The 55,191-nt window shown below is 64.9% G+C and carries 58 protein-coding genes and 1 pseudogene (2 of these 59 running past the window's edge); 25 read left to right on the forward strand and 34 right to left on the reverse strand.

Annotated elements, in window-relative coordinates; translation table 11 throughout:
- Both nudC and mutY read right to left on the reverse strand, forming a co-directional pair.
- Positions 1-649, reverse strand: partial view of an NAD(+) diphosphatase gene (gene nudC / locus KIH45_RS12460; RefSeq protein WP_213176331.1) — the 5' portion only. 245 nt of this gene lie to the left of the window's left edge; the window shows 649 of its 894 coding nt (coding positions 1-649); the start codon lies at positions 647-649; its stop codon lies off the left edge, out of view.
- Between the two features lie 58 nt (positions 650-707).
- Positions 708-1,751, reverse strand: a complete 1,044-nt coding sequence (gene mutY, locus KIH45_RS12465) for an A/G-specific adenine glycosylase (protein ID WP_213176332.1) — start codon at positions 1,749-1,751, stop codon at positions 708-710.
- Positions 1,752-1,781: 30 nt separating this feature from the next.
- Between mutY and KIH45_RS12470 the strand changes: the two genes are divergently transcribed.
- From KIH45_RS12470 to KIH45_RS12495, 6 genes are all read left to right on the forward strand, one after another.
- A complete protein-coding gene (locus KIH45_RS12470) occupies positions 1,782-2,324 on the forward strand; it encodes a DUF721 domain-containing protein (protein WP_213176333.1) in 543 nt (180 codons plus the stop codon).
- Positions 2,325-2,346: 22 nt separating this feature from the next.
- Positions 2,347-3,009, forward strand: a complete 663-nt coding sequence (locus KIH45_RS12475) for a DsbA family protein (protein ID WP_213176334.1) — start codon at positions 2,347-2,349, stop codon at positions 3,007-3,009.
- Between the two features lie 113 nt (positions 3,010-3,122).
- On the forward strand, positions 3,123-3,890 hold the full coding sequence (locus tag KIH45_RS12480; protein WP_213176336.1) for a thioredoxin domain-containing protein: 768 nt from the start codon (positions 3,123-3,125) through the stop codon (positions 3,888-3,890).
- Between the two features lie 40 nt (positions 3,891-3,930).
- Entirely contained in the window at positions 3,931-7,356 is a 3,426-nt protein-coding gene (gene smc, locus KIH45_RS12485) for a chromosome segregation protein SMC (RefSeq protein WP_213176337.1), read from the forward strand.
- Positions 7,356-7,826, forward strand: coding sequence for a PH domain-containing protein (locus KIH45_RS12490; protein WP_213176338.1), 471 nt, complete (start codon positions 7,356-7,358; stop codon positions 7,824-7,826). Before smc ends, KIH45_RS12490 begins: the two co-directional genes overlap by 1 nt.
- A complete protein-coding gene (locus tag KIH45_RS12495; RefSeq protein WP_213176340.1) occupies positions 7,823-9,325 on the forward strand; it encodes a PH domain-containing protein in 1,503 nt (500 codons plus the stop codon). The genes KIH45_RS12490 and KIH45_RS12495 overlap by 4 nt, the downstream gene beginning before the upstream one ends.
- Here KIH45_RS12495 and soxR read toward each other — a convergent pair.
- Positions 9,314-9,766 carry a redox-sensitive transcriptional activator SoxR gene (gene soxR / locus KIH45_RS12500; RefSeq protein WP_213176341.1) on the reverse strand — a complete coding sequence of 151 codons (453 nt, stop codon included), beginning with the start codon at positions 9,764-9,766 and terminating at the stop codon, positions 9,314-9,316. The genes KIH45_RS12495 and soxR overlap by 12 nt on opposite strands.
- A 120-nt stretch (positions 9,767-9,886) precedes the next feature.
- On the opposite strand from soxR, the gene KIH45_RS12505 reads away from it, so the two are divergent.
- Complete coding sequence (locus tag KIH45_RS12505) at positions 9,887-10,264, forward strand: VOC family protein (protein ID WP_213176343.1); 378 nt, start codon at positions 9,887-9,889, stop codon at positions 10,262-10,264.
- A 53-nt stretch (positions 10,265-10,317) separates the two neighbouring features.
- On the opposite strand, the gene KIH45_RS12510 is transcribed toward KIH45_RS12505, so the two are convergent.
- Together KIH45_RS12510 and ubiA are read right to left on the reverse strand one after the other, a co-directional pair.
- Positions 10,318-10,935 carry an SOS response-associated peptidase gene (locus tag KIH45_RS12510; protein WP_213176344.1) on the reverse strand — a complete coding sequence of 206 codons (618 nt, stop codon included), beginning with the start codon at positions 10,933-10,935 and terminating at the stop codon, positions 10,318-10,320.
- A gap of 5 nt (positions 10,936-10,940) precedes the next feature.
- Positions 10,941-11,849, reverse strand: a complete 909-nt coding sequence (ubiA, locus tag KIH45_RS12515) for a 4-hydroxybenzoate octaprenyltransferase (protein WP_213176346.1) — start codon at positions 11,847-11,849, stop codon at positions 10,941-10,943.
- Positions 11,850-11,943: 94 nt separating this feature from the next.
- Between ubiA and KIH45_RS12520 the strand changes: the two genes are divergently transcribed.
- Genes KIH45_RS12520 through KIH45_RS12530 form a run of 3 tightly spaced genes read left to right on the forward strand, consistent with a single transcriptional unit; the run spans position 11,944 to position 14,892 of the window.
- Complete coding sequence (locus tag KIH45_RS12520; protein WP_213176347.1) at positions 11,944-12,711, forward strand: class I SAM-dependent methyltransferase; 768 nt, start codon at positions 11,944-11,946, stop codon at positions 12,709-12,711.
- The gene (locus KIH45_RS12525; RefSeq protein ID WP_213176348.1) at positions 12,711-13,469 is read left to right on the forward strand and encodes a 16S rRNA (uracil(1498)-N(3))-methyltransferase; all 759 of its coding nucleotides are present in this window, start codon (positions 12,711-12,713) and stop codon (positions 13,467-13,469) included. The genes KIH45_RS12520 and KIH45_RS12525 overlap by 1 nt, the downstream gene beginning before the upstream one ends.
- Before the next feature lie 49 nt (positions 13,470-13,518).
- Positions 13,519-14,892: a glutamate--cysteine ligase gene (locus KIH45_RS12530; protein WP_213176349.1), complete on the forward strand. Its 1,374-nt coding sequence runs from the start codon at positions 13,519-13,521 to the stop codon at positions 14,890-14,892.
- A 42-nt stretch (positions 14,893-14,934) separates the two neighbouring features.
- On the opposite strand, the gene KIH45_RS12535 is transcribed toward KIH45_RS12530, so the two are convergent.
- From KIH45_RS12535 to KIH45_RS12550, 4 genes are all read right to left on the reverse strand, one after another.
- Complete coding sequence (locus tag KIH45_RS12535; protein WP_213176351.1) at positions 14,935-16,287, reverse strand: outer membrane protein assembly factor BamB family protein; 1,353 nt, start codon at positions 16,285-16,287, stop codon at positions 14,935-14,937.
- A 14-nt stretch (positions 16,288-16,301) separates the two neighbouring features.
- The gene (locus tag KIH45_RS12540) at positions 16,302-17,102 is read right to left on the reverse strand and encodes a tetratricopeptide repeat protein (RefSeq protein WP_213176353.1); all 801 of its coding nucleotides are present in this window, start codon (positions 17,100-17,102) and stop codon (positions 16,302-16,304) included.
- Between the two features lie 147 nt (positions 17,103-17,249).
- A complete protein-coding gene (locus KIH45_RS12545; protein WP_213176354.1) occupies positions 17,250-18,350 on the reverse strand; it encodes a glycosyltransferase in 1,101 nt (366 codons plus the stop codon).
- Between the two features lie 13 nt (positions 18,351-18,363).
- Positions 18,364-19,287 carry an alpha/beta fold hydrolase gene (locus KIH45_RS12550; RefSeq protein ID WP_213176355.1) on the reverse strand — a complete coding sequence of 308 codons (924 nt, stop codon included), beginning with the start codon at positions 19,285-19,287 and terminating at the stop codon, positions 18,364-18,366.
- An 85-nt stretch (positions 19,288-19,372) separates the two neighbouring features.
- Here KIH45_RS12550 and KIH45_RS12555 point away from each other — a divergent pair, with 85 nt between their 5' ends.
- On the forward strand, positions 19,373-20,782 hold the full coding sequence (locus tag KIH45_RS12555) for a protein adenylyltransferase SelO family protein (protein ID WP_213176356.1): 1,410 nt from the start codon (positions 19,373-19,375) through the stop codon (positions 20,780-20,782).
- Positions 20,783-20,867: 85 nt separating this feature from the next.
- Positions 20,868-22,274 (forward strand): succinylglutamate-semialdehyde dehydrogenase, encoded by a 1,407-nt coding sequence (gene astD / locus KIH45_RS12560; protein ID WP_213176358.1) that lies wholly within the window; start codon positions 20,868-20,870, stop codon positions 22,272-22,274.
- 71 nt (positions 22,275-22,345) lie between these two features.
- On the opposite strand, the gene KIH45_RS12565 is transcribed toward astD, so the two are convergent.
- On the reverse strand, positions 22,346-22,792 hold the full coding sequence (locus tag KIH45_RS12565) for a glycine zipper 2TM domain-containing protein (protein WP_213176360.1): 447 nt from the start codon (positions 22,790-22,792) through the stop codon (positions 22,346-22,348).
- Positions 22,793-22,942: 150 nt separating this feature from the next.
- Here KIH45_RS12565 and rarD point away from each other — a divergent pair, with 150 nt between their 5' ends.
- Entirely contained in the window at positions 22,943-23,851 is a 909-nt protein-coding gene (rarD, locus tag KIH45_RS12570; RefSeq protein WP_337925481.1) for an EamA family transporter RarD, read from the forward strand.
- A gap of 15 nt (positions 23,852-23,866) precedes the next feature.
- Here rarD and KIH45_RS12575 read toward each other — a convergent pair whose 3' ends face one another.
- Positions 23,867-25,195 (reverse strand): dihydroorotase, encoded by a 1,329-nt coding sequence (locus tag KIH45_RS12575; RefSeq protein WP_213176361.1) that lies wholly within the window; start codon positions 25,193-25,195, stop codon positions 23,867-23,869.
- A gap of 46 nt (positions 25,196-25,241) precedes the next feature.
- Between KIH45_RS12575 and ygfZ the strand changes: the two genes are divergently transcribed.
- Complete coding sequence (gene ygfZ, locus KIH45_RS12580; RefSeq protein ID WP_213176362.1) at positions 25,242-26,009, forward strand: CAF17-like 4Fe-4S cluster assembly/insertion protein YgfZ; 768 nt, start codon at positions 25,242-25,244, stop codon at positions 26,007-26,009.
- On the opposite strand, the gene KIH45_RS12585 is transcribed toward ygfZ, so the two are convergent.
- The 4 genes and pseudogenes from KIH45_RS12585 to rplU all read right to left on the reverse strand — a co-directional run.
- Positions 26,006-26,620 (reverse strand): TetR family transcriptional regulator, encoded by a 615-nt coding sequence (locus tag KIH45_RS12585; protein ID WP_225899906.1) that lies wholly within the window; start codon positions 26,618-26,620, stop codon positions 26,006-26,008. The two genes, ygfZ and KIH45_RS12585, sit on opposite strands and share 4 nt — an antisense overlap.
- 128 nt (positions 26,621-26,748) lie before the next feature.
- Positions 26,749-27,111, reverse strand: coding sequence for a hypothetical protein (locus tag KIH45_RS12590; RefSeq protein WP_213176363.1), 363 nt, complete (start codon positions 27,109-27,111; stop codon positions 26,749-26,751).
- Between the two features lie 206 nt (positions 27,112-27,317).
- Positions 27,318-27,587 (reverse strand): 50S ribosomal protein L27, encoded by a 270-nt coding sequence (rpmA, locus tag KIH45_RS12595; protein WP_144098155.1) that lies wholly within the window; start codon positions 27,585-27,587, stop codon positions 27,318-27,320.
- 32 nt (positions 27,588-27,619) lie between these two features.
- Positions 27,620-27,964 (reverse strand): annotated as a pseudogene (gene rplU, locus KIH45_RS12600) (50S ribosomal protein L21); the annotation flags it as partial.
- A gap of 258 nt (positions 27,965-28,222) precedes the next feature.
- Here rplU and KIH45_RS12605 point away from each other — a divergent pair.
- Positions 28,223-28,762, forward strand: coding sequence for a hypothetical protein (locus KIH45_RS12605; RefSeq protein ID WP_213176365.1), 540 nt, complete (start codon positions 28,223-28,225; stop codon positions 28,760-28,762).
- On the opposite strand, the gene KIH45_RS12610 is transcribed toward KIH45_RS12605, so the two are convergent.
- The 12 genes from KIH45_RS12610 to coxB all read right to left on the reverse strand — a co-directional run bounded on the left by KIH45_RS12610 (position 28,763) and on the right by coxB (position 38,269).
- Positions 28,763-29,098 carry a Rossmann fold domain-containing protein gene (locus tag KIH45_RS12610; protein ID WP_213176366.1) on the reverse strand — a complete coding sequence of 112 codons (336 nt, stop codon included), beginning with the start codon at positions 29,096-29,098 and terminating at the stop codon, positions 28,763-28,765.
- Positions 29,098-29,469 carry a dihydroneopterin aldolase gene (locus KIH45_RS12615; protein WP_213176368.1) on the reverse strand — a complete coding sequence of 124 codons (372 nt, stop codon included), beginning with the start codon at positions 29,467-29,469 and terminating at the stop codon, positions 29,098-29,100. The genes KIH45_RS12610 and KIH45_RS12615 overlap by 1 nt, the downstream gene beginning before the upstream one ends.
- 2 nt (positions 29,470-29,471) lie before the next feature.
- A complete protein-coding gene (locus KIH45_RS12620) occupies positions 29,472-30,365 on the reverse strand; it encodes a class I SAM-dependent methyltransferase (protein WP_213176372.1) in 894 nt (297 codons plus the stop codon).
- A complete protein-coding gene (gene thrC, locus KIH45_RS12625) occupies positions 30,365-31,768 on the reverse strand; it encodes a threonine synthase (protein WP_213176374.1) in 1,404 nt (467 codons plus the stop codon). Before thrC ends, KIH45_RS12620 begins: the two co-directional genes overlap by 1 nt.
- A gap of 20 nt (positions 31,769-31,788) precedes the next feature.
- Positions 31,789-32,367, reverse strand: coding sequence for an SURF1 family protein (locus KIH45_RS12630; protein WP_337925483.1), 579 nt, complete (start codon positions 32,365-32,367; stop codon positions 31,789-31,791).
- Positions 32,364-32,804 carry a DUF983 domain-containing protein gene (locus KIH45_RS12635; protein WP_420481938.1) on the reverse strand — a complete coding sequence of 147 codons (441 nt, stop codon included), beginning with the start codon at positions 32,802-32,804 and terminating at the stop codon, positions 32,364-32,366. The genes KIH45_RS12630 and KIH45_RS12635 overlap by 4 nt, the downstream gene beginning before the upstream one ends.
- Positions 32,804-33,625, reverse strand: a complete 822-nt coding sequence (locus KIH45_RS12640) for a cytochrome c oxidase subunit 3 (protein WP_213176376.1) — start codon at positions 33,623-33,625, stop codon at positions 32,804-32,806. Before KIH45_RS12640 ends, KIH45_RS12635 begins: the two co-directional genes overlap by 1 nt.
- A gap of 136 nt (positions 33,626-33,761) precedes the next feature.
- The gene (locus tag KIH45_RS12645; protein WP_337925488.1) at positions 33,762-34,319 is read right to left on the reverse strand and encodes a cytochrome c oxidase assembly protein; all 558 of its coding nucleotides are present in this window, start codon (positions 34,317-34,319) and stop codon (positions 33,762-33,764) included.
- A 17-nt stretch (positions 34,320-34,336) separates the two neighbouring features.
- Positions 34,337-34,507, reverse strand: a complete 171-nt coding sequence (locus KIH45_RS12650; RefSeq protein ID WP_213176379.1) for a hypothetical protein — start codon at positions 34,505-34,507, stop codon at positions 34,337-34,339.
- Positions 34,504-35,424, reverse strand: coding sequence for a heme o synthase (locus tag KIH45_RS12655; RefSeq protein ID WP_213176381.1), 921 nt, complete (start codon positions 35,422-35,424; stop codon positions 34,504-34,506). The genes KIH45_RS12650 and KIH45_RS12655 overlap by 4 nt, the downstream gene beginning before the upstream one ends.
- A 123-nt stretch (positions 35,425-35,547) precedes the next feature.
- On the reverse strand, positions 35,548-37,245 hold the full coding sequence (ctaD, locus tag KIH45_RS12660) for a cytochrome c oxidase subunit I (RefSeq protein ID WP_213176383.1): 1,698 nt from the start codon (positions 37,243-37,245) through the stop codon (positions 35,548-35,550).
- Between the two features lie 25 nt (positions 37,246-37,270).
- Complete coding sequence (gene coxB / locus KIH45_RS12665; RefSeq protein ID WP_213176486.1) at positions 37,271-38,269, reverse strand: cytochrome c oxidase subunit II; 999 nt, start codon at positions 38,267-38,269, stop codon at positions 37,271-37,273.
- Positions 38,270-38,538: 269 nt separating this feature from the next.
- Between coxB and pyrE the strand changes: the two genes are divergently transcribed.
- Genes pyrE through ruvX form a run of 7 tightly spaced genes read left to right on the forward strand, consistent with a single transcriptional unit; the run spans position 38,539 to position 43,937 of the window.
- The gene (gene pyrE, locus KIH45_RS12670) at positions 38,539-39,123 is read left to right on the forward strand and encodes an orotate phosphoribosyltransferase (RefSeq protein WP_213176385.1); all 585 of its coding nucleotides are present in this window, start codon (positions 38,539-38,541) and stop codon (positions 39,121-39,123) included.
- 15 nt (positions 39,124-39,138) lie between these two features.
- Positions 39,139-39,879 carry a pyridoxine 5'-phosphate synthase gene (locus KIH45_RS12675; RefSeq protein WP_213176387.1) on the forward strand — a complete coding sequence of 247 codons (741 nt, stop codon included), beginning with the start codon at positions 39,139-39,141 and terminating at the stop codon, positions 39,877-39,879.
- Positions 39,879-40,292, forward strand: a complete 414-nt coding sequence (acpS, locus tag KIH45_RS12680; protein ID WP_213176389.1) for a holo-ACP synthase — start codon at positions 39,879-39,881, stop codon at positions 40,290-40,292. Before KIH45_RS12675 ends, acpS begins: the two co-directional genes overlap by 1 nt.
- A 3-nt stretch (positions 40,293-40,295) precedes the next feature.
- Positions 40,296-41,225 carry a signal peptidase I gene (gene lepB, locus KIH45_RS12685; RefSeq protein ID WP_213176391.1) on the forward strand — a complete coding sequence of 310 codons (930 nt, stop codon included), beginning with the start codon at positions 40,296-40,298 and terminating at the stop codon, positions 41,223-41,225.
- Positions 41,225-42,310 carry an AI-2E family transporter gene (locus KIH45_RS12690; protein WP_213176392.1) on the forward strand — a complete coding sequence of 362 codons (1,086 nt, stop codon included), beginning with the start codon at positions 41,225-41,227 and terminating at the stop codon, positions 42,308-42,310. Before lepB ends, KIH45_RS12690 begins: the two co-directional genes overlap by 1 nt.
- Positions 42,310-43,467: a DUF3089 domain-containing protein gene (locus KIH45_RS12695; RefSeq protein WP_213176393.1), complete on the forward strand. Its 1,158-nt coding sequence runs from the start codon at positions 42,310-42,312 to the stop codon at positions 43,465-43,467. Before KIH45_RS12690 ends, KIH45_RS12695 begins: the two co-directional genes overlap by 1 nt.
- Positions 43,464-43,937, forward strand: a complete 474-nt coding sequence (ruvX, locus tag KIH45_RS12700) for a Holliday junction resolvase RuvX (protein WP_213176394.1) — start codon at positions 43,464-43,466, stop codon at positions 43,935-43,937. The genes KIH45_RS12695 and ruvX overlap by 4 nt, the downstream gene beginning before the upstream one ends.
- Before the next feature lie 261 nt (positions 43,938-44,198).
- On the opposite strand, the gene KIH45_RS12705 is transcribed toward ruvX, so the two are convergent.
- Genes KIH45_RS12705 through argH form a run of 4 tightly spaced genes read right to left on the reverse strand, consistent with a single transcriptional unit; the run spans position 44,199 to position 47,862 of the window.
- On the reverse strand, positions 44,199-44,963 hold the full coding sequence (locus tag KIH45_RS12705; RefSeq protein ID WP_213176395.1) for a precorrin-2 dehydrogenase/sirohydrochlorin ferrochelatase family protein: 765 nt from the start codon (positions 44,961-44,963) through the stop codon (positions 44,199-44,201).
- A gap of 7 nt (positions 44,964-44,970) precedes the next feature.
- Positions 44,971-46,230 carry a diaminopimelate decarboxylase gene (lysA, locus tag KIH45_RS12710; protein ID WP_213176396.1) on the reverse strand — a complete coding sequence of 420 codons (1,260 nt, stop codon included), beginning with the start codon at positions 46,228-46,230 and terminating at the stop codon, positions 44,971-44,973.
- 1 nt (position 46,231) lies between these two features.
- Positions 46,232-46,483: a hypothetical protein gene (locus KIH45_RS12715; protein ID WP_144098175.1), complete on the reverse strand. Its 252-nt coding sequence runs from the start codon at positions 46,481-46,483 to the stop codon at positions 46,232-46,234.
- Positions 46,480-47,862, reverse strand: a complete 1,383-nt coding sequence (gene argH, locus KIH45_RS12720) for an argininosuccinate lyase (protein ID WP_213176488.1) — start codon at positions 47,860-47,862, stop codon at positions 46,480-46,482. The genes KIH45_RS12715 and argH overlap by 4 nt, the downstream gene beginning before the upstream one ends.
- 37 nt (positions 47,863-47,899) lie before the next feature.
- Here argH and KIH45_RS12725 point away from each other — a divergent pair, with 37 nt between their 5' ends.
- Positions 47,900-48,517 carry a TlpA family protein disulfide reductase gene (locus KIH45_RS12725; RefSeq protein WP_225899885.1) on the forward strand — a complete coding sequence of 206 codons (618 nt, stop codon included), beginning with the start codon at positions 47,900-47,902 and terminating at the stop codon, positions 48,515-48,517.
- A 4-nt stretch (positions 48,518-48,521) separates the two neighbouring features.
- Here KIH45_RS12725 and KIH45_RS12730 read toward each other — a convergent pair whose 3' ends face one another.
- Together KIH45_RS12730 and acs are read right to left on the reverse strand one after the other, a co-directional pair.
- Positions 48,522-49,160 carry a LuxR C-terminal-related transcriptional regulator gene (locus KIH45_RS12730; RefSeq protein WP_213176397.1) on the reverse strand — a complete coding sequence of 213 codons (639 nt, stop codon included), beginning with the start codon at positions 49,158-49,160 and terminating at the stop codon, positions 48,522-48,524.
- 45 nt (positions 49,161-49,205) lie between these two features.
- Positions 49,206-51,158: an acetate--CoA ligase gene (acs, locus tag KIH45_RS12735; protein ID WP_213176398.1), complete on the reverse strand. Its 1,953-nt coding sequence runs from the start codon at positions 51,156-51,158 to the stop codon at positions 49,206-49,208.
- Between the two features lie 188 nt (positions 51,159-51,346).
- On the opposite strand from acs, the gene KIH45_RS12740 reads away from it, so the two are divergent.
- Both KIH45_RS12740 and KIH45_RS12745 read left to right on the forward strand, forming a co-directional pair.
- Entirely contained in the window at positions 51,347-52,753 is a 1,407-nt protein-coding gene (locus tag KIH45_RS12740; RefSeq protein ID WP_213176399.1) for a DcaP family trimeric outer membrane transporter, read from the forward strand.
- 133 nt (positions 52,754-52,886) lie between these two features.
- Positions 52,887-54,761 carry an AMP-binding protein gene (locus KIH45_RS12745; protein ID WP_337925485.1) on the forward strand — a complete coding sequence of 625 codons (1,875 nt, stop codon included), beginning with the start codon at positions 52,887-52,889 and terminating at the stop codon, positions 54,759-54,761.
- On the opposite strand, the gene KIH45_RS12750 is transcribed toward KIH45_RS12745, so the two are convergent.
- Positions 54,743-55,191 carry the 3' portion of a DUF2339 domain-containing protein gene (locus tag KIH45_RS12750; RefSeq protein ID WP_213176400.1) on the reverse strand. The gene runs 2,116 nt beyond the window's last position, so 449 of the gene's 2,565 nt are visible here — the last part of the coding sequence; its start codon lies beyond the right edge, outside the window; its stop codon occupies positions 54,743-54,745. The two genes, KIH45_RS12745 and KIH45_RS12750, sit on opposite strands and share 19 nt — an antisense overlap.

Genomic DNA, 55,191 nt, shown 5'->3' on the forward strand with positions numbered 1-55,191 from the left:
GCAAGCCCGCCTCTTCCATCACTTCGCGCCGAACGGCTTCCTCGATCGTTTCGCCCGGTTCGACAAATCCGGCGAGCGCGGAATACATGTTGCCCGGCCAGCCCAGCCCGCGCCCCAGAAGCAAACGGCGGCTGCCATCGTCTTCGCGACGTTCGATGGTCATGATCGTGACCGGATCGGTGCGCGGAAAATGGCTCGCCCCGCAATCCTCGTTGACGCAATTGCGCTGCCAGCCGCCCTTGCCCAACGTCGTGTGCGACCCGCACTGCGCGCAGAAGCGGTGGCGCGAATGCCAGTCGACCATGCTGCGCGCGCCTGCATAGATCCCGAATTGACGGTCATGCAGCTTCGTGATCGTGGCCATAAATTCGCCGCGGACCATCGGCACCGGACGTTTCGGAACGGCCGCAAAGCAACCGCGATCGCCATCGATACCAAGGAACACCAGCTCCGCATCGGGCTCCGCATCGGTCAGCGAGCCCCACTTGATGCAGCCACTGTCGTCCAGTTCCGGCGTCAGCCCGTGCAGCTTCATCAGCCGCGCCCGCATCCCCATCAATTCGGACAGGGCGTCGGGATCGGCGCGCACGTGATCGGCGCGATCGAGTTCGAAAAGGGCAGTCGGCTGGCCGGTTTGTGACAAGGTCATCGTCTCCTGATGCGACGGGCTTACGGATGCATCGGCCCCCGCGCAACGCGCGTAACCATCAGGTCCCCAGAACCAGCTTCGCCGCCTTTTCGAACAGCGTCGGCAGCCCCGCTTCGCCGATGCGGTCTATGGGCCACCACTCGCCTTCCGCCTCGCGCGCCGACACTTCGCAGCGCTGGACCGAGAGTTCGAGCAAGAAGTGCGTGAAGCCGTGGCCGACGATGCCTTCGACTTCGGTCCAGTCGGCAGTGAGTGGCGGCGCGCCATCGCCGCTGGCCTTTGCGCTCCACCCGTCGTCGGGCAGCGCGCGCATTCCTGCGAGCATCCCCTTGCCCTCGCGTTTCACCAGCAGGACATGGTCGTCGCTCTCGATCCAGAAGGCTGTTCCGGTCCGCACGGGTCGAGCCTTCTTCGGGGTCTTGCGAGGCAGCTCTGCCGCGATGCCCGCCTGCCTCGCGGTGCACATGTCCGAGAGCGGGCAGAGCAGGCACTTCGGATCGCGCGAGGTGCAGATCGTCGCGCCAAGGTCCATCATCGCCTGCGCAAAGTCGCCAGCCCGCTCATCGGGCGTGATCGAATCGGCAGCGTCGCGGATTTCTTCTTTCGAACCGGGCAGCGGATCGGTGATCGTGAACAGCCGCGCGATCACACGCTCGACATTGGCGTCGACCACCACGGCCCGCCTGCCGAACGCGATCGCGGCAATGGCGGCCGAAGTATAGGCGCCCACCCCGGGAAGCTCGCGCAAGGCCTCCTCGCTTTCGGGGAAGACGCCGCCCTTCCCCGCAACTTCGCGCGCGCAGGCGATCAGGTTGCGGGCCCGCGCATAGTAACCTAGCCCTGCCCATGCCGAGAGCACATCGGCATCCTCGGCAGCGGCAAGATCATGCACCGTCGGCCACGTCGCGGTGAACTTCGCGAAATAGTCCTTCACCGCCGCAACTGTTGTCTGCTGCAGCATCACTTCGGACAGCCAGACGCGGTAGGGATCGGGCACTTGCCCGCTTCCGGGCGGCACGCGCCACGGCAGTGTGCGGGCGTGTCCGTCATACCACGCGAGCAGGCGCGCAGCCGCATCGTCGATCTTGTCGCTGGCTTTCACGAGCCGGCCTATGGCATGGGTCCGCGCAGGATGAAAAGCGACGACGAAAAGAAGCCGGCGAAGAAGGGCAAAACGCCCAAGCCGAAGCCTTACGAAATGCCGCGCGGAGGAGAGGCGAAAGCGATTTCGGACCTGATGCCGCAGGTCGGTCGCACGGCTTTCCGCCGTTTCGGCTTCGTGCAGTCGAGCGTAGTGACCCGCTGGCCCGAAATCGTCGGTCCGCACCACGCCAAGGTCTCCGCCCCCGAATCGATCCGCTTTCCGGCGGGCGAGAAATCGGAAGGCACCCTGAACCTCGTCGTCATGCCTGCGCATGCCCCGCTGATCCAGCACGTCATCCCCGAGATCATCGAGCGGGTGAACCGCTTCTTCGGCTATCGCGCGGTGGCGAAAGTTCGGATGCGGCAAGGACAGGTTAAGCCTGCCCATGCTGAAGAGAAGCCGAAGGCACCGCCCTCGCTGAAACCGATCCCGATGGAGCTTGGCAATTCGCTGCGCGACATTGGTGATCCGGAATTGCGGACGGTGCTGGAATCGCTGGCGCGTTCGATGGGCAACCAGAACGGCAAGTAAGCAACGGGGAATTGTTCAGTTGATGTCGGCCCTATCCCGCCTTGCAGGCGCAATCGCGCTGGTGATCGCCATGATCTCCGCGCCCGTCATGGCGCAATCCGTTTCCAACCCCGAACCGGGCGTGCACGTCATCGGCAAGGGTGCGACCAAGCTGACCGAATACGTCAGCTATACCTGCCCCCACTGCGCGCATTTCGAGCAAGAGGGCGGCGAAGTCCTGCGCAGCATCTATGCCTCAACCGACAAGCTGAAGATCGAGGTCCGCCACCTTGTGCGCGACCCGTTCGACCTGACCGCCGCGATGCTGACGAACTGCGGATCGCCGACGAAGTTCAACCGCAACCACTCGCTTTTCATGCGCGAACAGCCCAAATGGCTGGGCAAGCTGGTGAAGGCGACGCAGGCGCAGCAGAACCGCTATAACAGCGGCACGTACTCTGCCCGCCGCCGCGCCATCGCGCAGGACGCCGGCTTCTACGACATGATGCGTACGCTGGGATATCAGCGGGCGGAGGTCGACGAGTGCCTTGCGAACGATGCCATGGCCACCGCACTCGCCGAAAAGACCAAAGGTTACTCCGAACTCGGCGTTCGCGGCACGCCCAGCTTTGCGATCGACGACGTCCTGCTGGCCGGGACAAGCGACTGGCAAAGCCTGAAATTCCAGCTCGACCTCAGGCTGTAACCCGCCTTTGGCAGGCGACGAATGATCACGACTGTGCAAAACACCGTCGAAACCCTCCCGATTTGCCCGTTCGCTGGGCTAGCCTCCCTCTCTACAGGAGCCAATACTTAGTCATGACCCGCCTTTCGCACCGCCTCGCCCTTGCCCTGATGACCGCGCCGCTGGCGCTGGCGCTCTCCGCTTGCGGGGGTGAGGATGACACGGCCGCCACCGCGGGCAGCGGCCCGTCGGGCGAACCGGTGGAAGCCGTCGCCGCACCCGAAGGGCAGCAGTGGTCCGAGGTCATAACCCAGACCGATCAGGAAGGTTACCTGATGGGCAACCCCGACGCGCCGATCAAACTGGTCGAATACGCATCGCTGACCTGCCCGCACTGCGCCGAATTCTATGAAAGCGCCGAACGTGATCTGATCGCCGACTATGTGAACACCGGTCGTGTCAGCTTCGAATTCCGCAATTTCGTGCGCGATCCGATCGACATTACCGGCGCGATGCTGTCGCGTTGTTCGGCACCGGAAAGCTACTTCGCCCTCACCGGCCAGATTTTCGAGAACCAGCAGCAGTTCTTCGACGCGATCCGCGATGGCGGCGAAGGCGCCTATCAGCAGGCCGTAAGCGCGCCTGCCGACCAGCGTTTCGTGAACCTTGGTCAGATCACGGGCCTCACCGAATTCTTCGCCGCCCGCGGCGTCAGCATCGATCAGGGCAACGACTGCCTGTCGAAGGGCGCAGAGGCAGAAGCCCTTGCCAACGCGACGAGCGAGGCGAGCGCCCAGTACAACATCACGGGTACGCCCACGTTCCTCATCAACAACACCAAGATCGACGGCCTGACCTGGCCGGAGGTCGAGGCCGCCCTGCAGCGGGCCGGCGCGCGGTAATGGCGCGTCTCCGGCTCGGTCAGGGCCCCGGGAGGGCCTGATGCGGTTCCGCAGGCTTCGACTCTCGGGCTTCAAAAGCTTCGTCGAGCCTGCAGACCTGCTGATCGAGCCGGGTCTTACCGGCGTTGTCGGGCCCAACGGCTGCGGCAAGTCCAACCTTCTCGAAGCGATCCGCTGGGTAATGGGCGAATCGAGCCCGAAGTCCATGCGCGGCAGCGGCATGGAGGACGTGATCTTCGCGGGCACCGAAAGTCGCAAGGCCCGCTCTTTCGCCGAGGTCGTCCTGCTGGCCGAAACCGATGCCGGACAGGAAATGGAAGTCACTCGCCGCATCGAACGCGGCGCAGGTTCCGCCTATCGTCTCAATGGCCGTGACGTCCGCGCCAAGGACGTCGCGCTGGTCTTTGCCGATGCCGCGACAGGCGCGCATAGCCCCGCCCTCGTCAGCCAGGGCCGCATCGCCGCGGTCATCGCCGCAAAGCCCGCCGAACGCCGCCAGATGCTGGAAGAGGCAGCGGGCATCGCGGGTCTTCACGTCCGCCGCAAGGACGCCGAACAGAAGCTGCGCGCGACCGAGACGAACCTTGCCCGCCTCGACGACATTCTTTCACAGCTCGACACGCGCATCGGCGCGCTGAAGCGGCAGGCGCGGGCGGCGGAAAAGTACAAGGAACTTTCCGCCCAGATCCGCACTGCCGAAGCGCGGGTGCTCTATGCCAAGTGGCGCGAGGCCGCCGCCGCCGCCGATGCCGCCAAGGCTCAGGCCAAGGCTGCCGAGGAAGCAGTCCTCACCAATCAGGCCGCGACGAACGAGGCACAGGGCCGCCAGCGCGCTGCCGCCGAGGCATTGGCCAAAGCGCGCGAGGAAATGGCGGACCGGCGCGACGATCTGAACGCGCAGGCCAACATGCTCGCGGTACTTACCGGCAAGCTGGAAGCGGCCGAGGAAAAGCTCGCCGATCTCGACCGCCAGCGCGCCCGGCTCGATAGCGACGAGGGCGATGCGAACCGGACGACCAAGGACGCGGCCGAGGCGCTATCGCGGCTGGAACGCGACGTGCGCGAGGCGGAAAAGCGGCTTGCCGAAGACGAGCAGCGCCGTCCCTCGCTCATCAACGAACAGGAAAAGGCCGAAAGCGCGCAGCGGACCGGCGAACTGGCGCTGGCACAGGCCACGGCAGAACTGGCGCGGGTCGAGGCCGACTGGCGCGTGGCAGAGGCTGCCGTCGGGCAGGCACGCGGGGCGCTGGCGCGGCTCGAACAGGAACTGACCGCGCGCGAGGCGCAGGACGCGGCGCTTGGCGATGCTCGCGAACTCGATCTGGCGCTGCAGGGTGCGCAGGCGCGTTGCGGCAAGGCGGAAGGCGCTGTCGTTACGGCCCGCGAGGCGCTGGAAAAGGCGCGTGCCGACCGCGAGGCCGTATCGAACCGCCGCGACGGGGCTGCGAGCACGCTCGCCGCTGCCAAGGCCGAGCTTGCCGGGGTAGAACGCGAGCACGACGCGCTCGACCGCGACCGCCGCGCCCGCGAAAAGGCCGACAAGGGTAGTAAGGGCCGCAAGCGCGCCATCGACGCGGTCAAGGCCGCGCCGGGCTACGAACGCGCCTTGGCCGCCGCACTGGGACGCGATGCCGCCGCACCGCTGGGCAAGCCCGAGCAGGGGCAGGACGGGCGGTTCTGGACCGGCGCCGATGCGCCAAAGCCGGTTGCCGACAGCCTTGCCGCCCATGTCCGCGATGCGCCCGAAGAACTGACCGCCCGCCTCGCCATGGTGCGCGTGGTCGAGAGCGACGACGGGCAGGCACTCGCCCCCGGCGAATGGCTTGTGACGAAGGCCGGTGCCCTGCGCCGCTGGGACGGATTTGTCGCGCGCGGCGAAGGGGCTGCCGAAGCGGCGCGACTGGAAGCGGCAAACCGGCTTGAGGCTTTGGCCCAACAATTGCCCGCGCTGCGCGAGGCGGTCGATGCCGCTGCCGCGCAAGTCGAAGCGGCGAACGAAGACCTGTCCGCCGCCACCGATGCCCGCATCGCGGCAGAGCGGGCTGTGAACACTGCATCGGAAGAAGAACGCGCCGCCCTGCGCGCCCGTGACCAAGCCGAAAACGCGGTCGAGCGTCATGCCCGCGCCCGCGAGGAACTGGCCGAGCGGATGGAGGATCTCCACGCCCGCCTCGCCGCCGCGCAGCAGGACGTGATGCAGGCCGAAGAACGCCGCCGCGCCCTACCCGATCCTTCGGCGCAGCAGGCCGCGCTGGAAACCGCGCGCAGCCGCAACGATGCCGCGCGAACCGCGCTACAGTCCGCGATGGCGCAGCTCGCCTCGCTAGACCAGGCGCTTGCCGTCGGGCGCGAACGGACCAAGGCGCTGCAGGGCGACATGAAGGGCTGGGAAGCACGCGCGGGCGACGCGGCCAAGCGGCTTGCCGACATGACCCGCCGCCGCGAGGAGATCGAGGAAGAGCGCGCCGTCACGGCCGCCCGCCCCGAAGCGCTGATGCGCGAGATCGAACTGGCCGACAAGGCACGCGACAGGCTGGCCGGCGAACTGACCGAGGCCGAGGCCGCCCACACCGCCGCCGAAGCCGCGGGCAAGGAAGCCGACACCGCCTTCACCGCCGCGAACGAGGCGCTGGCCAGTGCCCGCGAAATCCGTGCCGGTGCCGCGGCCCGCGCCGAGAACGAGGAAGCCCGCCGCTCAGAAATGGCGCGTCAGTCGGGCGACCGTTTCCAGTGCCCGCCCCCGCTACTGCCCGAACGCCTGCAGTTCGAATCCGCCACTGTGCGCGGCGCAGAGGCCGAGGGCGAGGACGCCGACCGCCTGATCGCCCAGCGCGAGAGGCTTGGCCCCGTCAACCTCGTCGCTGCCGATGAACTGGTCGAAGCAGAAGCCGAACACGGGGCAAGCCTTACCGAACAGCAGGAACTGGCCGAGGCCGTCCACCGCCTGCGCGGATCGATCGGCAGCCTCAACCGCGAAGGCCGCGAACGCCTGCGCGCTGCGTTCGAGGCGGTCGACACCCATTTCCAGAGCCTGTTCACCACGCTGTTCGGTGGCGGCCAGGCACATCTTGCGCTGATAGACAGCGACGATCCGCTCGAAGCGGGGCTTGAGATCTACGCCCAGCCGCCGGGCAAGAAGCTGCAGTCGCTGACGCTACTTTCGGGTGGCGAGCAGGCGCTGACCGCGGTCGCGTTGATCTTCGCGTTGTTCCTGACCAACCCGGCCCCGATCTGCGTGCTGGACGAAGTCGACGCGCCGCTGGACGATGCGAATATCGAACGCTTCTGCGACCTGCTCGACGCGATGAGCAAGCAGACCGACACCCGCTATCTCATCGTCACGCACAATGCCGTGACGATGAGCCGGATGCACCGTCTCTTCGGTGTCACTATGGTCGAACAGGGTGTCAGCCGCCTCGTCAGCGTCGATCTCGGCGGGGCAGAGGAACTTCTCGCGGCAGAGTGATGACCGATACACCCGAAGACCTGACGGCGCTGGACCCGCGCCACGTAACCGTGCTGCGCATCGAGGCACTGCTTGGCATGGTGCCGATCCTGATCGGGGCGGTGATCGCCGAACTGGCGGCGGACCTGCCGACGGGCGTGGTGATCCTGCCGGCCCTGCTGCTGACGGCAGTCGTGACGTTACCGCTGCCCAAACGCCGCTATCGGCGGAAGGGCTATTCGACCACCATGGACCGGTTGCGATTTGTGAAGGGCTGGTTCCGCAAGTCCGATACTGTCGTGCCGTTTGGCCGCGTCCAGCACATCGATGTCAAGCAGGGTCTGGTCGAACGCTGGTTCGGGCTCGCCACGCTGGTCGTGCATACGGCAGGCACGCATAACGCCTCGGTCTCGGTGCCGGGCCTGTCGCGGGAAACGGCGGTCGAAGTCCGCGAGGCGATTGCCGCGCGTATCCGTCGCGACACGATGTGAGCAATCCGCTTCCAAACGAGGAATTCCGTCGAACCGATTCTATCGGCGTCGTCGTCGGTGCGCTGAACGACCTGATCAAGGGGATCGTCCCTGGAATCGCAGTCCTGATCGGCCTGGCTACGCGCGACAACGTGCCGATCTTCGCGATCCCGCTGCTGATCGTGGCGCTGTTCGTCCTTCCACCGGTCACCGCTTTCGCGAAGTGGTGGTTCCGCCGCTATCGCACGGGGCCAGAGGATATTCGCGTTGAAAGTGGCGTCCTGTCGCGAGAGGCGCGGTCGGTACCCTATGAGCGTATCCAGGACGTAAGCCTGTCCGAGACGCTGCTTTCCCGCCTGTTCGGGCTGGTCGAAGTGCGGTTCGAGACCGGCGCGGGCGGAAAGGACGACCTGACACTTGCCTTTCTCACCAAGGAAGAAGGCGCGCGGCTTCGCGATCTTGTCCGTGCGCGGCGAGATGAAGGCGTAGAAGTCGAAACCGTCACGCAAGACGCAGCCGAAAATGAAGGCACGCCGATCTTCGCGATGGACCTGAAGCGCGTTCTGCTCTCCGGCGTTTTCAGCTTCAGCCTCGTGATTTTCGCTGTCCTTTTCGCGGCCATCGACCAGATCGACTTCCTCCTGCCGATCAGCATATGGGACGGCGATTTCTGGGAATTGCTCTTTTCCGAACAGGGTGAGCGCATCCGTACGCTAGGCAGGATCGGGCAGATCGGCGGCGCGATCGTCGCGGTGTTGAGCGTGATTGTCATCGGCGTGGTCAGCGGCGTGGTGAAGACGCTACTGCGCGACTACGGATTCCGGCTCGACCGGACCGACAAGGGCTTTCGCCGCCGTCGCGGGCTGTTCACGCGCACCGATGTCGTCATGCCGCGCCACCGCGTGCAGGCGGTCGCCACCGAGACCGGCGTGATCCGCCGGTTTCTGGGCTGGCATTCGCTGTCTTTCATCTCGCTTGCTAGCGATGGCGGCAAGGCAAGCCACGATGTCGCCCCCTTCGCCCGCTGGGACGAAATCGCCGGAATCGCGCGGCAGGCGGGCATTGCGCTTCCCGAACAGGTAGACTGGCATCGGACCAGCCGCGCCTACTGGATCGACCGTGCGATCATCTGGTTGCCGATAGCCCTGCTGGCATTGGGCGTGACGATCTGGATGGAACGGTGGGTGCCAGCACTTATCCCGATGGCGCTCGTCCTGATGATCGTATTCTCGTCACTGACCGGCTACTTGCGCCACCGCCACGCGCTGGAGCCGGACCGCATCCATGCACGCGCAGGCCTGCTTTCCCCGCGCACGATGACCGCACCGCGCGTCAGGCTACAATCCGCGCAGATCGTGCAGGGGCCGATTGCTCGCCTTCGCGGTTATGCCACGCTGCATTTCGGGCTGGCGGGCGGTGTCCTGCTGTTTCGCGGACTGCCGGTCGAGGAAGCGCGCAGCTTGCGCGAAGCGGTGCTGCAGAGCATCGACGCGGTCGACTACTCCGCCCTACCCCGCTGATCCCAGCACGAAGCGGGGGCCCGGCCCGGCGGCCCCTGCCCTGTCCTCGGGGTTGTAGAGCTTGCATTTGGTCAGTGAGAGACATCCACAGCCGATACAGCCGTCGAGCTTGTTGCGCGTCTTCGTAAGCAGCTCGATCTTGGCATCAAGCTGGCTGCGGATGGACCGGCTGAGCTTCTGCCAGTCCTTCACCGTCGGCGTGCGACCTTGCGGCAGCGCGGCAAGCTCCTGCTCGATCTCTGTCAGGCCCAGACCCAGCTTTTGAGCAATCAGAATGAAGCTGATCCGGCGAATGTCGGAGCGCAGAAACCGCCTCTGATTGCCGTTCGTGCGCAAAGAGGTCAGCAATCCCTTGCTCTCGTAATATCTGATTGCCGACACCGCGACGCCCGTTCTCTTGGCGAGAGTTCCTATTGGAATCAGCTGGTTACCATCTACCACGAAGCACCTCTCGGACGCGAAAATTCAAAGCTTGACCTCAAGTTAGCTTGAGGTTGCAGGATAGGGCAAGCAGTGATTCGCGATGAACCTGCAGATCAACGCCAACAAGGGGACAAGCGCATGAATGCAATCGCCCGTATCGAACACGTCAACATCACCACCTCCGACGGACCCCGCATGGCGGGCCTGCTGGAAAAGCTGTGCGGATGGCATCGCCGGTGGGAGGGGCCTTCGCTGAACGGCGGACACTCGATCCACTTCGGGTCAGACCGGACTTATGTCGCGCTCTACACGCCCAAGGGCGGCATCGCGGGCGACTTTGCCAAGGGAGAGCCGCTGAACCACATCGGGCTGGAGGTCGACGACATCGACGCCGCCGAACGCGTCATCGTCGACGCCGGACTGGAGCCGTTCAACCACGGCGACTACGAACCCGGCCGCCGGTTCTACTTCTTCGACTGGGACGGGATCGAGTGGGAGGTCATCAGCTATGCCTGAGTTCCGCGACCGCCCGCCTTTCGCTGCCCCGCCCTATCTGACCGTGGCGCAAGTCACCGGCTGGATGCGGCGGATCTGGTCCAGGCTTCGTCCGTATGATCCACGCACAGACCGTGCGGCCACGGGCGGCAGAGCGAAAGCGCCTCTTCCCGGCTGGACGTTTCCACCCAGCGCGCCGCTTCCTCTTGCGTGAGGATCACCGGCATCCTTTCGTGGAGGTCGCCGATGTCGACGCAGGCCTCTGTCATCACCATCGTGTAGCAGGGGCCGAACTCGGCCGAATTGCGCCAGAGCCCGGCCGCCGCGAAAACCGGCTGGTCGGGCACGGAGAACCAGGTGCGGGTCTTGGCGCCTCTCGCCCCGGCCGCTTCGGCAAAGGCCTCGACCGGGATGAGGCAGCGGCCATGTTCAAAGGCATGGCGCCAGAAGGGGGAGCCCAGCTTGTCGGTCCGCGCATTGTTGACCGCCTTGGGCTTCAGCGGCTGGCCCTGCTTGCCCTTCAGCACCAGCGGAAAGCCCCAGGCCATGCTGCTCATCCGCCCGTCGGCAACCACCCAGCCGGGATAGCCGGGATAGACCTCTCCGCCCGCGTTGCCGGGTGCGGGAGCGTCGACGCCGAACATCTGCGCCACCTCGTCCGCAGCCTTCGTCATGCGGTAGAGGTTGCACATCGCGCCTAGAGCCCCGCGTTACCGACGACGAGACAGGCCAGCGCGACAAGGAACCCTGCCGTCCGGTTGGACCGGAAACGGGCCAGCGCATTGTCGCCATCGTCAGGCTCAAGCGTCGCGACCTGCCACAAGAGATGCCCTGCCGCGGGAAGAAGCGCGAGGAGCGCGAGCCAGTCCTCACGCAGCAGCCAGAACGAAAGCATCCAGAACGCCACCGCGCCGACATAGAACCCCGCGACCCCCGGCCTCACCTTGCTGCCCAGCGCCCTCGCGCTCGACCGCACGCCGACCAGCGCGTCGTCCTCGCGGTCCTGCAGCGCATAGATCGTGTCGTACCCGATGACCCAGCAGATCGCGCCCGCATAGAGCGCCGCCAGAACGGCAAGGTTCGCGCTAGAAATCTCGACCCAACCGACGAGCGCGCCCCAGCTGAAGACCATGCCCAGCCACGCCTGCGGCCACCACGTAATGCGTTTCATCATGGGATAGGCAGCGACGGGCAGGATACTGGCCAGCGCCACGACTTGCGCTTCCCAGCGCAGTTGGAGCAGCACGACCAGGCCGACGAAGCAGAGCAGCAGCAGCCAGGCCCATGCCTTCTTCAGCGACACGGCCCCGCTCGCCAGCGGACGCGCCGCGGTGCGCGCAACCTGCCGATCAAGATCGCGGTCGATGATGTCGTTATAGACGCAGCCCGCCGCCCGCATTGCGATCGAGCCGAGCAGGAGCCAGAGCACCAGCCCCCAACGCTCTGCCCCGCCCGCCAGCCACACGCCCCATGCGCAGGGCCAGAACAGCAGCCACCAGCCGATCGGGCGGTCGAACCTGCCCAGCAGGGCATAGGGCCGCAGCGAAGCGGGAAGCCTGCCGACGAGGCCGCGATACTGAGTGTCGGGAGTTGCAGTTGCCGTCATGGACGCCGGTCTAGCGCCCCTTCCCGCGCCGCGCCAGCACTTGGGCCATCCCACCCGCTTTGCCTCGCGCCGTCACTCGTCTAGGAAGCAGGCCATGAACGTCAACGAACTCAACCGCGAAGGCTGGAACCGCCGCGCCGAAGAGGCGGACATCTGGACCCGCCCATTCGACAGCGAGACGATCGCACGGGCGCGAAAGGGCGACTGGGAAGTCGTGCTGACCCCGCTGATCCCCGTGCCGCGCGCATGGTTCGGCGACATCGCGGGCAAGGATGTCTTGGGCCTCGCTTCGGGCGGCGGACAGCAGGTGCCGATCTTCGCCGCCGCCGGGGCCAACGTCACCAGCTTCGACGCTTCCGATGCGCAGCTTGCCGCCGACCGCATGGTGGCAGAACGCGAGGGACTGACCATCCGCACCGTGCAGGGCTACATGCACGACCTCTCGGCGCTGGAAGACGACAGCTTCGACCTGATCTTCCACCCTTGCTCCAACTCCTACGCGCCCGAAGTCCTGCCGGTCTGGAAGGAATGCGCGCGCGTCCTTCGCCCCGGCGGCGTGCTGCTCGTCGGCATTACCAAGCCCGAGGTCTTCATCTTCGATCTCGAACCGTGGGAGCGCGGCGAACTCGTGGCAAAGCACAAGCTGCCCTATTCGGATTTCGACCTGCCGAAGGAAGAGCTGGAGCCGCTCCTGGCCCGCGATCACACGGCATCGTTCAGCCACACGCTGGAAACGCAGCTTGGCGGGCAGATGGCGGCAGGCTTCATGCTGACCGACCTGTTCGAGGATTTCGAACCCGAAGGCGAAGCGCCGCAGCTTTTCGCCCCCTATATCGCCACGCGCGCAGTGCTGAGGGACTGATGGCCGCGACCCCCGCATGGCCCCCGCGCAGCGCGCCGCGGCTTTTCGTCGATGGCGCGATTTCCGCAGGTGAACAGCGCGTGCTGGACGGTCCGCAGGCGCATTACCTTGGCCGCGTCATGCGTGTCGGCGAAGGCGATGCCGTGATCCTGTGCGACGACGTAACCGGCGAATGGGCAGCGCGCGTCGTCTCTGCCTCGAAGCGCGAGATCGTGCTCGATCCGGTGGAGATGCTGCGCCCCCGCGAGGACGTGCCCGACTTCACGCTCTGCCCCGCGCTCCTGAAGAAGCCTCGTTTCGACCAGGTCTTGGAGAAAGCGACCGAGCTTGGCGTTGCCAAGATCCGCCCCGTCGTCACCCGCCGCTGCGTCGCCGATTCGCTCAACATGGAGCGAGCGCGGACCGTCGTGACCGAGGCGGCGGAACAGTGCGCGCGCACGGCCCTTCCCGAACTGTTCGAGCCTGTCAGCCTTGCGCAGCTCCTGCGCGACTGGCCCGAGGATGCCGTCCTGTGGTTCGCGGACGAGATGGGCGATGCCCCGCCCGCCGCGACCGCCTTCGCCGAACGCCTGCCGCCTGCAGGCCTCTTGATCGGCCCCGAAGGCGGCTTCGACGATGGCGAGCGCGAGGACGTGCGCGGGTTCCTGCAGGCCCGCCCCGTCACGCTTGGCCCGCGTATCCTGCGTGCTGAAACGGCGGCGATTGCCGCGACGGCGGTATGGATGGGCGCGATGGGCGATTGGGGCGCGGTGGACTGACGCGAAATTTCGCTGGCATCCGGCCGCGCGGCACCCTAACTCGCGCGGCATGTCTACTCGCACCCAGTCCGCCAAGGACGACCCGCTGATCGAGAGCCGCGACCAACTGATCCGGCCGATGGAAAAGGGCGAGAAGCCCGTCGCCGACTATCGCATCGGTACCGAGCACGAGAAGTTCGTCTATTCCAAGGCCGACTATCACGCGCCCAGCTATGACGAACCCGGCGGCATCCGCGACATCCTGATGGCGCTGACCGAATATGGCTGGTCGCCGGTCGAGGAGAACGGCAAGGTCATCGCGATGGCCGGCCCCGACGGCACGGTCAGCCTTGAACCTGCGGGCCAGCTGGAACTGTCGGGCGCACCGCTGATCAATATTCACCAGACCTGCGCGGAAACCGGGCGGCACCTGACGCAAGTGAAGGCCATTGGCGAGAAATTCGGCGTCGGCTTCATCGGCGCGGGCATGTGGCCCGACAAGACCCGCGAAGAACTGCCGATGATGCCCAAGGGCCGCTATGGCATCATGGCGAACTACATGCCCAAGGTCGGCAATCTCGGCCTCGACATGATGTTGCGCACCTGCACGATCCAGGTGAACCTCGACTATTCGAGCGAAGCTGACATGGCGCAGAAGTTCCGCGTCGGCCTTGCGCTGCAGCCGCTGGCAACCGCGCTTTTCGCCAATTCGCCGTTCACCGAAGGCAAGCCCAACGGCTTCCTTTCGTTCCGCAGCCACATCTGGTCGGACACCGATCCCGACCGCACCGGCATGCTGCCGTTCGTGTTCGAGGACGGCTTCGGATACGAACGCTATGTCGACTACATGCTCGACGTGCCGATGTATTTCGTTTTCCGCGACGGCAAGTACATCGACGCGGCAGGCCAGTCGTTCCGCGACTTCATGAAGGGCGAACTGCCCGCGCTTCCCGGCGAACTGCCGACCGAAAGCGACTGGCAGGACCACCTGTCGACCGCCTTCCCCGAAGTGCGCCTGAAAAGCTTCCTTGAAATGCGCGGTGCCGATGGCGGTCCGTGGAACCGCATCTGCGCCCTGCCCGCCTTCTGGGTCGGCCTGCTTTACGACCAGACCGCGCTGGATGCGGCATGGGATGTCGTGAAGGACTGGACGATGGCGGAGCGTGAGACGCTGCGCGATTCGGTACCGAAGCTTGGCCTCAAGGCGCCCATCGCGGGCGGCGGGACGTTGCAGGACATTGCCGGCGAAGTGCTGTCGATCGCACGTTCAGGCCTTGCCGCGCGCGGCCAGCTCAATTCCATCGGCGATGACGAAACCGGCTTCCTGCGCCCGCTGCAGGACATCGTCGACCGCGGCAAGACCCCGGCCGAGGTCTGCCTCGATCACTATTACAACGACTGGGACGAAGACGTGACCGGTCTCTACAAGCTCAAGAGCTTCTGACCGGCCAGGTCTTCAAAAAACCTTCGCAAGACCGCTTGGCGCTTAGCGCCAGGCGGTAATCTTGCCCTTGTCGTCCAGCACGTAGAGCGTGTTGTTCGCAACGACCGGCGCAAGGCTGATCGACTCGTCCAGATCGGCAAAGGGGCTTGCCTGCCCGCTTGCCACGTCCACCGAATAGACGTCGCCATTGGTATTTGTGAGCCACAGGCGATCACCGGCAAGGACCGGGCCCGACCAGTAAAGCTCGCCCTTTTCGTCTTCGACGTTCCGGTACTGCGGAAGTTCCGAAATCCAGCGCACCTTGCCCGACGACCGCGCAATGGCGAGCACCTTGGCATCGTCGGTGAGGACGAAGATCCAGTTGCCGCCGACCGCGGGGGTCGAGATGCCGGCAAGGTTCAGTTCCCAGATCCGCTGGCCGGTCACGAGTTCGTAGGCAGCCATGCGGCCGCCCTGACCCAGTGCATAGACCGCGCCGGAATCGATGATCGGATCGGCGTCGACGTCAGTCAGCGTGCCGACCGAGGTTGAGATGCTGGTGCGCGCGAGGGCATCGGCCCACAGGTTGCGACCGTTTTCATAGCGGTAGGCGATCAGTTCGCCCGAACTGAAGCCCGCGATCACGGTGCCCTGCCCTGCGGCAGGAGCAGCCACGCCGAACACGCCCGACTGGCCAGTCGAACCCGCCTCGGTCCACTGCGTCGCGCCCGTGGCGATATCAAGCGAGATGACCTGGTTGTCCTGCGTCATCACGTAGAGCGCGCCGAACGCGATCGTCGGCGAACCGCGCAGGGGGCTGGCAAGCTGGATGCGCCAGATTTCCGAACCCGTTTCAGCGTCCAGTGCCGCGACTTCGCCAACGCCGGTCGTCACATAGACCTTGCCCGCGTCATAGCTGGCGCCGCCGCCATAGACCGACGACGAACCGTCGCCCTTCACTTCGAACGAACGAGTCCAGGCCTTGCCGCCCGTCTGCGCGTCGAATGCGTGCAGGATACCGTCGGTGTCGTAGGCGAAAAGGCGGCCGCCACCGATGACCGGGGCTGCGGCAAGGCGCTGCTTAGCGGTCGAACCGGCGATCGATGCCGTCCACGCACGCACCGGGCTGCCGGCGAGCGAAAGATGGCCGTAGCTTTTCGAAGCCGAACCGCCGGCCTGCGCCCATTCGGCGTTGACCTGCTGCGCGGGCAGCGTGACGGGCGTGCTGGCCAGCGCCGGATCGACTTTCGCACCGCTTTCGATGCGCGAGAGGATCGGAACGCGTTCGCCCAGCGTCGGGGTCTTTTCCGGACCGTCGCCCTTGAACGCGCCGCAACCGGCCAAAGTGGCCGCAGCGGCAGTGGCAAGCGCGGCAGTGCGCAGGAATTTGCCCTGCGAGACCCGATCATGCTTCATCAGTTTCATGCTCCCTATTGCCCCGCCTGCTGGCGCTGTGCTGCGGCGCGGGCTGCGCTGTTGCGCTCAATCTGTTCCATCACTTCGTCGACGTCGTCGACCGCATCGGTCCCGACGAGACCCGCGATCTGGCGGGCACGCGCGCGAAGCGCCTGCGGCGCGGTTTCATCGCGCGAGATTTCGGCAAACAGGGGACCGGCCAGTTCCGGCTTGCCCTGTTCGATATAGGCCATGCCGACCATTTCGGCGGCGCTGGGGAAGAACGGTTCGCCCGGAACGGCCAGCGGCTTCAGCTTGGCAACGACGTCGGCCGGCTCCATCTCGTCATACTGGAGCGAGACGAGGCGAAGCGTGGCAAGATCGCGCATCGGCGCGGGCGCGTCGGCATCGGCGCTGACTTCGCCGAACAGCTTGGCCGCAGTCTCGGTCTCACCGCGCTGCTGGGCAACGCCAGCTTCGAGCAGCTTGGCCTGAACGGCAAAGCCCGCGATTTCGCTGTCTTTCAGCGGTGCCACCTTTTCGAGTGCGGCATCGGGCTGGTTCGCCTCAAGCCTGTCGATGCCCAGCGTCATGGCAACGGCGGCTTCTTCTGCCTTGGCAGTCTGCTCTGCGTCCCACCACAAGTAACCACCCAGCCCGGCAAGGCCGAGCACGACGACAATCGCAAGCGGAATGCCGAAACGCTTGGCAGCGGTTGCCATCTGGTCCTGCCGGACAGCGTCATCGACCTCGCGCATGAAGACATCGTTGCGCGCGTCTTCGCGTTCGGCTGCCTTTTCGAGATCGGTTTTCGGTGATTTAGGGCGAAGCGCCAAGTCCAGTGCCTTTCGGGCTTTGATATATTCGAACGCGTGCGGTTTAGGGGCGGGAAAGCGCCTTTTCAACGGCAAAGCCAGCCTTCGTGCACCGGCATCCCCCGTCATCAAGCAGCAGGCGGGTGAACGGCGGCTGAAACCGGTGGGTCAACGGTCCTGCAAAGACATCAGGCCAAGCACTTGTGCCAGGGCCGAAAGATGCGGCGCAGGGTCGTTGTGCCGGTCGGCAAAGGCGGCGTTCGCCTTGCCGGAACGGGTCAGCAAGCCATCATCCTGCGCAAGCTCGTAAAGTCGCGACGCCAGGTCTGCACCGGGACTGATCCGCATGGACCGGCTTTCTTCCGGCAGCAGTTCGCCCAGACCGTCGGGCGCCAAGGCAATCACCGGAACGCCAGCCGCCATCAGGGCGGGCATGTCGGACGGGATATGCCCATCGCTGCCATCCAGCAGCGCAAGATCGAACAGCGCCGCAACCGCGCCCGGCCCGTGGAACCGGTCCGTCACGTGCAGCCTGTCGACAATGTCTTTTGCATCGAATGCGGCGCGCACGTGGTTCGTTTCTTCTGCAGAGCCGAAGACGACCATGTGCCACGCATTGTCCATCTCGATCATGGCCGAGACGATCTGGTCCAGATAGGCGATCGCATCGGCGGCGCACAGGCCCAGCCATTTCTCCCCATCGCGCTTCATCAGGCGCGGAATGTTCGCCCCGCCCTTGGGCTTCGGAAAAACCGGGGGAAGGATGCGGATCCGCTGCCCGGGCACGTTCCAATCCGCCGTCACCGAACGGGCCGCAGCCTCGGTCGGGACGATCACCAGCGGCGTGCGGGCCAGCCCCAGCCGGTGGCGAAAACGCGTCCACCAGCCCTTCGGCACTTCACCTACGCGGTGGTAATAGTGAACCAGCGGCGGCAGATTCAGCGCCTGGCCGAACAGGGTATGCCCCATCGCGGCGGGAAAGGCGCGGTCGCCGTGCGTGATGACGAGTTCGTAATTGCGCATTACGCGCGCCATGCGGTTCATCGGCCCCGGTCCCGCACGCTCTTGCAGCCGCGGAAATTCGGGGCGATAAAGCTGAAGCACCGAGGCGGTGGAATCGTCCGTATGCGGCCCGTGGTTTTCGACGTTGATCGGCATCGCCTTGACGAGCGTACCCGTCCACGGTGCCTTCACAAGGTCGATCCCCACATGGAGCACCTTGCGTACGCGGTGCACCTTGATCTTCTTTACGGTCTTCTTCGCAGCCATCTGCGCCGCTTACCTAGCCTTCGGCGTCAGGGCCAGCCTTGATCGCAAGTGGCAGCCGTTCGTCGAACAGCCGGTCGATCGCTTCCACCGCGACAGGCTCCGACAGAATCGGCAAGTGCCCCACGCGCGGAACGGTGACCAGTTCAACGCCATCAAAGCGCGAGACCATGTCGCGCGCGGTCGCGCCGGTCAGGATATCGGAATGCTCGCCCCTGAGCACGAGAACCGGCTTGCCCTTCAGCGCATCAAACCCGGTCCAGATATCGGTCTCGGCCGCATCGGCCAGTCCCTGCTGGAACGTCTCTGCGACCCGCATGTCGTAATCGAAGGTGATGCGTCCGTTATTGCCCAGCTCCATCGCCCGCTTCGCTTCGGCCAGCCAGTCTTCCAGCTTCCAGTCGGGATAGGTGTCCTGATGGGTTTCCTGCAGCGCGCGGGCGGCGTGCATCCACGTGGGATAGCTGCGCCCTTGTCCGACGTAATCTGCAATGCGTTCAAGCCCGGCCTGACCGATCACCGGGCCGATGTCGTTCAGAACAACCGCCGCAATGCGTTGAGGCTCCAGCAGGGCCATGATCATCGTGACCATACCGCCCAGCGAACTTCCGATGAAAACCGCGCGTTCCAATCCGGCTAAAACGAACAGGCGCTGCAGGTCCTGCGCATATTGCAGCGGGGTGTAGGTCGAGGCGACCTTGGCATATTCGCTGTCGCCCCGCCCACGCAGGTCCACAGCGATGACCCGCCGGTCATGCGCGAGATGCAGCGCAAGATCGTGGAAATCGCGCGCATTGCGGCTCAGCCCCGGAATGCACAGCGCCGGAATGGCCGTGCCGCCCTCCGGCCCTGCATAGTCGCGGTAATGCAGTTCGAGCCCGTCCTCGCTGCGCCAGAAGGAATCGCGCCACGCCTTTGCGGCGGCCTTTTCACCAGTCATTCGTGCAAAGCGCCCCTGCTGCTCGTTTCGGGTCTATGTCCCGACACGCCTTGCAGACCGGTCGGACGGCCCCCACTATCGCGACATGGCAAGCGAACCGCAAGCATCCCGCTATCGTCCCGACACACAGATCACGCGGATTGCCGACTGGATCGCCGACCCGGTGGACGCCGCCGACTTTCCCGAGACCACGCTGCGCTTCCGCAACGACCGGTGGGACAAGGCGGTCGGGCTGGATACGTTGAGCGACGACGACTGGCTGCGCCACTTCGGCCGCTTCGAAGCCCTGCCCGACAACCTGCCCCGTCCGCTGGCGATGCGGTATCACGGGCACCAGTTCCGCAACTACAATCCCGACATCGGCGACGGGCGCGGGTTCCTTTTCGCCCAGATGCGCGACGGTGGGGCCCGGCTGCTTGACCTTGGTACCAAGGGTTCGGGGCAGACTCCCTACAGCCGCTTTGGCGACGGGCGGCTGACGCTGCGCGGCGCAGTGCGTGAGATCCTGGCGACCGAGATGCTGGAAGCGCTGGGCGCGAATACGTCCAAGACGTTCTCGGTGATCGAGACCGGTGAGAACCTGCAGCGGCACGACGAACCTTCGCCGACGCGCTCCGCCGTCATGGTGCGCCTCAGCCATGGCCACGTCCGTATCGGCAGTTTCCAGCGGCTGTCCGCTTTGGGCGAGAATGACCACCTGGCCGATCTGGTCGACTATGCGCTCGACCTCTATCCCGGCCCGCCGCCGCCCGAGGACGCGCCGGAACGAGATTTGCCGCCGGTCCGGCTCGCGCACCTCGTGGTCGAGCGGATGGCCGACCTTGCCGCGTCCTACGTTACCGCCGGGTTCGTCCACGGCGTGCTCAACACCGACAACATGAACGTGTCGGGCGAAAGCTTCGACTATGGCCCGTGGCGCTGGCTACCGAAGTGGGACCCGACTTTCACTGCCGCCTATTTCGACCATTCCGGCCTCTATGCATTCGGCAGACAGGCCGAGGCGATGCACTGGAACGCGGCGCAATTCTGCATCGCACTGCGCCCGATCTGCGAAGCGCCGCCGCTTGTCGCCGCGCTGGAGCGGTTTCCTGAGGTGTTTACCGCCCACGTCGCGCGCCGCTTCGCATGGCGGCTGGGTGCGCCCGAAGCGACGCCGGAACAGGCCGCGCTGCTGGTCCAGGCCGGCGAGGCTGCGCTGACTGGTAGCGGGATGCAGCCCGACGCCTTCTTCTTCGCCGCGCGCAGCGATCGCCTGCCCGAAGGCGCGGAGATGGACGCATTCCGCGCGGCGCTCAACGATGGGCCCCGCGTAGCTGATACGCATGCATACTGGTCGGACGAGGCGCCGCAGTCGCTACTGATCGAGGAAGTCGAGGAGATCCTCAACGCGGTCGATCTCGAAAACGACTGGGCGGTGCTCGACGCCAAGGTCGCGGCGCTGCGCCGCATGGGCGAAGCGCATGGCCCCGCACCCAAGCCTGCCGCGCAGCCCTAGAGGTGGTTTCAATTGCAACCACGAAGCCCTAGATGGGGCGCACGATATTCATGCATGGCCGTGCCAAACGGCCAGTGACAGGAGGATGACCCCCGTGACCCTGATTTCCACCGAACCGGCTACCGGCGCCGAACTCTGGCGCGGTGAACATGGGGACGCTGCTGCCGCCATTGGCCGCGCAAAGGCCGCCTTCCCCGCCTGGGCCGCACGCCCGCTGGCAGAGCGCAAGGCCCTGCTCGAGGCATTTGCAGAGGAAGTGAAGAAGGACGCCGACGCCTTTGCCGAACTGATCGCGCGTGAAACCGGCAAGCCGCTCTGGGAAGCGAAGACCGAAGTCGCCGCCGTTGCCGCCAAGGTCGCGATCTCCGTCCGAGCGCACGAAGAACGCACGGGCGAACGGATCGACGATGCGCCCGGTGGCCGGTCCGCCCTGCGCCACAAGCCGCATGGTGTGATGGCGGTGCTTGGCCCCTACAACTTCCCCGCGCACCTGCCGAACGGCCACATGGTCCCTGCGCTGCTGGCGGGCAACGTCTGCGTGTTCAAGCCGTCGGAGAAGACACCTGCGGTGGGCGAATACCTCGTGAAGCTCTACCACCGCGCGGGCGTCCCCGAAGATGTCGTGCAGTGCGTTGTCGGCGCCGCCGACGTGGGCCGCACGCTGACCAGCGACACGCGCGTCGACGGCGTGCTTTTCACCGGCTCGTCTAACACCGGCATCGCCATCGGAAAGGCGCTGGCAGAGCGCCCCGGCGTGATTTGCGCGCTGGAAATGGGCGGCAACAACCCGCTCGTCATCTGGGATACCGACAAGCTGGCAGAGGCTGCGACGATCATCGTGCAATCGGCCTACACGACCGCCGGCCAGCGCTGCACCGCCGCGCGCCGCCTTATCGTGAAGGACAGCATGGCCGACGCGCTGCTGGCCGAACTGCTCCCGCTGGTCGACCGCATCCGCGTCGGCGCGCCGTTCGACGATCCTCAGCCCTACATGGGTCCGGTAATCGACAACGACGCGGCTGACGGGTTGCAGCGCGGCTATGAACAGCTGGTCGAAATGGGCGCGAAGGTCCTGCGTCCGCTGGAACGGCCCGATCCGGCCCTGCCTCTGCTGACGCCCGCCATCCTCGATGTCACCGGCCTTGAAGGCGTGCCCGACCGTGAACTGTTCGGCCCTGTCCTGCAGATCGTGCGCGTGCCCGATTTCGGCGCGGCGATCGAGGCCGCGAACGACACCGCCTACGGCCTCTCGGCCTCGCTCGTCGGCGGGAGCGAAGAGGAATGGCAGCGGTTCTGGCGCGAAAGCCGCGCCGGCATCGTCAACCGCAACAAGCCGACCAACGGCGCATCGTCCGCCGCTCCCTTTGGTGGCACGGGGCTTTCGGGCAACCACCGCCCGGGCGCATTCTACGCGGCCGACTATTGCTCATACCCCGTCGCTTCTGCCGAAGGGGACGAGATCGAGGCCAGCATCGGTGTCGGCCTGAAGTAAGGGCCAGAAACGCGAAACGCCGCGCCGGTCACCCCGGCGCGGCGTCCCTCTCTCTCACTCATGCGAGCAACCTAGCGGCAGCGCGAGTTGCCCTTGTCGATCTCGCGGCCCAGCAGGGCACCGCCCGCCGCACCAAGGATCGCGCCAAGCGTCTTGTCGCGGGCAACCTCGTTACCGATCAGGCCGCCAACCGCGCCGCCGATCAGCAGGCCGGTCGTGCCGTTGTCGCGCTTGCAGTAGTACCGGCCATCGTTGCCGCGCCACACGCGGGTGTTCCGCGTCACGCGATCACCACGGTAATAGTCGCGGCTGCCGTAACGCTCACCCCGGCGGTCGTAGCGGTCGTAGCGATCGTATCGGTCATGACGATCACGCTTGTGCGCGGCGCTTTCGACTTCATAAGTCGACGCGACGGGGTGATCGAAGGCAGCAGCCTGCGCGGTAGGAACTGCGCCAACGGCCAGAGCAGGCGCGGCGGCGAGGATGAGTCCGGTGCGGAAAATAGGGGAACGGGACATTGCGGGGTACTCCAAATTCAAATCTGTATCTTGATCGCCCATTCAGGAATAGAACCCCTAACCTGAACGCCAAGAAAACAGATCCCCTCGCCCCGTCGAATTGCAGACACGCCCTATCGGAGCCCCGATTTCGGGCCTAGGGCGCAGCGCGTGACTACCGAAAATGAATCGCAGCCCAAACGCGGCCTGCCCTTTGCGCTGGGCGCTTACACCCTTTGGGGTCTGCTCCCGCTCTATCTCGTCTGGCTCAATCCGGTCGATCCGTACCGGCTCGTCGCATGGCGCGTGCTCTGGACGATCCCGATCTGCTTTGCCGCTCTCGCGCTGTTTCGCAATTTCGACAAGCTGAAGGCGGCCTTTGCCAATCGCCGAGCCATCGGGCTGCTGCTGGTGAGCGCGCTGCTGATTACGGTAAACTGGGTCGCCTATATCATCGCGGTACAGGCGGGTCAGTTCTATGCGGCCAGCCTCGGCTATTACATCAACCCGCTCGTTAACGTGCTGCTCGGCACGCTTTTCTTGGGCGAGAAACTTTCGAGGCTGCAGTGGCTAGCCGTCGCGGTCGCGGCGATGGGCATCGGCATCCTAGCCTTCGAGGCAGCGGGCACGCTCTACATCAGCCTTACGCTGGCGTTCTCGTTCGGGCTCTACGGCCTCGTGCGCAAACAGGTGAAGGTGGACGCCCTGCCCGGCCTTACGGTCGAAGTGCTACTGGTCGCGCCGCTCGCGCTCGTGGCATTGGCTGTCGTGCCGGAAGGGGCGGAAGATTTCGGGACGAGCGTTTCGATGTCGCTCCTCCTCATGGGCGCAGGCGTCATGACCGGCGTGCCGCTGCTGCTGTTTGCAACGGCGGCACGGCGCATGACCTATTCGGCGCTGGGCTTCGTGCAGTTCCTCGCGCCGACGATGGTGTTCCTTTCGGGCCTGCTGATCTTCGGCCAGGAACTGGTGACGGCGCAGGCGATCTGCTTCGCCCTGATCTGGACGGCCGTCGCGCTGTTCTGCGCCGATATCGTGATGAAGGGGCGCAGGCGGCGGCTGCAGCCTGACCCCGTCTAGATCAGGCCCGTCCGGTCAGAGCGAGAAAGCAAAGCGCAACGGTTCGCCCTGCGCGCTTTCGCCAAGCTGCCCATCCCACATCGCGACATTGCCGCGAATGATCGTGCCGACGACACGGCCCTTCAGCTCCATCCCCGTGAACGGCGACCAGCCACAGCGCGAGGCCAGCCATTCGTCGGTGATGGTAAAGCTGCCCTTGCGGTCGACAATCGTGAAGTCCGCGTCATAGCCGGTGGCGATGCGCCCCTTGCCGACCAGGCCGAACACGCGCTGCACGCCCGCGCTGGTCATGTCGATCAGGCGTTCGAGCGTCATGCGCCCTTCGAGGACGTGGTTCAGCATCAAAGGCAGAAGCGTCTGCACGCCCGGCATCCCGCTGGGGCTGTTGGGATAGGGCTTGGCCTTTTCCTCAAGCGTGTGCGGCGCATGGTCGGAACCGATCACGTCGGGTACGCCCTGCTGCAGCCAGTGCCAGAGGCCATCGACGTGCGCCTTGCTGCGGATCGGCGGGTTCATCTGCGCATGGCTGCCAAGGCGCGGATAGGCATCCTCGGCATTCAGTGTCAGGTGCTGAGGCGTGACTTCGCATGTCGCCACGTCGCGGTGCTGGGCGATGACTTCCAGTTCGGCAGGCGTGGTCACGTGCAGGATGTGGATCGGACGCTTCGCCTCGCGCGCAAGGCGCAGGATGCGGCGGGTTGCCAGCATCGCCGATTCGTCGTCACGCCAGACCGGGTGGCTCGACGGGTCGTTCTCGACCCGCTCACCCTTGCGCGCGTTCATGCGCTCCTCGTCCTCGGCATGGATGGCGACGCGGCGGCGGCCCGATGCCAGCACGCGGGCAAGGTTCTCGTCCTCTGCCACCAGCAGGCTGCCGGTCGATGCGCCCATGAAGATCTTCACGCCCGCCGTTCCGGGAATGCGCTCCAGCTCGGCAAGGTTCTCGGCGTTTTCAGCCGTCGCGCCGACATAGAAGGCGTGGTCGCACCACATGCGGTGATGGGCGCGCTTCAGCTTGTCGTGGATACGTTCTTCGGTGTCGGTATTGGGGTTGGTGTTCGGCATCTCGAAAACGGCGGTAATGCCGCCCAGAACCGCCGCGCGGCTGCCGCTTTCAAGGTCTTCCTTTTGCTCCAGCCCCGGTTCTCGGAAGTGGACCTGGCTGTCGATGACGCCGGGAAGAATGTCTAGGCCGGTACAATCGACCTTGCGAACGCCGGGATAATGCCCAACTCCAAAGATGCGGCCACCTGCAACGGCGACCTCGGCTTCGACCGGTCCGGACGGCGTGTGCACGGTGCCGCCGCTCAGGACCCACTCGGGGGTTTGGTGCGTATCAGTCATGGTCCTTCATCTAGGAGGGCGCAGGCCATTTGGCAAAGGGACTTGCATGAGCGACGGCTTCACCTCGACACGACTGTGCGACAGGGCGATCATCCGGCTGACCGGAGAGGAAGGCGCAGGCGGCAACGACGTTGCGGAATTCCTGCAAGGCCTCGTCACCAATGATGTGAAAGGCGCGCTGCCGGTCTGGGCCGCATTGCTGAGCGCGCAGGGCAAGGCGCTGTTCGATTTCTTCGTCTGGCCTGCGAAAGACGCACTGCTGATCGATTGCGAGGCTGCCCATGCCGAGGAACTGGCCAAGCGCCTCACACTATATCGCCTGCGCCGCAAGATCGACATCGCGATCGACCCCAAGGTCGCCGTCCACTGGACCGCGCATCGCGGCGACGGCGGCGGCGACGATCCGCGCATGGCGGCGCTGGGCCAGCGCTGGCTGGAACCGGTTGAGGACGACCCCACCGACTGCGCGGATGAGGCCTATCGCAAGCACCGCCTGTCGCTGGGCGTTGTCGAGGGGCGCGAGGAACTCGGCCATGACCAGACGCTCTGGCTCGAATGCAACGCGGTTGAACTGCACGGGGTCAGCTTTTCCAAGGGCTGCTACATCGGGCAGGAAAACACCGCCCGCATGAACTGGCGGCAGAAAGTGAACCGCCGCCTTGTCGTCGTGCCGCTTGAAAAATCGGACGAAAAACGCCGCCGCGTCGCCTATGACGCACACGGTCTTGCCATCGATCACTTGCGCGTGGCCGATGCCGATCCTTCGCTATTCCCGAAATGGCTGCAAGGCGCGCTGACCAGCGCCGAGGACTAGTCCGCCAGCGCCTCTTCCTCGCCGCCGGTCCCTTCGCCGCGCGGCAGGATGGCGACCAGTTGGCGCGTTGCCAGATCGCGAGCATGGCCGTGCGGCAAGTCCAGCGAATCCGCGAGCGTATTACCGATCATCGCCTCGCCCAGCGCTTGAAGGACGAGCGTCATCGTCGCCTCGCGCACTTTCTGCCAGTCCTCTCCCGCCGGACCGATCTGGTCGAGCAGCCCGTGGATCGCGTCAAAAATCGGGTCCAGCGCGTCGCGGTTGCCTGTCACCGCCATCCAGTTCGCAAGCGCGCCTGCGCCCTGAACGCCGAACGCGTCGAAGACCAGGTCCACGATTTCGCGCGCGGTACCCTGCCCCGCGCGGCGAGCCTGCACGGCCTTGCCGATGGTTTCGCACACCGCACCAGCTAGGTGGCCGGCCAAAGCTTTCTGCAATCCGTCCGCGCTGCCGAAATGGTGGAGGAGGTTCGAATGGGTGCGACCGACCTTACCCGCCACGGCCTTGAGCGTGACAGCCTGCGGCCCGTGTTCGATCAAGATTTCAAGCGCCGCATCGAGCGCCATGCGGCGACTGTCAGCCGGGCTGAGACGTTTTCGTATCGTCGTCAAACTCAAGTTACCCCGTACCCCTATGCGCCATGCCTAGCACATCAGCGGCCCAGCGACGAATCGAAGCATAGGGTTGAAGAAGCGCAGCCCATGAGGCCACGCTCCTTCAGACAATTCTCACGAGCCGGTCAGGCGGCGATAGCTGCCATTTCCTCGATCCCGCCGTCCGGGTGCGGCGGGGGAAGCTGTTCGGCAAGCCGGGCCAGCGACTCTTCCGCTTCATCGAACAGGCCCACATGGCGCCACGCAGGCGCGAGCCATAGAACCGGCTCCCACTTGCGGCGGATGACACGGAAACCGGCCGTGCCGATCAGGCGCGCACCGGCAAGGTCCTGCCCCTCGGGCCCCTGGCCGCCGGGGAAGGTGACGACCAACCCCTCACCTTCGGTCTTCAAGGGATCGTGGCGCGCAGGAACGTCGAGCCCGGACAGCCGGACGCGGTCTTCGGGCCAGGCCGGGCGGACGAACAGGTTTTCACTGCGAATGAACATCGCAAAATCACTCCCTGGGAACGCAAGGCGCCGATAGCAGCGATGCGTTGCAATATGGTGGCAACCGGCCCCCGCATGGGACCGAATGCGCGTTCAGGGAGAGCAGAACGAAAAAAGGGAGCGGGGTGACCCCTCTCCCTTTTCAGGCCGACATCAGGTGTCGGCGAGGCCATCCCGCGAAGGATGGCCCTTTATCGACCATCCGATTACTCGGCGGCTTCCGCCAGAGCGTCGACCGACACGAACTTGCGGCCGAGCTTGCCTTCATGGAAGCGTACCTGACCTTCGGTCAGCGCGAACAGCGTGTGATCGCGACCGATGCCGACGTTGTCGCCGGGGTAGAACTTCGTACCGCGCTGACGCACGATGATGTTGCCACCGACGACGGCTTCGCCACCGAACTTCTTCACGCCAAGGCGGCGGCCGACCGAATCGCGACCGTTACGCGACGAACCGCCTGCTTTTTTATGTGCCATGGTTTAGTGCTCCGAATTCGTTGGGCGGCTTAGGCCGCGTCTTCCTGCTTTTCGGTCTTCTTCGCGGGTGCCTTCTTGGCAGCGCCGACCGAAGTGATGCGCAGCAGGGTCATCTGCTGGCGGTGACCGTTCTTGCGACGGTAGTTGTGACGGCGACGCTTCTTGAAGACGATCACCTTCTCCGACTTTGCCTGAGCGATGATTTCGGCCGAGACCGTAACCTTCGAGGCGTCTTCGAGCTTGTCACCTTCGCCTGCGAGAAGCACGTCACCCAGAGTGATCGTGTCGCCGGCTTCGCCTGCCAGCTTCTCGACTGCGATCTTGTCACCTTCGGCAACGCGATACTGCTTGCCGCCTGTACGCACGATTGCGAACATTGTTCACCTGTCTGTTCTGCCGCGAAGCCACGACCCGACGTCAATGCGCCGATGTTGTATCCGTGCCGATCTGCGGGCGTTTATTTCCGGCAAGGCGAAAAAACGAAGCCAGTGCCGGATTGAGCGGTGCCCGTTACTGGAGAAGCCGCCCGCTGTCAACGCGCGATTGGCGGTTTCCGGCCATCCGGGGCCACCTTTGTCCGGTGCCATGCAAGGTGGTGGCTGGCACCGCGAAATCAAGCTGCTATGGGAGAGGCGATGTCGCATCTTCGCAACCACGCCGCCCGCCTGCTCGTCCTCGCCTGCGCAAGTGCCGCGCTCTCGGCCTGTGCCAGCACTTCGTCGAAGTACCCCTCGCTCGCCGTGCGCGATGCAGAGCGGATGACCGGCAGCGCCGAGCCTGCAGAACCCGACGTGACCGCGCCGGTCACGCCCCCTGCCCCGCCCGCTGACCTTCCCGGCCGCCTCGCCGCGATCGAGAAGATGGCCTACGCCTCGCATGAGACGTTCCTTGCCCGCGAGGCGACCGCCCGTGCCAAGGCGCGCTCTGCCTCGGGTGCGGCTCCGGGCACGCTGGCATGGTCGGATGCGGAAGTCGCGCTCTCCAGCCTCGAATCCGCGCGCAGCGACACGATGTTCGCACTGGCCGATCTCGATTCGCTGCTGGCAGTGGGCGCGGTCGACGAAGCCGACAGCGGCAACCCTGCCGGCCTGCCGCAAATCGTCACCTTGCGCGAAAAGGTCGAAGGCCTGATCGCGGCAGAGGACGCGGTGCTGGAAAGCCTGCGCGGCCGCTGATCAGCCCGCGATGACGAGCTGGCCGGTCACGCCCTCGTTACCCGACAGGAAATCGATCGCGGCCTGAAGCGCCGCATCATCCCCGCCAGCCAGACGCGAAACGCCGTTGACGCGCAGCGGCGCATATTTGCGGGCGAGCGCGGCAAGCGCCTCCTTGCGCCAGCGGTGCGGCTTTTCCTCGGCAGCACCGAATTGCAGGATCACGCCCGAGCCACCGGCAAGGGCATCCTCGATCCCCGGCAGGTACTCGGCATGAAAGCGGGCGGCGGCGGCCAGCGGCTCTGCATCGCCCAGAGGCACGGGGATCACACGCAGGGGGATCGCCCTTTCAGGCATCAACGCCGGTTCCGCACCAGCGTCATGCCGATCTTCTCGTCCGCCTCGGCAATGGCGAGCTTCACGATCTTCACCTTCACCTGGTTCACGCGGTCGTCCTGCAGGAACAGCGTCTCGCAGATATGCTCGGCCACGGCCTCGATCAGCTTGAAGTGGACGCCTTCGGGCAAGGCACCGCTCGCCGCGAATTTGAGGTCCATGTAGTTCTTGCTGGCCGACAGCGGGGTATCGGGGTCGAACCGTTCGGGCATGGTCAGATCGACCGCGATCGAGATGCGCAGCGGCTGCGGCTTGCCGGTTTCTTCCGAGTAGATCCCGGTCAGGACGTCGACGACGAAATCCTCGACTTCGAGTGTCAGGCTGTCGCTCATCATCAGTTCCCGTCGTTGACCCAGCGCGCAAAGATCGCGGTCGGCAGGATGCGCCCGCCCTCACCCACTTCGCGCACGGCAAGCTCACCATGTTCGATCCGGCCCGGCAGCCCTGCGAATTTCTCGGCCAGCAGGCCCGCCAGCGCAAGCGAACTCATCCGCACGGCATAGGCGGTGAGGAAGAGGAAACGCGAATCGGCGTCGAGCAGGCTGCGGCAGTCGGTGACGAGGCCGGGCAAGCCGTCCTCAATGCGCCAGACCTCGCCGCCCGGGCCGCGACCGAACTTCGGCGGATCGAGGATGATGCCGTCATAGCGGCGTTCGCGGCGCACCTCGCGCGCGGCGAATTTCGCGGCATCGTCGACAAGCCAGCGGATCGGCGCATCGTCCATGCCCGACGCGGCGGCATTGTCGCGCGCTTGGGCCACCGATTTCTTGCTGGCATCGACGTGCGCAACCCGGCCACGGCGGGCAAGGCTCAGCGATCCGACGCCGGTATAGCCGAACAGGTTGAGCGCGTGCGGATCGACCAGCCCTTCAAGCTGAGCGTCCATCCAGTCCCACACCGGCGCCATGTCGGGGAAGAAGCCGAGGTGGCGGAAAGGCGTGCACTGCGCGGTGAAGCTCACCTCGCGCCACGACAGCGGCCAGCCATCACGCGGCACTTTCGTGTTGAAGTGCCAGCGCCCGCCGCCATCTTCGTCACTGGCGGGGATGAACTCGCCGTCGGCCTGCCAATCCTTCGTTCGCGGCGTCCACATCGCCTGCGGTTCGGGGCGGATGAAGCGGAACGGGCCGTAGCTTTCCAGCTTGCGACCGTTCCCGCTGTCGAGCAGGCGGTAACCGTCCCAGCCCTCGCCTGCGAGCAGGATCGGGTTTTCGACCAGTTCCGCCATTACAGCGGGCTCGGCGTGGCCCGTTCGGCGACGAATTCGGCAACGGCCTCGTAAGTGCCGGGAAGTTCGCTGAAGGCTTCCTCACGCTCGTAAAGGTCGCCCACGCGCGGGGGCAGGACGGGCTTTTCGCCGATCGCCTTTTCGACCGCGGGGCCGAACTTGGCCGGATGCGCGGTGGCCAGCGTCACCATCGGCACGCCTGCGGGAAGCTTGGTCTCAAGCGCGGCGTGAAGCCCGATCGCGGTGTGCGGATCGATGACTTCGCCGCAATTGTCCCATGCCCAGCGCATGGCATCGGCGGTCTGCCCGGCATCGGCGCGCGCGCTGGTGAACAGGGCGGCGGCGCCGTCGCGCTGCGTATTGGTAAGCTGCATCGCCTTCGATGCCTCGAAGCCCTTCATCTGGTCCGCCATGGCCAGACCGTCGCGCCCGCCCGCATCGAAGAGCAGGCGTTCGAAGTTCGAGGAGACCTGGATGTCCATCGAGGGTGCATCGGTCGGCGTGACGCCGTGGGCCGAATAGTCGCCGGTGGAGATCGCGCGGTGCAGGATGTCGTTGACGTTGGTGGCAACGACGAGGCGTTCGATCGGCAGCCCCATCTTCGCCGCGACATAGCCTGCGAAGACGTCGCCGAAGTTGCCCGTCGGCACCGAGAACGCGACCTTGCGATACGGTGCGCCAAGCTGGACGCCGGCGGCGAAGTAATAGACGACCTGCGCCATCAGGCGCGCCCAGTTGATCGAGTTCACCGCGCTGATGCGGAAACGGTCGGTCATCGCGGTGTCCGCGAACATCCGCTTCACCATCGCCTGCGCATCGTCGAAGCTGCCTTCGATGGCGATGTTGTGGACGTTGGGCGCGATCACGCTCGTCATCTGGCGGCGCTGCACTTCGGACACGCGGCCCTTGGGGTGCAGCATGAAGATGTCGATCTTGTCACGCCCCGCCACCGCGTCGATCGCGGCCGAACCCGTATCGCCGCTGGTCGCGCCGACGATGGTCAGGTGTTGATCGCTGTTCTTGAGGAATTCCTCGAACAGGAGGCCGAGCAGCTGGAGCGCGACGTCCTTGAAGGCCAGCGTCGGGCCGTGGAAAAGCTCAAGCAGCCACTGGGTCTCGTCAAACTGCTTGAGCGGGGTGACCGCCTTGTGCGCGAAGCGGCCATAAGCCTGCGTCGTCAGTTCAAGCAGGCGATCGGGCGCAATGCATTCGCCGATGAAGGGCTGCATGACCCTGGCGGCCAGTTCGGCATAGGGCAGGCCGGCGAGCGCGGCGATCTCGTCTTTCGAAAAGCTAGGCCATGCGCGCGGCACATAGAGGCCACCGTCGCTGGCAAGCCCTGCCAGCGTGACCCCGCGGAAATCGAGCGCCGGTGCGCTGCCCCTCGTCGAAACGTATTCCATGGGGCGCGCGCCTAGCCCTGCTAGCCCTTGCGCGCAAGACGCCGTTTGAGCGCAAGCGCGTAGATCACGAGCGCGGTGGCTGCGAAAAAGAACCACTGGATCGCATAGGCCCAGTGATTGTTCGGGATTTCCGACGGGTTGGGCTTTGCCAGCGGCTCAAGGCCAGCCTGCGGCTCATTCGCCACCAGGCGGACGGTTTCGCCCAGCGGTGCGATGGTGCCGGTGACCGTTCCGCCGTTCCATTCGGGCGGCGTGGGATTACGGCTCCACCCGATCGCGATCTCCGCCTCGCCCCCGTCGACGGCGCACTGCGCGGCCATCGCCCATCCGGCCTCGCCCGAAGTATTGCGCCCACTCATCGCCCCTTGCGACAGCACTTCGCGGCATTCGAGCGTGGACTGGCGATAGAGCCAGCGCTGCGGATCGGCATCGGTCAGCGGGAAATTCACAGCAGCCGGGTTATCCAAGGCCCCGTCGTAATAGGCGAGAAGCGCCTCCTTCTCGGCCTTGCGGTCAAGCTGCCACAGGCCAAGCCCGATCATCGTCGCGACAGCAGCCAGAACGATGACCGTCGGGATCAGGGGAAATTTACGGCTCACTGGTCCTCATCGTGCGGAGTGCGGGTGCCGTCGGTTTCCAGGCTGCCCGCCTCACGCGCGCTGCGCTGGTATTCGACGATCAGCAGCATGCCCTTTGCGATGCGCAGGCCATAGAGCACCATGCCGATCGTCAAAGGAACCCAGAGGATCACGTGGACCCAGAATGGCGGGTGGAACGACTGGTCGACCACGATGGCAAGGATCGCCAGCACCGTGCCGATGGCCAGCGTCAGGAACGCGGCAGGGCCGTCTCCGACGTTGAAGCGGGAATAGTCGAGCCCGCACGACGAACACCGGTCGGCAAAGCTCACGATGCTCTTGAACAAAGTACGAGAGCCGCAGCGCGGGCATTCGCCCATCGCCGCGGCTTTCATGAGATTGGCGGAAGCGGGAAGTTCGACCTTGCGATCCTCTCCGCCATCCGGGCCGTCAGTCATCAGTGGTATTCGGCGCCCGCGCCGCCCCAGATGTAGATCGCGACGAAGAGGAACAGCCACACGACGTCGACGAAGTGCCAGTACCAGGCAGCCGCTTCGAAGCCGAAGTGCTGCTTGGGCGTGAAGTGGCCCTTGTAGGCGCGCACGAGGCACACGACCAGCATGATGGTGCCGACGATCACGTGGAAGCCGTGGAAGCCAGTCGCCATGTAGAAGGCCGAGCCGTAGGTGTTCTCACCGAACGGGAACGGCGCATGCATGTATTCGTAAGCCTGGATGAACGAGAACACGACGCCGAGGATGACAGTCGCCCACAGGCCCTTCTTCAGGCCATCACGGTCGCCGTTGATCAGCGAGTGGTGAGCCCAGGTAACGGTCGTGCCCGAGCAGAGCAGGATCAGCGTGTTGAGCAGCGGGAGGTCCCACGGATTCATCACGGCTTCGATCGCCTTGGGCGGCCACTGGCCGTCGACAACCTCGGTCAGGGCCGAGGGGAAGAGCGAGAAGTCGAAGAATGCCCAGAACCAGCCGACGAAGAACATCACTTCCGAAGCGATGAACAGGATCATGCCGTAACGCTGGTGAAGCTGCACCACCGGGGTGTGATCGCCCGCGTGCGCTTCCTTGATGATGTTGCCGAACCAGCTGAACATCGAGATGATCAGGCCGAGGAAACCGGCGATCAGCAGGTAGGTGCCGAACGGGTAGTCGTGCATGAAGAAGGCAAGACCCGTCGTCATCACGAAGGCGCTGACCGAAGTGATGAGCGGCCAGGGATCTGCCGGCAGAATGTGGTAATCGTGGTTCTTAGCGCCGGCCATTATACGGTCCCCTGAGTTTCCAGCCTTTGAGCACTGCGGATCCGCGAACGGTTCCGCCCAATCGGTTTGAGGGGGCCTTTAACCCCGCCTGCGCGCCCGGTCCAGAGCCTTTGCGCGCCTTTTCGCCGGTTAGCGGTCAGCTATCCGCGCTTTCGTAGAAGGTATAGCTGAGCGTGACCGCCCCGACATCCTTCGTATCCGGGTCGTTCAGGTATTCCGGATCGATGTAGAAAAGCACCGGCATCCGCATTTCCTGCCCGGGTTTCAGCGTCTGCTGCGTAAAGCAGAAACACTGGATCTTGTTGAAATAGATCCCCGCCTGCGTCGGCGTGACGTTGAAGGTCGCCGTGCCGGTAACGGGTTTGTCGGAATCGTTGCGCGCTACGAAAGTGGCCATGTCGCGCTGGCCGATCGTTACTTTCTGCTTGGGACGTTCGGGCCGGAATTCCCACGGAAGGCCCGGATCGGTGTTGGCGTCGAATCGCACCGTGATCATCTTGCCGGTCGCGGCCTGAACGGTGGCCGCCTGTGCCTCGTCCACGCGCTGCGTCGTGCCGCCAAGGCCAGTGACCTGGCAAAAGATGCGGTAAAGCGGGACCGAGGCATAACCGAGGCCCAGCATGGCGACCGCGATGCCGAGCGCGAACATGCCGACGCGAAGGTTGCTCTTCGGTGCAGGATTGTCCCCGCTCACGGTTGCGTCTGCCGTGCTCACCGCGCAGCCTCCTGCTCCGCCTGATAGGCCGCGATGTCGTCCTTGTCGGGGAAGCGCACGATGGTGAGCGCGAAGAACAGGATCACGAGGCCAAGCAGAACGAGGCCCAATGCCTTGTTCCGGCTCTTGCGGCGCGCTTCGAGTTGCTTCTGATCTTCGGGGGTCATGCGATCAGTCCTGCGTTGTAGATGAGTCTGTCGGCAACCAAGGCGCCAAACAATGCGAAGAGATAAAGGATCGAGAAGGCGAAGAGCCGCTTTTCAGGCTTCATCGCGTCTTCTTCTGCGCTGGTGCGAAGGCCGACCGGCACCGACAGCGCGACGAAGGCGATCGACAGCAGCGCTGCGCTGACCGCGTAGATCAGGCCGACCGAGCCGAGATACCATGGCGCGAGTGCAAAGGGCACGAGCAGGATGGCGTAGATCAGGATCTGGCGGCGGGTCGATTTCTCGCCCGCGACGACCGGCATCATCGGGATGCCGACCTTGGCGTAATCGGTCTTCACGAACAGCGCGAGCGCCCAGAAGTGCGGCGGGGTCCACATGAAGATGATCGCGAAAAGCACGATCGGCATCAGCGTGACATCACCCGTCACCGCGACCCAGCCGATCAGCGGCGGAAAGGCCCCTGCCCCACCGCCAACGACGATGTTCTGCGGAGTGCGCGGCTTCAGCCAGATCGTGTAGACGACGGCGTAATAGACAATGGAAACAGCCAGCAGCGCGGCCGTAAGCCAACCTGCCGACAGCCCCATGACGATCACCGATCCCGCCGAAAGCGCAATGCCGAAATCGCGTGCGTCGGTGCGCGCCATGCGCCCAGCGGGAATGGGCCGCTTTGCCGTGCGCTTCATCTGCGCGTCGATCTCGGCCTCGTACCACTGGTTCAGCGCCGCCGCGCCGCCTGCGCCCACCGCGATGCAAAGGATCACGATCGCGCCGATGACGGGGTGAATGCTACCCGGTGCCGCAAGCAGGCCGCACAAGCCGGTGAAGACGACCAGCGTCATCACGCGCGGCTTCGTCAGCGCGAGGAAATCGCGCCAGTCGCTGGGGATCAGTACGGAATGATCGGTGGTGATCATCGGAGCCCTATGAACCATGCGGTCCGGTGTTGGAAGCCCGCCCTTGGACGAACATCATGCCTCAAACAGAACGCCCCGGGATCAGATCCCGGGGCGCCTTGGTGATCGCGGTGTCCCGGTGCCTCAGTGGGCGCCGGCCTTGTCGTCGATGACCGGCAGGGTCTCGAACTGGTGGAACGGCGGCGGGCTGGACAGCGTCCATTCCAGCGTCGTGGCACCTTCACCCCAATAGTTCGGGGCAGCCTTCTTGCCGGCGATCAGCGAGTAGAAGACGTTGATGAAGAAGATCACGATCGAGATAGCCATGATCTCATAACCGCGCGTCGCGATCTCGTTCCACAGCGTATAGGCCGGGGTATAGTCGGGGTAACGACGCGGCATGCCCTGCATCCCGAGGAAGTGCATCGGGAAGAACAGCGTGTTCACGCCCACGAAGAAGACGATAAACTGCAGCTTCGAGAGGAACTCGGAGTGCATTTTGCCGAACATCTTCGGGAACCAGTACCACCAGCCAGCGAAGAGAGCGGTAACCGCACCCAGCGACAGCACGTAGTGGAAGTGCGCGACGACGTAGTAGGTGTCGTGCAGGTTGTCGTCGATGCCGCCGTTGGCCAGCACGACACCCGTGACGCCGCCGACGGTGAAGAGGAAGATGAAGCCAAGGGCCCACCACATGGGCGACTTGAATTCAAGGCTGCCGCCCCACATCGTCGCGATCCACGAGAAGATCTTGATGCCGGTCGGTACCGCGATGACCATCGTGGCGGCCGTGAAGTACATCTTCTCGTTCACCGAGAGGCCGACCGTGTACATGTGGTGTGCCCACACGATGAAGCCGACGACGCCGATGGCGACCATGGCGTAAGCCATGCCGAGGTAGCCGAAGACCGGCTTGCGGCTGAAGGTCGAGACGATCTGGGAGATGATGCCGAAGCCCGGCAGGATCATGATGTAGACTTCGGGGTGACCGAAGAACCAGAACAGGTGCTGGTACAGGATCGGATCGCCGCCACCGGCCGGATCGAAGAACGTCGTACCGAAGTTACGATCGGTCAGCAGCATGGTGATGGCTGCGGCCAGGACCGGAAGGGCCAAGAGCAGCAGGAAGGCGGTAACCAGCACAGACCACACGAACAGCGGCATCTTGTGCAGGGTCATGCCCGGCGCACGCATGTTGAAGATGGTGGTGATGAAGTTGATCGCGCCCATGATCGAGCTAGCACCGGCAAGGTGCAGCGCGAAGATGGCGAAGTTCACCGACGGTCCGGGCGAGCCCGAAGTCGAGAGCGGAGCGTAAACGGTCCAGCCGGTACCCGCGCCGTTGCCCGTACCGCCCGGCACGAAAGCCGAGATCATCAGCGAGCAGAAAGCGACGAACGTCAGCCAGAACGAGATGTTGTTCATGCGCGGGAAGGCCATGTCCGGCGCGCCGATCATGATCGGAACGAACCAGTTGCCGAAACCGCCGATGACGGCCGGCATGACCATGAAGAAGACCATGATAAGGCCGTGGGCCGAGATCAGGACGTTCCACAGGTGCAGCGTTTCGTCGAAGTTGGCACCGTCACCGCCGAGGAACGTGGTCCACCAGCCGAGATACTGGATGCCCGGTTCGGCGAGTTCGGCACGCATGATGCCGGAAATCGCACCACCGACGACGCCCGCGAAGATCGCGAAGATCAGGTAGAGGGTGCCGATGTCCTTGTGGTTGGTGGACATGAACCAGCGCTGGAAAAACGGCGGCTTGTGATCTGCGTGGCTGTGCAGATCGTGCGCGTCATCGTGTGCCGGCAGCGTTTCGGGGGTTGCTGTGGTAGCCATGATCTTACCCTATGCGGAAATCTGGTCAGGCCGTCGTAACGTCGGCGGCGGCGGGCTCTTCGCCCTCGGTGGTGACTTCGGCGTCGCCTTCTTCGGCAGCGGCAGGAGCCTCGGCAGCCTCATCGGCGCCGGCGAGTTCACCACCCTGCTCAAGGACCCATGCCTCGAACTGCTCCTTGGGAAGAGCTTCGACCGTGATCGGCATGTAGCCGTGGCGCACGCCGCAAAGTTCCGAGCACTGGCCGTAGTAGACGCCCGGCTCCTTGATGAAGAGAGCCTTCTCGTTCAGGCGACCGGGAACCGCGTCCAGCTTGAACCAGAGCGAGGGAACCGCGAACGAGTGGATCACATCCATACCGATGGTCTGGATGCGGATCGGAACGCCGGCGGGGACGACCATGCGGTTGTCGACGGCGAGCTGGGCGGGTTCGCCGCGAGCGATCGCCTCTTCTTCGGGCAGCATGTTCGAGATGACTTCGAAGCCGCCGTTATCGGGATATTCGTAGCCCCAGTACCACTGGTAGCCGTTGACCTTCACGGTCAGCGCGTCTTCCGGCGGCGATTCGTACTGCTTGGCCAGCAGGTCGATCGAGGGAACGGCGATGCCGAGAAGGATGAGAACCGGAACGCCGGTCCAGATCACTTCGATCAGCGTGTTGTGGCTGGTCTTCGACGGATTCGGGTTCTTGCCGCGGCGATAGCGCACCATGACCCAAAGCAGCAGGAGAAGAACGAAAAGCGAGATAACCGTGATAAGCGGCATCAGGAGCGCATCGTGCATCCATGCGCCGTAATCGCCGATCGGCGAATACTGGTCCTGGAACCAGACGCCGCCGTCGACGGGCATGCCCTTGCCATCGGTCGGAGCCATCGGGACATAACCGCCCGCTGCTTCGGCCGCGGCCTCGGTCGCCTCGGCAACGGGTGCCTCGGTGGTCGCTACTGCGGCGAGAGCCGCCTGCGGCAGGAGGGCGAGCGTCGTCGCGGCCCCTGCAATATACTGAACTGTGCGGCGGATTCCCATCACCAGTCTGTCGCCTTCCTGCGTCGTTCCAACTGTATTCCAGCCCCCTTCGCCTGTGCTGCACCACGCCCGAACGCGATACAAAACACCCCTTGAAGGTCCGCTTGCGAGGGGGCCTATACGCGCGCTTGCGGCCTGTCTCAAGCACCTCTAGGGGATATTTTTGCACTGCGGCGCGGCAGTCGGTCCATCGCACCATTGGCCCAGACCGTCGCAGCGGCACTAATATGGCCCAGTTCAGCGGCCCAAAGGCCCCGGGAAAGAAACGCATGACCGACGAAGAAGTCCTCTCCGAATTCCGCGCCGCCGGCGCATTGCTCGAGGGGCATTTCCTGCTCTCTTCGGGCCGCCACAGCGCACATTACCTGCAGTGCGCGCGCGTATTGATGAGCCCGGACCGCGCCGGACGACTTGCTGTCGCCTTGGCCGCAAAGCTGCCGCGCGACATCCGCTCAAAAATCGACAAGGTCGTCTCGCCCGCGATGGGCGGTCTCATCATCGGGCACGAAATGGGCCGCGCACTGAACGTCGACGCGATTTTCGTGGAACGTCCCACCGGCACCTTCGAACTGCGCCGCGGATTCTCTATAGAACCGGGCGAAAGGGTTCTGATGGTCGAAGACGTCGTCACCACGGGCCTTTCCAGCCGCGAGGCGATCAAGGCAATCGAGGACGAAGGCGGCAAGGTCATCGCGCTCGCCTGTCTCGTCGACCGCACCGGCGGCGAGATCGAATTCGACGTGCCGTTCCAGCCGCTCGTCTCGCTGACCTTCCCGACTTACGCCGAGGACGAGCTGCCTGAGGAACTGGCCGCTACCCCTGCCGTTAAGCCCGGAAGCCGCAAGGCCGCATAAGGAAATAGAGCAGTGGTGAGCGAACGGCTCCGCCTTGGTGTCAACATCGATCACGTCGCCACGATCCGCAACGCGCGCGGCGGCGACCATCCCGATCCCGTGCGCGCGGCGGAAATCGTCGCGGCCGTTGGCGGTGACGGCATTACCGCACACTTGCGCGAGGATCGCCGCCACATCCGTGACGGCGACCTTGCCCGCATCCAGTCTGCGACCGGCCTGCCGCTGAACCTGGAAATGGCGGCGACGGACGAGATGCTGGAAATCGCCCTCGCCCATGCGCCGCACGCGGCCTGCATCGTCCCCGAAAAGCGCGAGGAGCGCACGACCGAGGGCGGGCTCGACGCAGCCGGACAGCACAACCGCCTCGCCCCAATCTGCGCGCGGCTTGCCGATGCAGGTATCCGCGTGTCCTTGTTCATCGAGGCCGAGGAACGCCAGATAGAAGCCGCGATGAAGCTTGGCGCGCCGGTCGTCGAATTCCACACCGGCGAATATGCCCACGCGCAAATCGACGGCGACAGCGAGCGCACAGCCCGCGAATTGAAGCGCATCACGGACATGGCGGCACTGGCAGCAAAGAATGGTATCGAGCCCCACGCGGGTCACGGCCTGACTTACGAAAACGTCACCCCCATCGCCGCCATCCCGCAACTGGCCGAGCTCAACATCGGGCATTATCTGATCGGCGAGGCCATCTTCGTCGGGCTGGAAAACGCCGTGCGCCGGATGCGCGAACTGATGGATGAGGCGCGTTAATGATCATCGGCATGGGCTCCGACCTCTGCAACATCGAGCGGATCCAGAACTCGCTGGAACGCTTTGGCGAGCGATTCGAGCTGCGCGTCTTTACCGAAGTCGAACGCGGCAAGGCTGCGCGCCGGCCTCACACCCGCGCCGGCACTTATGCCAAGCGGTTCGCTGCCAAGGAGGCTTTCTCCAAGGCGGTCGGCACCGGGTTCAAACGCGGGGTCTTCATGAAGGACATCGGCGTCGTGAACGCGCCCTCCGGCGCGCCGACGCTGGCGCTTGAAGGCGGCGCGGCGGCGCGGCTGGCCGAGCTTACGCCGCATGGCCACGAAGTTCATGTCCACCTGACACTGACCGACGATCACCCCTGGGCGCAGGCCTTCGTTGTGATCGAAGCGCGGCCCCTGATGCAGGCGGGTTGAGCGATGCCGCTTTTCGGAAAAGGCGAAGCAGTGCGCAAATCGCCGCAGACGCTGACGAAGCAAAAAGAAGGCCATTCCTGGCTTCAGGAAATCGTCGGCCTTCTCCTGATGCTGCTGGCGGTGATCGCGTTCCACAGCCTGGTCGCAAAGCCGTTCTACATTCCCTCGATCTCGATGATGCCCAATCTGCTGGTCGGGGACCGGCTGATCGTGTCGAAATATCCTTACGGCTATTCATGGGTCTCGGCGAGCTTCCACGTCCTGCCGCGGGACGACTGGCGCGTATTTCCCGGCACGCCCGAATATGGCGACATCGTCATCGTCGTGCCGCCTTATGCGACCGACGACTGGATCAAGCGCGTCGTCGCCCTGCCCGGTGACAGGATCGCGGTTCACAAGGGCCGCATAATCCTGAACGGCGTTGCCGTCCCGCAGGAAGTCGAGCCGCCGGTCGACCTGCCCGTCGATCTCAACGCGCCGTGCGAACCTTATACCTTCCCCTACCTTCGCAAGCGGCTGCCTTCGGGCAGCGAAGTCTGCGAACTGCCGCTTCGCCGCGAAACGCTGCCCAACGGGGCGAGTTACGTGATTATCGATCACATGGAGAACCAGCCGCTCGACGACATGGCGGAGATCGTCATTCCCGACGGCCACGTCTTCCTGATGGGCGACAACCGCGATCACAGCGCCGACAGCCGCGAAATGAACCCGGGCAAGGGTCTCAATGGTCCCGTACCCCTCGCCAATATCGGCGGGCGGGCAGAGTTCATCACCTTTTCGCTCGACGGAACAGAGAGTTGGAACCCGCTGACCTGGTGGGGAGCCTTGCGCGAAGGGCGCGCGTGGCGCAGTCTGCGGCCCGAGATAAGGGAACGCGGTCCGGCGATCGCGTCCACGCCTGCAAACGGCGTCACTGGGGAGCATGACAGCTGATGGACGTCGACGATCCGCACCCGCAAACCCATAGCCCGACAACAATTTCCGACCCCCAGCTGCGCTTCGAGGCGCGCAAGGCGCTCGTCTGGTCGCTGGTCGTCGTGCTTGTCGGCACCGCGATCTACATGGCGCAGGCGCTGCTGGTCGTGTTCGGCGGCATGGTCTTTGCCGCGATCATCGACGGCGGGGCGCGTCTGCTAGGCAAAGTCGTGCCGCTGGGTCGCGGGGCGCGCATTTCGATCGTGCTGTTTTTCGGCGTGCTGTTTGCAGCCTGGGTCGCGTTTTTTGCCGGAACCCAGCTTGCCGAACAGGCGGCACAGTTCCCTTCGATCATCGAGGAACAGGGCGTTCGCGTCATCAACTGGCTTGAAGAGCAAGGCTTTGCCATCAACGCCGATTCGATGTCAGGCATCGTACAGCAGGCGGCTGGCGGCGTCGGGCAACTGACCCGCGCGGTCGGCGGCCTGATCGGCGGCGTCACGACGCTGCTGCTGATCCTGATCCTTGGCATCTACATCGCGCTGGAACCGAGGCTCTACGAACGCGGCGTCGCATGGATGCTGCCCGACAACAGCCGCGAAAGTTTCCTCGAAATGGCGGGCAAGATGGCACATGCGCTGCGCCGCCTGATGTTCGGGCGCCTTGTCGGAATGGTCTTCGAAGGCCTGCTGACATGGGCCGCACTCGCCCTTTACGGGGTGCCATTGGCGGCCCTGCTTGGCCTCTTGACGGGCCTGCTCGCCTTCATCCCCAATATTGGCGCGGTCATTTCGGGCCTGCTGATGGTTCTGGTCGGCTTTTCGGGCGGGACGGACATGGCGCTCTACTGCCTTGGCGTCTATCTCGTGGTGCAGACCTTCGACGGCTATGTCGTGATCCCGATGATCGCGAAGAAGACCGTCGATCTCGCCCCGGCCCTCGTCCTAGCCATGCAGCTTATCCTCGGCATCCTGTTCGGGATCATCGGCCTTGCGCTGGCCGATCCGCTGGTGGCGATGTTCAAGGTCATGCTCGAACACCGTAGTGAACGTGCCGGCAAGGGCACCCCCGATGGCTTCCTCGACGCGGAGACACCCGCCTGATGGTTCGCAAGTTTCTCTATTTCATCGCCTTCTGCATCGTTCTGGTCATCATCGCAGGGTTTGTCCTGACGATCTGGTCGAAGGAACTGACCGAACTGGCCTTTACGCCCAAGGGCGACTTCGTGGCGCAGGACCCGCTGGCGGGTAACGCCTACGAGGATCCGGCGATGTGGATCAGCCGCCCGGGCAACAGCTCGTCCGACCCTGCCCGCTGGCGTCCGGACAGCCTGCCGAAGAACGAAGCTCCGGCGCGTTCCGCGGTCTTCTTCGTCCACCCGACCAGCTACCTCGCCCGCGATGCATGGAACGCGCCGCTGGATGACGAGAGCGCCAATTCGGGCGCCGAACTGTTCGTGCGCGGGCTGGCCAGCCCGTTCAACCGCTCGATCGAGATCTGGGCCCCGCGTTACCGCCAAGCCGCGGTTGGCGCGTTCCTTGCCTCGGGCGAAAATACGACCAACGCTTTCGATCTGGCCTACAACGATTTGGCCCAAGCCTTCGACTATTTCATCGCGACGACGGGAAAGGACGTGCCGATCGTGCTGGCGGGTCATAGCCAGGGCGCGCTACACCTGAAGCGGCTTCTGGCCGAGAAAGTCGCAGGCACGCCGCTCGCCGACCGCGTCGTTGCTGCCTACATCGCCGGCTGGCCGGTTTCGATGGAGCGGGACCTGCCCGCCATGGGCCTGCCCGCTTGCGCCACCGACAGCCAGTCGGGCTGCGTTCTCAGCTGGCAAAGCTATGCCGAGCCTGCCGATGCGGAACAGCTTTTCGATGCCTATGAACGGGGGCCGACGCTGGACGGCAAGCCGCTGACGAAGGCCGACACGCTTTGCACCAACCCGATTCTGGGCACGGTTGGCGGTGAAGCTCCGGCAAGCGACAACCTCGGCACGCTGGTGCCCAACGGCAACTTCACGGGCGGCGAAATCGTTGTCGGCGCGGTTCCGGCGCGCTGCGGTGAGGACAACCTGCTGCTGATCGGCGACCCGCCCGAAATGGGCAACGCGGTGCTGCCGGGCAACAACTACCACGTCTACGACATCCCTCTGTTCTGGATGAACGTGCGTCAGGACTTCGCAAAGCGCGAGGCCGGCTGGCTGAAGACGCATGGCGGCGCGGCACCTAGCGCTCCTGCTACCGCAGAGGCGCAATGATCCTCGAAAACGCGCGCGAATTTGCCGACCTTCTGCCCGAAGGCGGCGTGCTGCTGGGGCTGGACCCCGGCACGAAGACCGTTGGCGTTGCCACCTGCGATGCGGGATGGCGCTTTGCCACGGCGGGAAAAACGCTGCCGCGCGGCAAGTTCGGGCCGCTGAAAGCCGCGCTGGAAACGCTGGTCGGCGAACGCAGCGTCAAGGGCGTGGTGATCGGGCTGCCCCGGAACATGGACGGCACCGAGGGCCCGCGTGCGCAGGCGACACGGGCGCTTGCCCGCAATCTCGATACGGCTTTCGCGCTGCCAATCCTGTTATGGGATGAACGCCTGTCCACGGTCGGCGCAGAGCGCGCGATGATCGAACAGGACATGAGCCGCGCCAAACGGGCCGAACGCATCGACTCTCACGCGGCAGCCGTCATCCTGCAGGGCGCGCTCGACGCGCTGGTTCAGGACGGGCTGGGATAAGGGTGCGATCCCCCTGCCCGGTTGATGCGGGCAGGGATCACGCGAAAGGGATTAAGCCTTGGCTTCGTCCTGGGCAGCGATCTGCTTGGTTGCCCAAACCGAAGCTGCGAAGCTGATGCCGACACCGGCTGCTGCCATTGCTACGATCATGACTGGTCTCCTGGTTGGTATCTTACTTGCGAGTGACGAGATATGTCAGGAACCTTGAAAAGCGGTTAACGCTGCAAAGCGGCCAAACCCCTGCACCTGCAGCGCAATTTCTCAAGACAGTCTGAGAACTACGACAAGCCCGTCATGCGCGGTGTCATCGAGTCCCGTGCGGACCGCATCGGCGCGGGCGCGGACCAGCAGGGCTTCGGGCACGGCGGGATCGTGCGCGACGACATCGGCGCTGCCCAGAAGCCGCGCCTCGCGCAGCGTCAGGTCGTCGGGATCGGTGGAGCGCAGGACGATCTCGTGAAGCCCGCTTGGTGCGCTTTCGGCGCTGGTGGAGATCCAGCCCGACACCGCATCGGGCCCGTGCGCGGCCATGATGTCGAGCGCCCCGCCCTCGTCCAGCGCGGCGTCGAGCGCGCGGCGGCGTTCGGCAGGTTTCGCCCAGCGATCCTTCATCGCCGCCCGCGCATCGCGCAAAGCATCGGCCAGCATGCCCAGCCCTTGCGGCAGCAGACGTTCGATCCGCAGACGCAGGATCTTGGCGAGGCCTGCAGAGGCCCCGCCCGTGCCGACCGCGATCAGCACCGGATCGCGGTCCACGATCGACGGCACTGTGAAATCGCACAGCGAAGGCTTGTCGGTGACGTTGACGAGCAACCCCTTGCAGCGCAGCCGGATGGCCGCAGCCTCGGCATCGCGGTCATCCTCTATCACGACGAAGCCGAGCACGGCATGGTGCGCCTCGGGCTCTCCCACGCATTCGCCGCCTGCGCGTTCGACAAGGCGGCGCTTGGCATCAGCGGCCTCGCCCTGCCCCAGCACGACGACCTTGCGGCCTGCAATGCGAAAGAAGAGCGGGAGCGACTGCATCAGGCGATCACTTCAGCCAGTCCGGCACCTGCTCGGCCGCGAGGATCGTGGCCGGTTCGATGCGGTTGGCGACAACGGCATACCTGTCGCCGCTCACCAGCACTTCGGGCACCAGAGGGCGCGAGTTGTAGGTGTTCGCCATCGTCGCGCCATAGGCGCCCGCCGTGCGGAACGCGACGAGATCGCCGGTCTGGACCGCGTCCATCTCGCGGTTCTTGGCAAACGTGTCCGAGCTTTCGCAGATCGGGCCGACGACGTTCGCGGTCATCGTCTCGCCATTGGGGCACACGGCCACGCAATCGTGCCAGGCATCGTACATGGCAGGGCGCGCCAGATCGTTCATCGCGGCATCGACCACGACGAAAGGATTGTTGGCCCCGCGCTTTACCCGCACGACCTTGCTGACCAGAACGCCCGAATTGCCGGTAATGACGCGGCCCGGTTCGAACATGACGGTAACGTCCCAGTCCTTCGTCACGTCCGCGACCATCGCGGCATAATCATCGGGACCGGGAAGCTGCTCACCCACGCGGTAGGGCACGCCAAGTCCGCCGCCCAGATCGACGTGCGTGATCGTGTGACCCGCAGCGCGAAGGTCGGCCAGCATCACGCCCATCTTGGCAAATGCGGCGCGGCTGGGGTCGAGGTTGGTGATCTGGCTGCCGATGTGGACGGCCAGACCGCGCAGGCTCATACCGGGCAATGCGGACAGGCGTGCAAAGATGTCCTTCGCGGCGAAATAGGGCACGCCGAACTTGTTGTCGGCCTTGCCGGTGCTGATCTTGTCGTGCGTTCCGGCATCAACGTCGGGATTGACGCGCAGCGCAGCGGTCGCGGTCAGGCCCTTTTCATGCGCGATGCGGGCAAGCTCGATGCCCTCTTCCTCACTTTCGAGGTTGAACTGGCCGATGCCCGATTCCAGCGCCTCGGCCAGTTCCTCGTCGGTCTTGCCGACGCCGGAAAAGACGATGTCCGCACCCGGAATGCCCGCAGCAAGCGCGCGGCGCGCCTCACCGATTGAGACGACGTCGGCGCCAAAGCCTTCTTCCTTCAGCACGCGCAGGACGGCGAGGTTCGGGTTCGACTTCACCGCGAAAGCGAAATGCGTCTTGGGCAGGATCGACAGCGCCTCGCGGAACACGCGGGCGTGGCGGCGCAAGGTCGCTTCGGAATAGACATAGACGGGCGTGCCCACTGCCTCGGCAATCGCCGGCAGAGCCACGTCCTCGGCGTGGAGAACGCCGTCCTTTATCTGGAAATGGTCCATCTCAGCCCTCCGGCGGCAGGTCGAATGGGTCCTGCTCGCGCTCTTCCGAACGGGTGCGCAGTTCGACGCTGCGTTCGGGCGCGGCCTGTGCGGGCCGTTCCAGCAGGTCGTCGGCATCGGGCTGCGTGTCCGCGCCATAAGGCGTCGGCGGCAGCGATGCGCCTTCGACGGGGCGCAGATCGGTTTCGCGCGCGCAGCCGGACAGGGCCAGCACTGCAAGCGCGCTGCCGATGATGGCGTTACGGATCGTCATGCGCCCTGCTCCACTCCAAGCACCTTGCGGGCCTCCGCCACGCGCTTCGTCACTTCGGACGGAGCGGTGCCGCCGTGGCTGCACCGCGCGGCGACCGATGCCTCGACCGAGAGCGCATCGTACACACGCTCGTCGATCCGCGCATCGATGGCTTTCAACTCGTCCATCGAGAGCTGGTCCAGTGCCACGCCCTTGCTTTCGGCAAGCTTGACCGCAGCGCCAGTGATGTGATGCGCCTCGCGGAAGGGGATGTCGGCCTGACGCACCAACCAATCGGCAAGGTCGGTCGCGGTGGCATAGCCGAGCTCGGCGGCCTGACGCATCCGGTCGGTCTTGAAGGTCGCATCGGCGACCATGCCAGTCATCGCCGCGATTGACAGGGCGAGCAGCGATGCGGCCTCGAACACCGGCGGCTTGTCGTCCTGCATGTCCTTCGAATAGGCGAGCGGAAGGCCCTTCATAGTGACCATCAGGCTGGTGAGGCAACCCACGATCCGCCCCGCGTGGCCACGCACCAGTTCGGCGGCGTCGGGGTTCTTTTTCTGCGGCATGATCGAACTGCCGGTCGACAGCGTGTCGGGCATCCGCACGAAGCCGAAAGGCTGGCTGGCCCAGATGATCATTTCCTCGGCCAGACGCGACAGGTGGAGCGAGCACTGCGCCGCCGCCTGCAGGTAGTCCAGCGCGAAGTCGCGGTCCGACACGGCATCGAGGCTGTTGTCGGTAGGCTTGGCAAAGCCCAGCGCGCCTGCCGTGTGATCGCGATCGAGCGGGAAGCCGGTACCGGCGAGCGCGGCGCTGCCCAGCGGGCATTCGTTCATGCGCACGCGCGCATCGGCAAAGCGCGAACGGTCGCGGCGGAACATCTCGTAATAGGCCATGAGGTGATGGCCCAGCGTCACCGGCTGCGCGGTCTGAAGATGCGTGAAACCGGGCATGATGCTGTCGGCATTTTCGCCCGCCCGCGTCACCAGCGCCATCTGGAGCTGCAGCAGGCCCGCTTCGGCCTGATCCATCGCGTCGCGCACCCAGAGGCGGAAGTCGGTCGCCACCTGGTCGTTGCGGCTGCGCGCGGTGTGGAGGCGTCCGGCGGCGGCACCAATCAGCTGGGTCAGGCGTTCCTCTGTCACCATGTGGATGTCTTCGAGGTCCCAGTTTTCGGGCACGCCGTTCGCTTCGTATTCGGCCGCGACCTGGTCGAGCCCGTCCGAGATCAGCTTCATGTCTTCTGCCGACACGATGCCCTGCTTGCCCAGCATCGCGACATGGGCCTTGCTGGCGGCGATGTCCTGCCGCCACATGGCCTTGTCGAAGGGAATGGAGGCGTTTATCTCGCGCATGATCGCGGACGGCCCTTCGGCGAAGCGTCCGCCCCACATTTGGTTTGCCTGACCGCCGCTTTCACCGGAGCCCGAATTGCCCGTCATCGAAATAAGCCCGCCCTTCAAGTTTCTCGCCGGAATCGCGCTGGCTTGCGCCGTACCGGCAATCGCCGCGTGCGATAGGCAAAGCGAGGCTCCGGAGCAACCTGAAGCATCGGTCAGCGATGACACAGCCGCCACGCAAAGCGGCGATGACGAGTTCAACGGCACGCTGGACACTTCGACGAGCGGGCAGGAAATGCCCGATTTCGCGATCACACTGCCCGATGGCACGTCAAAGAAGTTGAGCGATTTCAAGGGCAAGCCCCTGCTCGTCAACCTCTGGGCGACGTGGTGCGGGCCTTGCGTGCTGGAAATGCCGATGCTGGACGAACTGGCTGGTCGCTATCCGGACAAGCTGAAAGTGATCGTCGTGTCGCAGGACATGGGCGGGGCCGAAGTGGTCGAACCGTGGTTCGCGGAGAAGGAATTCTCACATCTCGAACCGTGGATGGATCCGAAGAACGACCTCGGCTTTTCGTACAACACCGGCATGTTGCCCACGACCGTGCTCTACGACGCGGACGGCAAGGAAGTATGGCGCATGATCGGCGGGCACGACTGGTCCAACGCCGAGACCGAGGCGATGCTGGCCGATACGATCGGGGGCTGAAGCGTTACGCCCCGGCGGACGGCAGCGCTGCGTCGAGTTCCTTGGCGATCAGCACGGCCTGAGTGCGGTTGACCACGCCCAGCCGGCGAAAGATCGCGGTCATGTGCGCTTTCACCGTCGCTTCGGAAATGTCCATTTCGTGGGCGATCTGCTTGTTGAGCTTACCCTCGGACACCAGGGTCAGGATTCGCCGCTGCGCAGGCGTGAGGCGGGCCAGCTTTTCAAGATTGCTGGCATCCTCCTCGGTCACCTCGCCTTCCTCTGGGAACCAGTAGTCCCCTTCGGAAACAGCGGTAAGCGCCTCGCGCATCACGGGAAGCGGGGCGCTTTTCGGGATGAAGGCAGCCGCGCCCAGTTCGCGGGCGCCGCGCCGTACCTTGGCGTCCTCGCTCGCCGATACGACCACGACGGGTATCGCGGGAAAGTCCTGCCGGAACGCCATCAGCGTCTGCAAGCCGGCGCTGTCCGCCATGTGCAGGTCCAGCGTCAGCAGCTCGACCCCGCCCTTCCCGGCCTCGGCGCGGGCAGAGGCGGCGTCCGCCACCTCCACCACGTCGCGGCCCGGCCACGATTGTTCGACACATCCGCGCACCGCTGCGCGCAGCAGCGGATGGTCGTCGGCGATTACTACCCGCCCGGTCATTGGCATCCCACCATGGTCAAAGGCCCTCCCTCAAGGGCCGGGACCTTAGCGGTTCAAACGGCCTTCGATAAGCCCGTCAACCAATGAAGGATCGGCAAGTGTCGAAGTATCGCCCAGCGAGCCGAAATCGTTCTCGGCAATCTTGCGCAGAATACGGCGCATGATCTTGCCCGAACGGGTCTTCGGAAGGCCCGGCGTGAACTGGATATGGTCGGGCGATGCGATCGGGCCGATCTCTGTCCGGACCCAGTTGCGCAGGACCTTGGCCAGCTCGTCGTTCGCTTCGACGCCCGCGTTCAGAGTGACGTAGCAGTAGATGCCCTGCCCCTTGATGTCGTGCGGGAAGCCGACGACCGCAGATTCGGCGACGAGTTCGTGGAGGACGAGCGCGCTCTCCACCTCGGCGGTGCCCATGCGGTGACCCGACACGTTGATAACGTCGTCAACGCGGCCCGTGATCCAGTAATAGTCGTCCTCGTCGCGGCGGCAGCCGTCGCCGGTGAAGTACTTGCCCTTGTAGTTGGCGAAGTAGGTCTGAACGAAACGGTCGTGATCGCCATAGACTGTGCGGGCCTGACCGGGCCAGCTGCGCGTGATGCACAGGTTACCCTCGGTCGCGCCGTCAAGGACGTTGCCGTCGTTGTCGACCAGCTGCGGGCAGATGCCGAAGAACGGCTTGCCCGCGCTGCCCGGCTTCATCGCGTGTGCGCCCGGAAGCGTGGTGATCATGTGGCCGCCGGTTTCGGTCTGCCACCAGGTATCGACGATCGGGCAGTTATTGTGGCCCACCTCCTCGTAATACCAGCGCCATGCCTCGGGGTTGATCGGCTCACCCACCGTGCCCAGCAGGCGCAGCGTGGACAGGTCGTGCTTCTTCACGTGGGCATCGCCTTCGCGCATCAGGGCGCGGATCGCGGTGGGCGCGGTGTAGAAGATGTTGACCTTGTGCTTGTCGCACACGGCCCAGAACCGGTCATGGTCGGGATAGTTGGGCACGCCTTCGAACATCAGCGCGGTCGCGCCTGCCTGAAGTGGGCCATAGACGATGTAGCTGTGCCCCGTGACCCAGCCGATGTCGGCGGTGCACCAGTAAACCTCACCCGGGCGGTAATCGAAAGTGTAGCGGAAGGTCGTTTCCGTCCACACGGCATAGCCGCCAGTGGTGTGAACGACGCCCTTGGGGCTGCCCGTCGAACCCGAGGTGTAGAGGATGAACAGCGGATCTTCCGCGTTCATCGGCTCGGGCGCGCACTCAGTGTCCACGCCTTCGGAATATTCGTGATACCAGTGATCGCGACCCTCGGTCATGGTCACGTCGCCGCCGGTATGCTGGACGACCAGCACCGACTTTACCGAGACCTTCTTCAACGCCTCGTCGACGTTGCCCTTCAGCGGAACGCGCTTCGAACCGCGCAGGCCTTCGTCGGCGCAGATCACGTAGTCGGACTTGCAGTCCTCAATACGGCCCGCGATCGCATCGGGCGAGAAGCCGCCGAAGACGACCGAGTGGATCGCGCCGATGCGCGCACAGGCCAGCATGGCCACCGCGCCTTCGGGGATCATAGGCATGTAGATCGTGACGCGGTCGCCCTTCTTCACGCCCATCTTCTTGAGCGTGTTGGCCATCTTGATGACGTCGGCCAGCAGGGCGGCATAGGTGATCTTGCGGTCGGGCGTGTCGGGGCTGTCGGGTTCGAAGATCAGGGCAACGGTGTCGCCCTTGCCGGCAGCGACATGGCGGTCCAGCGCATTGGCGCAAATGTTCAGCTTGCCGTCGGTGAACCACTTGATGTTGACCGGGTCGAACGACCAGTCGGTGACTTTCGTGGGCTTCTCGATCCAGTCGAGGCGTTCGGCCTGCTCCATCCAGAAACCGTCGGGATCATCGACGGAGCGTGCGTACATCTCGTTGTACTGTTCAAGCGTGCACGAAGTCCCTTCCTTCGCACTTGCGGGAACGGGCACGATATCGCCCTGTCGTTCGATTGTTTCCTGCATGGCACTCCCCCGAGGTCTGGTGTTGTCCGCATTTCGCTGCAACCGCGAAAAGTCGCGCATTTCCTAGCGTCTTGCGGCCTGATTTGCTTCTCGACCTTAGTCTTATAGACGTATTGCCGATAGAGGCAGGCACGCGAAACTGCGACCTTGCGCCCCACATCCACGATAGATGGGGAGGGGAGTACCTGATGTACAAGAATACGTCCGGCAAAGCGTTGCGTCGTTCCATTGCAGCCGGCCTTCTGGCCGCCACGGCGATGGCTCCGGCCGCAGCCCATGCACAGAGCTCGGTAGAGGACCGTCTCGACAAGCTGGAAGCCATGATCATGGCGCTAGAGGCGCGGATGGACGCGCAGCAGAGCGCCCCCGCCGATCCGCAGACCCAGGCAGCCGTTACCGAAATGCGCGCCGCCGTTGCCGAAACGCGCGCCGTGGCGGCGAAACAGGGCGAACTGGAAACCCGCGTCGCCGCGGTCGAAACCTCGGACAAGTCCGGCTTCCACATCGGCGATACGCAAGTCACCATCGGTGGCTATGTGAAGATGGACGCGATTACCGCGCGCACCAGCGCCGGCCAGCTTGGCGGCGACACGTTCCTTCGGGACTTCCTGATCCCCAGCACCGTGCCCGTTGGCACCGGCGCCGGTTCGGGTTGGGATACCGACTTCAACGCCCGCCAGACCCGTTTTGCCATCAAGACCGCGACGCCGGTTGCCGGCAAGACGCTGGGCACGACCATGGAAATGGACTTCATGGTCACCAGCGGCGGCGACGAGCGTATCACCAACTCCTACACGCCGCGCCTGCGCCATGCCTTCGTTACTTATGACGGCTGGACCATCGGCCAGACCTGGGGCACGTTCTTCAACGTGGGCGCCCTGCCCGACACGCTCGACTTCATCGGCACGACACCGGGCACCGTCTTCATCCGTCAGCCGCTCGTCCGCTATACCACCAAGAGCGGTTTCTCGATCGCGGTCGAACAGCCTGAAACGACTGTCACTACCGCCACCGGCGGCCGCGTGACGCCGGGTGACGATTCCCTGCCCGATGTCGTGCTGCGCTTCGACAAGAAGGCCGGCAAGAGCGCGTTCTCGATCGCCGCGATCGGTCGCCAGCTGAAGGTGTCGAACGACGACTTCGGCCTCGGCAGCGACAGCACGCTGGGTTACGGCGTGTCCGTGTCGGGCAAGATCGGCATCGGCGAAAAGGACGACTTCCGGTTCATGGTCAACGCCGGCGAAGGTCTGGGCCGCTACATCGGTCTCAACATCGTCAACGATGCCGCGATCGATCCGGCCACCGGCGACCTCGATGCCATTGCCAGCTACTCGGGCTTTGCCGCCTACCGCCATGTCTGGGGCGACAAGCTGCGCTCCACCATCGCGGGCAGCTATTTCAAGGCGGACAACCCGGTCGCGCTGACGTCGACATCGCCGACCGACACGGTCTGGAACGCGCTGGCCAACGTCATCTACACGCCCGTCCCGAAACTCGATCTGGGTGTGGAGTACATGTACGTCGAACGCGAAAACGAAGCGGGCCTCGACGGCAATCTGCAGAAGGTGCAGGTTTCCGCCAAGTACAGCTTCTGACGGGGCACCAATGGTGCACGGCCGCCGGCCCCCACGCCGCGGCCTGGACGGGATCGACGGAGGCACTTGGAAACAGGTGCCTCCGAAGATCGTTGAATGTGAAGTAACGCAAATGTCTTGAGGGAGACTCCAGGTGGCATACGAAAAGGCTTTCGAAACGGCACACGCAGACCCGCAGGGGTTCTGGATGGACGTCGCGAAAACGCTGGAGTGGGACGTGGAACCGACCACCGCCCATGACGAGGCCACCGACGGCTGGTTTCCCGATGGCAAGATCAATACTTGCGCCAATGCGGTCGACCGCCACGTCGCGGCAGGGCGCGGTAGCCAGCAGGCGCTGATCTACGAAAGCCCGATCACCGGAAAATCATCCACATACACCTTCGACGAACTGCTCGAACGCGTGTCCCGCACGGCAGGGATGCTGACCGAAGCGGGCGTGAAGACCGGTGATCGTGTCGTCATCTACATGCCGATGGTGCCCGAAGCGGTCTTCGGCATGCTTGCCTGTGCACGCATCGGCGCGATCCATTCGGTCGTGTTCGGCGGGTTCGCCGCGCCGGAACTCGCCAAGCGCATCGACGACTGCAAACCTGCTGCCGTGCTGTCGGCGTCCTGCGGGCTCGAGCCGGGGCGCACGATTGCCTACAAGCCCCTGCTCGACAAGGCGATCGAGCTGTCCTCGCACAAGCCCGACGTCGCCATCATCCTCCAGCGCGAGGAGCTTCACGCCGATCTCGTCGCCAATCGCGACATCGACTGGCAGGCGGCCTACGATGCGGCCAGCCCCGTCGATCCGGTTCCGGTGGCGAGCACCGATCCGCTCTACATCCTCTATACTTCGGGCACGACCGGCACGCCCAAGGGCGTGGTGCGCGACAACGGCGGCCATGCCGCGGCGCTGTCATGGTCGATGAAGAACATCTACGGGATCGAGGCGGGCGACGTTTTCTGGGCCGCCTCTGACATCGGCTGGGTCGTGGGGCACAGCTACATCGTCTATGCCCCGCTGCTGGCTGGCGCGACGACGATCCTGTTCGAAGGCAAGCCCATCGGCACGCCCGATGCGGGCATCTTCTGGAACCTGATCGACAAGCACCAGGTGAAAGTCCTCTTCACCGCCCCCACCGCGATCCGCGCCATTCGCCGCGCCGATCCTGATGGCGACTTCATTGCCAAGGCCAGCCTCGCCAGCCTGACCGCCCTGTTCCTTGCAGGTGAACGCGCCGATCCCGACACGCTGCTATGGATCGCGGAGCAGCTTGGCAAGCCGGTGATCGATCACTGGTGGCAGACCGAACTGGGCTGGCCCGCCATCGCCACCTGCTTCGGGCTTGGCGAAACGCACATCAAGCCGGGCAGCGCAGGCCGCGCGGTTCCGGGCTATCGCTTCAAGGTGAAGGACGAAGCGGGCGAGGATGCAGCCGCCGGCAAGGTCGGAACGCTGCTAATCGAACAGCCGCTGCCGCCGGGCAATTTTCGCGCCCTGTGGAACAACCCCGAAAAGTTCGCGTCGGGCTTCGTCGATTTCCCCGGCCACTACACCACGGGCGATGCCGGCATGATCGACGAGGACGGCTTCATCCACATCATGGGCCGTACCGACGACATCATCAACGTCGCCGGACATCGCCTCTCGACCGGCCAGATGGAGGAAGTCGTCGCCAATCACCCCGCAGTCGTCGAATGCGCCGTCGTCGGCGCGTCTGACGAGTTGAAGGGCGAGATGGCCGTCGCTTTCGTCATCACCCGCCCCGGCACCGAAGACCTGCCCGCGGTGAAAAAGGACATCGTGCGCACCATCCGCGAGGATATCGGCCCGATCGCGTCCCCGCGTGACGTTTTCTTCGCCGATGCCCTGCCCAAGACGCGTTCGGGCAAGGTCCTGCGCAACCTGCTTCGCGCGATCTTGAACGGCGACGAGATCGTCGTGCCGCAGACCATCGAGGACCCCTCGGTCATCGACGGCCTGATCGCGCTGGCCGCGCCTCAGCCCGCAGAGGGCTGAGGCGTCGCGCCCTCGGGCTTGGGCCGCGACAGGATCCGCGAGTAGAACCAGCCGATCCCGATCAGGCTGAAGCCGAGGGCAAGGAAACTGCCGATGCGGGCCAGCCCGTCCAGCACGGCGGCATCGACGATGAACACCTTGCCCACCGCAAGGATCATCAGGACGAGCGAGCCGATGCGCCACGTCCGGTCCTCTGCCCGCGCACCCCAGAGCAGGTAGCCGATGGCCAGCACGATCCCGGCGAGCGAGCGGAGCAGGTCCTCGCCCTGTCCCATCGGCACGGCGGTGAGGATCGATCCGCTGAACGCCTGCCGCAGCAGAGTGATGGCCAGCACCGGCAGCAGCGCCATGATCGAGATATCCGCCGCACGCCGCCATGCCGCATTGCCGAGCGGTTTGAGGACGGCGAGCGCCGCCACCGCCACGGCAT

The organism is Croceicoccus gelatinilyticus, from assembly GCF_018398395.1.
GTDB lineage: Bacteria > Pseudomonadota > Alphaproteobacteria > Sphingomonadales > Sphingomonadaceae > Croceicoccus > Croceicoccus gelatinilyticus.

Excerpts from the sequence above, each read along its gene's own strand:
- KIH45_RS12470 (WP_213176333.1), top strand. The coding sequence starts at position 1,782 with ATGAAAAGCGACGACGAAAAGAAGCCGGCGAAGAAGGGCAAAACGCCC.
- KIH45_RS12475 (WP_213176334.1), top strand. The coding sequence starts at position 2,347 with ATGTCGGCCCTATCCCGCCTTGCAGGCGCAATCGCGCTGGTGATCGCC.
- KIH45_RS12480 (WP_213176336.1), top strand. The coding sequence starts at position 3,123 with ATGACCCGCCTTTCGCACCGCCTCGCCCTTGCCCTGATGACCGCGCCG.
- smc (WP_213176337.1), top strand. The coding sequence starts at position 3,931 with ATGCGGTTCCGCAGGCTTCGACTCTCGGGCTTCAAAAGCTTCGTCGAG.
- KIH45_RS12490 (WP_213176338.1), top strand. The coding sequence starts at position 7,356 with ATGACCGATACACCCGAAGACCTGACGGCGCTGGACCCGCGCCACGTA.
- KIH45_RS12505 (WP_213176343.1), top strand. The coding sequence starts at position 9,887 with ATGAATGCAATCGCCCGTATCGAACACGTCAACATCACCACCTCCGAC.
- KIH45_RS12510 (WP_213176344.1), bottom strand. The coding sequence starts at position 10,935 with ATGTGCAACCTCTACCGCATGACGAAGGCTGCGGACGAGGTGGCGCAG.
- ubiA (WP_213176346.1), bottom strand. The coding sequence starts at position 11,849 with ATGACGGCAACTGCAACTCCCGACACTCAGTATCGCGGCCTCGTCGGC.
- KIH45_RS12520 (WP_213176347.1), top strand. The coding sequence starts at position 11,944 with ATGAACGTCAACGAACTCAACCGCGAAGGCTGGAACCGCCGCGCCGAA.
- KIH45_RS12525 (WP_213176348.1), top strand. The coding sequence starts at position 12,711 with ATGGCCGCGACCCCCGCATGGCCCCCGCGCAGCGCGCCGCGGCTTTTC.
- KIH45_RS12530 (WP_213176349.1), top strand. The coding sequence starts at position 13,519 with ATGTCTACTCGCACCCAGTCCGCCAAGGACGACCCGCTGATCGAGAGC.
- KIH45_RS12535 (WP_213176351.1), bottom strand. The coding sequence starts at position 16,287 with ATGAAGCATGATCGGGTCTCGCAGGGCAAATTCCTGCGCACTGCCGCG.
- KIH45_RS12545 (WP_213176354.1), bottom strand. The coding sequence starts at position 18,350 with ATGGCTGCGAAGAAGACCGTAAAGAAGATCAAGGTGCACCGCGTACGC.
- KIH45_RS12550 (WP_213176355.1), bottom strand. The coding sequence starts at position 19,287 with ATGACTGGTGAAAAGGCCGCCGCAAAGGCGTGGCGCGATTCCTTCTGG.
- KIH45_RS12555 (WP_213176356.1), top strand. The coding sequence starts at position 19,373 with ATGGCAAGCGAACCGCAAGCATCCCGCTATCGTCCCGACACACAGATC.
- astD (WP_213176358.1), top strand. The coding sequence starts at position 20,868 with ATGACCCCCGTGACCCTGATTTCCACCGAACCGGCTACCGGCGCCGAA.
- KIH45_RS12565 (WP_213176360.1), bottom strand. The coding sequence starts at position 22,792 with ATGTCCCGTTCCCCTATTTTCCGCACCGGACTCATCCTCGCCGCCGCG.
- KIH45_RS12575 (WP_213176361.1), bottom strand. The coding sequence starts at position 25,195 with ATGACTGATACGCACCAAACCCCCGAGTGGGTCCTGAGCGGCGGCACC.
- ygfZ (WP_213176362.1), top strand. The coding sequence starts at position 25,242 with ATGAGCGACGGCTTCACCTCGACACGACTGTGCGACAGGGCGATCATC.
- KIH45_RS12590 (WP_213176363.1), bottom strand. The coding sequence starts at position 27,111 with ATGTTCATTCGCAGTGAAAACCTGTTCGTCCGCCCGGCCTGGCCCGAA.
- rpmA (WP_144098155.1), bottom strand. The coding sequence starts at position 27,587 with ATGGCACATAAAAAAGCAGGCGGTTCGTCGCGTAACGGTCGCGATTCG.
- KIH45_RS12605 (WP_213176365.1), top strand. The coding sequence starts at position 28,223 with ATGTCGCATCTTCGCAACCACGCCGCCCGCCTGCTCGTCCTCGCCTGC.
- KIH45_RS12610 (WP_213176366.1), bottom strand. The coding sequence starts at position 29,098 with ATGCCTGAAAGGGCGATCCCCCTGCGTGTGATCCCCGTGCCTCTGGGC.
- KIH45_RS12615 (WP_213176368.1), bottom strand. The coding sequence starts at position 29,469 with ATGAGCGACAGCCTGACACTCGAAGTCGAGGATTTCGTCGTCGACGTC.
- KIH45_RS12620 (WP_213176372.1), bottom strand. The coding sequence starts at position 30,365 with ATGGCGGAACTGGTCGAAAACCCGATCCTGCTCGCAGGCGAGGGCTGG.
- thrC (WP_213176374.1), bottom strand. The coding sequence starts at position 31,768 with ATGGAATACGTTTCGACGAGGGGCAGCGCACCGGCGCTCGATTTCCGC.
- KIH45_RS12635 (WP_420481938.1), bottom strand. The coding sequence starts at position 32,804 with ATGACTGACGGCCCGGATGGCGGAGAGGATCGCAAGGTCGAACTTCCC.
- KIH45_RS12640 (WP_213176376.1), bottom strand. The coding sequence starts at position 33,625 with ATGGCCGGCGCTAAGAACCACGATTACCACATTCTGCCGGCAGATCCC.
- KIH45_RS12650 (WP_213176379.1), bottom strand. The coding sequence starts at position 34,507 with ATGACCCCCGAAGATCAGAAGCAACTCGAAGCGCGCCGCAAGAGCCGG.
- KIH45_RS12655 (WP_213176381.1), bottom strand. The coding sequence starts at position 35,424 with ATGATCACCACCGATCATTCCGTACTGATCCCCAGCGACTGGCGCGAT.
- ctaD (WP_213176383.1), bottom strand. The coding sequence starts at position 37,245 with ATGGCTACCACAGCAACCCCCGAAACGCTGCCGGCACACGATGACGCG.
- coxB (WP_213176486.1), bottom strand. The coding sequence starts at position 38,269 with ATGGGAATCCGCCGCACAGTTCAGTATATTGCAGGGGCCGCGACGACG.
- pyrE (WP_213176385.1), top strand. The coding sequence starts at position 38,539 with ATGACCGACGAAGAAGTCCTCTCCGAATTCCGCGCCGCCGGCGCATTG.
- acpS (WP_213176389.1), top strand. The coding sequence starts at position 39,879 with ATGATCATCGGCATGGGCTCCGACCTCTGCAACATCGAGCGGATCCAG.
- lepB (WP_213176391.1), top strand. The coding sequence starts at position 40,296 with ATGCCGCTTTTCGGAAAAGGCGAAGCAGTGCGCAAATCGCCGCAGACG.
- KIH45_RS12690 (WP_213176392.1), top strand. The coding sequence starts at position 41,225 with ATGGACGTCGACGATCCGCACCCGCAAACCCATAGCCCGACAACAATT.
- KIH45_RS12695 (WP_213176393.1), top strand. The coding sequence starts at position 42,310 with ATGGTTCGCAAGTTTCTCTATTTCATCGCCTTCTGCATCGTTCTGGTC.
- ruvX (WP_213176394.1), top strand. The coding sequence starts at position 43,464 with ATGATCCTCGAAAACGCGCGCGAATTTGCCGACCTTCTGCCCGAAGGC.
- KIH45_RS12705 (WP_213176395.1), bottom strand. The coding sequence starts at position 44,963 with ATGCAGTCGCTCCCGCTCTTCTTTCGCATTGCAGGCCGCAAGGTCGTC.
- lysA (WP_213176396.1), bottom strand. The coding sequence starts at position 46,230 with ATGGACCATTTCCAGATAAAGGACGGCGTTCTCCACGCCGAGGACGTG.
- KIH45_RS12715 (WP_144098175.1), bottom strand. The coding sequence starts at position 46,483 with ATGACGATCCGTAACGCCATCATCGGCAGCGCGCTTGCAGTGCTGGCC.
- argH (WP_213176488.1), bottom strand. The coding sequence starts at position 47,862 with ATGTGGGGCGGACGCTTCGCCGAAGGGCCGTCCGCGATCATGCGCGAG.
- KIH45_RS12730 (WP_213176397.1), bottom strand. The coding sequence starts at position 49,160 with ATGACCGGGCGGGTAGTAATCGCCGACGACCATCCGCTGCTGCGCGCA.
- acs (WP_213176398.1), bottom strand. The coding sequence starts at position 51,158 with ATGCAGGAAACAATCGAACGACAGGGCGATATCGTGCCCGTTCCCGCA.
- KIH45_RS12740 (WP_213176399.1), top strand. The coding sequence starts at position 51,347 with ATGTACAAGAATACGTCCGGCAAAGCGTTGCGTCGTTCCATTGCAGCC.